Consider the following 47,769-nt stretch of genomic DNA (forward strand, 5'->3'; position numbering starts at 1 on the left):
GAAGCCGCCCTCGACCGCTACGAGGGATTCCCCAATTTCTATTACAAGCGGGACATTAAACTTCAGTACAAAGGCATCCGCACGGGGAAGCGCAGGACGGTGACGGCCTTTGCCTACATCATGCATGAGGACAGGCCGATTGGCATTCCGAGTAATTTCTACATGAGGACTTGCTTGGAAGGGTATGATACCTTCTGCTTCGACAAAAACATTCTGGTTGACGCTTACGACAAATGCAGGGAGGTATGCGGATATGAAGGATAATGTGATCCGGATAGCGGTTTGCCCACTGTGTGGCAGAACCTACCATGGCGTTCCGGCGCTTTCACGGGAGGACAACAAAACGTTCATCTGCCCAGACTGCGGCACCCGGCAGGCGCTCCAGTCCATCGGTGTGGAGCCATCTGAACAGGAACAGATCATCGAGACGATCCACCGTCATACACAGGAGTGATATACACAATTTGTTCCTCCCATCTTTGTGCAGATTATGCTCAGAATTGACTTGATAATATGTGCTTTTAGAGCGAATATGTACACACCGAAAGGGAAAACAAAGAAAACGGAGGACGCCAACATGAAAGCCTACAACGCCTTTAGAACACAGGTTGAGAACATCAAGACTGAGAAGGACCTCAAAGATGCCCACATTAGCATTTGCCGCGCATACAGCGCCTACCGCATCAGCTACGAGCAGTTCATGGAGCTCCGGAAGATGATGATTTCCAAGAGAGCCGAAAAAGGCTTTTCTTGGGGCAAGGGCATTTAAAAAACGGCGCAGGACACGGAGGGTAAAATCATGACGATCAACGAAGCGATGAAAAAGTACAGACTGCCGAACCCCACAACAACCGAGGATTTGGAGATGCGGTTCTCAGGCATGGACGGCAAAACGCTGAATTTTGGAGACAAGGTTCTTCTTGCCGGATACTACTACAACGGGAGAAACAAGCCCTGCTACTTCGGCGCAGCATACGAGTTCCTTACCGATGATCACACCTGCGAAGGGATGATCGGGCTGAGAGCAGCCAGCGGGGTTGAGTTCGAGGATGACGGCCACGCCATCGCCTGGGCGATGCAGCAGTAAAGAAAACCAACAGAGAACGAGCCGCATGGCTCTTTCTCTCGTACAGAACCATTTTGAAAGTCGCAGCAATGCGGCTTATTTTTATGCCATTCGGGAGGTGGTGTCTATGCGAAAGCTGAAGAAATACAAGCCCACAAAGTTCATGGCGAAGACCTCGCACTACGATAAAGACGCCGCCGATTATGCGGTGATGTTCATCGAGTCTCTCTGTCATACAAAGGGTACCTGGGCGGGAAAGCCCTTTGAACTGATCGACTGGCAGGAACAGATCATCCGTGACCTGTTCGGCGTGTTAAAGCCTAATGGCTACCGTCAGTTCAATACAGCGTATATCGAGATCCCCAAGAAACAGGGCAAGTCGGAACTTGCCGCCGCTGTGGCGCTCCTGCTCCTGTGTGGGGACGGCGAGGAACGGGCCGAGGTGTATGGGTGTGCCGCCGACCGTAACCAGGCAAAGATTGTGTTTGATGTGGCTGTGGATATGGTGCGGTTCTGCCCAGCGCTTTCCAAGCGGGTAAAGATCCTGGAATCCCAGAAGAAGATCACCTATCTGCCCACCAATTCCTCCTATCAGGTGCTGTCGGCAGATGTAGCCAACAAACATGGTTTCAATACACACGGTGTGATTTTTGATGAGCTGCATACCCAGCCCAACCGAAAGCTCTTTGACGTCATGCTCCAAGGCTCCGGGGACGCCAGGATGCAGCCGCTGTATTTTCTGATCACCACAGCAGGTAACGATACCAACTCTATCTGTTACGAGGTACACCAGAAAGCTATCGACATAGCGGAAGGCCGGAAGGTTGACCCCACTTTTTACTCTGTCATTTACGGAGCGGCAGAGGATGAGGATTGGACAGACCCCAAGGTGTGGAAAAAGGCCAATCCCTCCCTCGGTATCACGGTGGGCATCGACAAGGTCAAAGCGGCCTGTGAATCTGCGAAACAGAACCCCGGTGAGGAGAACGCTTTCCGGCAGCTCCGGCTGAACCAGTGGGTGAAGCAGTCCGTCCGCTGGATGCCGATGGACAAGTGGGACGCCTGCGCCTTCCCGGTTTCTGAGGACGATCTGGAGGGGCGCGTCTGCTACGGCGGTCTGGATTTGTCCTCCACTACGGACATCACGGCTTTCGTGCTGGTGTTCCCGCCGCTGGATGAGGAGGATAAATACTACATCCTGCCATACTTTTGGATACCGGAAGAAACTCTCGACCTTCGTGTCCGGCGAGACCATGTCCCCTATGATCTGTGGGAGCGCCAAGGGACGCTGATGACTACCGAGGGCAATGTGGTTCATTACGGCTATATCGAGAAATTCATCGAACAGTTGGGCGAGAGGTTCAATATCCGGGAAATCGCCTTTGACCGCTGGGGCGCTGTGCAGATGGTGCAGAACCTGGAGGGCATGGGCTTTACGGTAGTCCCATTCGGGCAAGGCTTTAAGGATATGTCCCCGCCGACCAAGGAACTGATGAAGCTGGTGCTGGAGGAGAAAATTGCCCACGGCGGACACCCAGTGCTGCGGTGGATGATGGATAACATCTTCATCCGTAGCGACCCGGCAGGCAATATCAAAGCGGACAAGGAAAAATCCACAGAGAAAATTGACGGCGCAATCGCTACCATCATGGGGCTTGACCGTGCGATCCGATGTGGAAATGATATGGGAGCTTCGGTTTATGACAGCCGGGGCCTTTTGTTTATCTGAAAGGACGGTGATTCGATATGGGTATCTTTTCCGGGCTTTTCCGTTCCAGGGATAAGCCCCAGAACCGCACTACGGGCAGCGCTTACAGCTTTTTCTTCGGAGGAAGCACTGCGGGCAAGAGGGTGAATGAACGGTCTGCTATGCAGATGACGGCGGTGTATTCCTGCGTCCGCATCCTGGCAGAAGCAGTGGCAGGTCTTCCTCTGCACCTTTACCACTATAAGGAGGACGGAGGCAAGGAGAAAGCCATTGACCATCCGTTGTATCTGCTCTTGCATGACGAACCAAACCCGGAGATGAGTTCCTTCGTGTTCCGGGAGACGCTCATGACCCATCTTTTGCTGTGGGGCAATGCTTATGCACAGATTATCCGCAACGGAAAAGGTGAAGTGATTGCTCTCTATCCGCTGATGCCGGACCGGATGACGGTGAATCGTGACAGCAATGGACAGCTTTATTACGAATACACTGTCAGCATGGATGATGCGCCTACGGTCAAAGGCAGTCTTGTCCGGCTGAATCCTTCCGATGTGCTGCATATCCCAGGGCTTGGTTTTGACGGGCTGGTGGGGTATTCCCCTATCGCTATGGCAAAGAACGCCATCGGTATGGCGATTGCCTGTGAGGAATATGGGGCGAAGTTCTTTGCAAACGGTGCAGCCCCTGGCGGTGTCCTGGAGCATCCGGGTACCATCAAAGACCCGCAGCGTGTCCGGGAAAGCTGGCAGTCCACCTTTGGAGGCAGCGGTAATGCTAATAAGATCGCTGTCTTAGAGGAAGGAATGAAATATACGCCGATTGGCATCTCGCCGGAACAGGCACAGTTTTTGGAAACCAGAAAATTTCAAATCAATGAAATTGCTCGAATTTTCCGGGTGCCGCCCCACATGGTGGGCGACCTGGAGAAGTCGAGCTTTTCTAATATTGAGCAGCAGTCTCTGGAGTTCGTGAAATACACGCTGGAACCCTGGCTGGTGCGATGGGAGCAGTCCATTCAGAGGATACTGCTTTCCCCGGAGGAAAAGAAGAGTTATTTTGCCAAGTTCAATGTGGAGGGGCTGCTCCGGGGCGATTATGCCAGCAGGATGACCGGCTACGCTACGGCAAGGCAGAACGGCTGGATGAGCGCCAACGACATCCGGGAACTGGAGAACATGGACCGCATCCCTGCCGAGGAAGGCGGAGACTTGTACCTGATCAATGGCAATATGCTCCCGCTTGGAAACGCCGGGGCTTTTGCAAATACCGAAGTTAGCGATGACGGAAAGGAGGAAAACCCCGATGAAGAAGTTCTGGAAGTGGAAGAACCAGGCGGAAACAGCTCCGGCGGAACGGACGCTGTTCCTGAACGGCACCATCGCCGAGGAAAGCTGGTTTGACGATGACGTCACGCCGCAGCTTTTTAAAGAGGAACTGATGGGCGGAAGCGGAGACATCACGGTCTGGATCAACAGCCCCGGTGGCGACTGCGTAGCGGCTGCCCAGATCTATAACATGCTGATGGACTATCCGCACAATGTCACGGTCAAGATTGACGGCATCGCAGCATCCGCTGCAAGCGTGATTGCTATGGCAGGGACCCGTGTGCTGGTATCGCCGGTGTCCATGATGATGATCCACAATCCTATGACCGTGGCCATGGGTGATACCGCAGAAATGCAGAAAGCCATCGAGATGCTTTCAAGCGTGAAGGATTCCATCATCAACGCCTATGAGATCAAGACCGGGCTGTCCCGTGCCAAGCTGTCCCACCTCATGGATGCGGAAACCTGGATGGACGCGAACAAGGCGGTGGAGCTTGGCTTTGCCGATGATGTCCTGGCACGGGCGGAGATTCCGGAGGACATGGAGCCGCCTGCGGTGTCCATGCTGTATTCCAAAGCAGCTGTGGTCAACTCCCTCGTGGATAAGATCGCAGCCAAGTGCAGGACTAACCCTAAGAAAATTGAAGATTCCAAACCCAAGGGCCGCTCCGTAGACAGTCTCTATGAGCGGCTCAATCTTTTGAAAAATTAAGGAGGATACCACAATGACGATTCTTGAACTGCGCGAGAAGCGCGCCAAAGCCTGGGAAGCTGCAAAAGCATTTCTGGATTCCCATAGAAACGATAAAGGCGTCTTGTCCGCCGAGGATGACGCCGCCTACACCCGCATGGAGCAGGAGATCACTGACCTGGGCAAGGAGATCGCCCGTTTGGAACGCCAGGAGGCACTGGATGCAGAACTGAACCGCCCGGTGAACAAGCCCTTGACGGGTAAGCCTATGAACGGCAAGGAAGATGCCAAGACTGGCCGTGCGGCGGATGAGTACCGTACAAACTTTTGGAACATGATGCGTTCCAAAGCACCGATGCCTTCTGTGGTGAATGCGCTGCAGATCGGGACGGATTCCGAGGGAGGTTATCTGGTACCGGATGAATATGAGCGTACTCTGGTAGAGGCGCTGGAAGAAGAAAACATCTTCCGCCAGCTTGCAAAGGTGATCCAGACCTCCAGCGGCGACCGGAAGATCCCGGTGGTGGCATCTAAGGGAACTGCCTCCTGGATCGATGAAGAAGGAGCCTACACGGAAAGCGATGACTCCTTTGCGCAGGTATCCATTGGAGCCTACAAGCTGGGAACGATGATCAAGGTTTCCGAGGAACTGTTAAATGACAGTGTATTTGACCTGGAGTCCTATATTGCCAGGGAGTTTGCGAGAAGGATCGGAACCAAAGAGGAGGAAGCCTTCTTTACCGGGGACGGTACTGGAAAGCCTCTGGGAATCCTGGCTGCCTCTGGCGGTGCGGAAACTGGTGTGACGGCTGCATCCGCTACTGCGGTGACAGCGGATGAATTGATGGATCTGTTCTATTCTCTGAAATCCCCGTACCGAAAAAATGCGGTGTGGATTTTGAATGACTCCACCATCAAAGCCATCCGTAAGCTGAAGGATAATAACGGCCAGTACCTGTGGCAACCGTCCCTGGTAGCCGGTACGCCGGATACGATCCTTGGCCGGCCGGTGAAAACCTCTGCTTATATGCCTGCCATTGCGGCCGGGGCGAAGACCATCGCTTTTGGTGATTTCTCTTATTACTGGATTGCAGACCGCCAGGGCCGTTCCTTTAAGCGGCTGAACGAGCTGTATGCGGCAAACGGTCAGGTAGGTTTCCTTGGCTCTCAGAGAGTGGACGGAAAGCTGATCCTTTCTGAAGCCGTGAAGGTACTGGCGCAGAAGGCTGGATCTGCAGGTTAAGGACACAGATAGATATGGAAGGGCGTGAAGGATAGAATCTATGCCCTTCCTCCCTGTTGGAGGTGAGGATGATGGTGGTAACGCTGGAAGAGATGAAACAGTATCTTCGGGTTGATTATGAAGATGAAGACCAGTTGATTACGGGTTTTATAGCATCTGCCGAGCAGCTTTGCCGGGATATTCTCCGGGCCGATGAAACAGCGGATTTGGAAAAGGATGAGACCGTAAAAGTTGCTATCATGTATGCAGCCGCATATTTCTATGAACACCGGGAGGAAGCGGACCATCATGATTTGGCTCTGACAATCCGTTCCCTCCTGTTTGGCTCAAGGAAGGAGGCTTTCTGATGAAAATTGAACTGTTGAATGTCAGGATTTTCATATCAAAAAGTACGGTGGTCACCGATGCCATCGGAAACCGTCGGAATGAATGGCAACCTTTCTATACCTGTTATGCGACCGCCAGCGGCGAGGCCGGGAAAGAACAAACCGAAGCAGGGATGGTGGTGGATGACTCCTACATTGATTTTACGATCCGCTGGTGCAAAAAGGCGGCTGAAATTGACAATACCCATTTCCGTGTAGAGTTCAATGGGGAACTTTACAATATCGCCGCTGTGGATCATATGAATTACAGGCGCAAAAGCATCAAGCTGTCCTGTGAGAAAGTGAGGCGGTAGCGATGGGTAGAGGAATTCCAATCAGCCAGCTTTCTGCAGCGGTGATGGAGGAATTGGAAGAATATGCAGATTTGGCTACAGAAGATATGAAATCCGCGGTAAAGAAAGCGGCGGCAACCGTCCGGAAGGATATTGAAGCCAGCGCACCAAGAGATACCGGGGACTATGCCAAAAGCTGGACCATGAAGACTACAAAGGAAAATTCCAATGCCCTACAGGTAACCGTGCATTCACGGAACCGGTATCAGCTTGCTCATCTGCTGGAGTATGGTCATGCGAAGCGCGGTGGCGGCCGGGTTGCAGCAAGGCCCCATATCGCTGCTGCAGAAGAGGCTGGAATTGAACAGCTGGAGCGTGAGATTGAGAGGAGCCTGACAAATGGATGATTTGGTAAAACTTCTGGAGGAGACAGGAATTCCCTTTGCGTATGACCATTTTGCGGAAGGGGAATCCCCTGATCCTCCGTTCATTTGCTACCTTCTGCCCCAGAGCGATAACTTTTCCGCAGATGGGAAGGTTTATCTGAAGGTCAGCAGTGTGAATATCGAACTGTACACAGACTGCAAAGATTTGTCTGTCGAGCAGAAGCTGGAAGCCGTGCTGGATACGCACGGTATTTTTTATGACAAAACAGAGGTCTGGATCGAGAGTGAAAAACTCTATGAAGTCCTCTACTCATTTGAAATGGAGGTATGATTTTCATGGGAAACAAGGTTAAGTATAACTTGAAAAATGTCCATGCTGCGAAACTGACCGAGATGGATTCCGATGGTACGACTGCCTTTTCGTATGCGGAGCCAAAGGCAATTCCTGGTGCAGTGAGTATCAGCTTGGATGCGGAGGGGGAAACCAGCCCGTTCTATGCGGACGGAATCGTTTACTTCCGTAGTGTGACCAACAACGGTTACAGCGGTGATTTGGAGATTGCCCTGATCCCGGAGTGGTTCCGCACGGAGATTCTGCAGGAAAAACTGGATGCAAAAGGCGTGCTGGTAGAAAACAGCGGCGTCGGTGAGAGCGTGAAATTTGCCCTGCTCTTTGAATTTGATGGCGATGTGAATGCCATCCGTCATGTGCTGTATAACTGTTCTGCCTCCCGCCCGTCCATCGAATCGGAGACGAAGGAAGATACGATTGAACCGGGAACGGAGACTTTGTCGATTACGGCTGATCCACGTTCCGATGGGCTGGTCAAGGCGCGTACTGGTGACACGACAGACTCCGGTACTTATACGAATTGGTATAAAGCAGTGTACACACCAACTGAAGAAGAACCAGAAGAAATAAGTGGAGAGGATGAAAGCGTATGATTAAGCGTGAGATAGAAATCAGCAGGAAAAAGGTGCCCTTCCGTTCCTCTGCCACGATCCCCCGCCTGTACCGGGCAAAGTTCAAAAGAGATATTTTCAAGGATCTGTCCAAGCTGGAAAAATCCTATAAGGGTAAGACGGAAAATGGTGAGGAATTGCAGATTGAGGACCTGGAGATTTTTGAGAACGTGGCCTATGTGATGGCCTATCATGCCGATAACAGCATTCCGGCAAAGATTGAGGACTGGCTGGATCAGTTTGATATGTTCTCCATTTATGAGGTACTGCCACAGATTTTGGAACTGTGGGGTGAGAACCTTGTGACGGATGTGACGTCAAAAAAAAGATTGGCAGAAGTGAGCGGGAAATGACCACGCCGCTGTTCCTTCTGCGAAGCGTGGAACTGGGAATTTCCATCCGGGATCTGGATCTGCTCACGATTGGGCTGGTTCTGGATATGTGGACGGAAAAATCCAATGACGGCGTGAAATATAAGAGACTTGCTACTCAGGAGGACTTCGACAAGTTTTAAGATACGTTGAATTACCAGCCTTTTCTTGGTATAATTATAGTCATGAAAAGGTTGGTTAATCAGCTTTTTCGTTATGAAAATATTTGTGAGGTGGTAATAGTGAAAATTCAAAGAAATACTATATATATCACATTAGTTGCAAGTGTTTTTTCCGTAGTATTATATACAGTATGTATATTTTTTTGGAATCCGCAGCAAAGCAGCCCATGTTATGATTGGCATACGTTTATTTCAAATTTAGTAATTGGAATATGGGGCGGCGCTATAGTATCTTTGGGGATAGCTTTAGTGAGCTATGGAGAAAGCCGAAGAAAAGACATGGAAGCATTTATGCGTGCGGATCTTGCTTTGTTTGAACATTGCGGCCACTTTACTGATCAAAATTCTGTGGAATGGTTTGATAAATATTGCGCTTTGTACAAGGCATTGTCGGATTGCTGGGCGAATATTAAATTCCTATTTGATCCTAGAAGACATAGGTTGTTTTTAAAAGAATATATAGATTTTTATTGGTCATTTATGATTTTGACAGAGGATCAGTATAATATGCTTAGGTATATAGCAGAACCATCAAGGTCGGAAGACATAAAAAATAAAATTAAGGATATTGTAATGGAAGAGATTATTACACAAAAAGGAATATGCAAAAATATTTTGTGTAATAATCGCTTAACCCATGACAAGGAAATAGCTAAGAAGCATATTGATGATATATACAGAAATAAAAATATATTAAAAAAATTTGAGTTTAATCAAACTTTGGTAACAAAACAAAATTTTATATTGCTAGAGCCAAAATTCGAAGTATATATAAAAGAATTTCGTGAGGAGATGGATAAGTCGAATTCAACAGAATTAGATTTTATTATGCCAATAGATGATGCTGAATATTTACAAAAGGCAGGCTATATTTCAGGTTGGACTGTAGGGATAAATGGCCAGACGGCAAAAGTATCTTGTAAATTTATTACAGATAATTATTTTTTACTAAAAGCAAAGTTAAAACCAGAAGAAAACAGTTGAAAGTAAAATATAATATGTTACATAGCATCGGTTAGAAATAATCGGTGCTTTTTTATGCTCGGAGACAATCCGGGATTTTTTCATGCCCATTTTTAAGGAGGTGAGGGTTGTGGCGAACCGGATTAAGGGCATCACAATTGAGATCGGTGGCGATACTACTGGTCTTGATAAAGCACTAAAGAACGTCAATTCTTCTATCACGAAAACGCAGTCTGCCTTAAATGATGTGAACCGTCTGCTAAAACTCGATCCTTCTAATACGGTGCTGGTAGCCCAGAAGCAGGAACTGCTGGCACAGGCAGTCAGCCAGACGGAAGAAAAGCTGTCGGCTCTGGAAACTGCACAGGAGCAGGTGGCCGCAGCTTTTGCCCGTGGGGATATTGGGGCGGATAAGTATCAGGCGTTCCAGCGGGAGATTGAGGGAACCCGTGGCAAGCTGAACAAATATAAGGCTGACCTATCCGATCTGCAGACAGAGCAGGACAGCCTTTCTCAGAACACAGCACGATTAGAAAAGCTGTTCGTTGCCACTGGGACGCAAGTCGATGATTATGCAGATGTCCTTGGCACCCGGCTGACCTCGGCTATAAAAAACGGGACTGCCAATTCTGATCAGTTGCGGACGGCCATTGAGAAGATCGGGAAGTCTGCCACAGGAGGGAAAGCCGATATCCGCCAGCTGACGGACGCTCTGGATACCGTGGATGATGGGCAGGCGATCCAAAACTTGATCCAGCAGCTGAAAGAGGCCGGAAACGCTGCGGAAAATACAGCGGATGACGTAGGTCAGATTGCGGAGAATACAAAAGGCGTTGCATTGATGCAAGCGGCGGATCAACTGTCTGCTGTGGGTGATAAGATCCAGGAGATCGGGAATAAGGCGCTGGATGCCTATACGGATACCGAGAACGCCGTGACCAAGGTGAACGCTTACTTTGGTGAGACCGGGAAAGCCGCAGAGCAATCTGCCTCAGTGATCAAGAATGTCTACTCCTCCGGGGTCGGGGAAAGCATGGATGCCGTGGCCAATGCGGTTCTGATGGTCAAAAAGAACCTTGGCGATTTAAGTGAAACGGATCTGACCAACCTTACCCAGCAGGCGATTACGCTGGAGGAACTGTACGGTATTGACATGAATGAAACCCTCCGGGGTGTCAATTCCCTCATGCAGCAGTACGGCCTGACCGCCCAGGAGGCGATGGACTACATCGTGGTGGGCACCCAGAACGGTTTGGATAAGACAAATGAGCTGGGCGATAACCTCAGTGAGTATGCAGGCAAGTTCTCCCAGGCCGGATATTCCGCATCGGAATATTTTCAGCTTCTGGATAACGGACTGAAGAATGGTGCTTACAACCTGGACAAGGTCAACGATGCCATCAATGAGGTCACCACCCGTCTGGTGGATGGCACTATTGGGGAGTCCATCGGGATGTTCTCCACAAAGACACAGGAATTGTTTACCTCTTGGCAGAATGGCGGCGCTACGCAAAAACAGGTCATTGACTCCATCGTGGCGGATATTGCCGGGTGTACGAACCAGCAGGAAGCCTTAAACCTTGCAGCTCTTGCTTTTGGAACGATGGCCGAGGATGGGAACCTGAAATTCATCACTTCCCTGACTTCGGTGGGAAGTACTTATGACAGTGTGAAAGGTTCCGCACAGGGCTTGTTCGATGCAACGACCACGCCTATGCAGGAGATGGAATCCAACACCCGGAAGCTGCAGCAGTCCCTTGTCCCTCTGGGAGAGAAGCTGGCGGAGATTGCCAATACGATCCTGCCGCCGCTGGTCAGTGTGATTCAGACGGTGAGCGGATGGTTTGCGCAGCTGCCGGGGCCGGTGCAGAACTTTATCGTCATCCTTGGGGCTCTGCTGGCAGCCTTTACGGCGCTGACCCCAGTCATTGCGGCTCTGGCGGTGTCGGTTGGGGCGCTGAACATTTCCCTCCTGCCGATCATCGCTGTGATTGCGGCGGTAGCGGCAGCCATTGCCGGGATCATCGCCATCATCCAGAACTGGGGTGCCATTACGGAGTGGTTCGGGAACCTGTGGAATACCATCTGTACCGGGATCGGCACTATGATCGAGAGCGTGAAAACGTGGTTTTCCAACCTCTGGACACACCTGCAGAATGTCTGGAACGGCATCTGCAACGTGGTGCAGACTGCCGTGATGCTGCTCGGTTCCATTATCCAAGGTGCCGTGGACATCATCACGCTGCCTTTCCGGTTTATCTGGGAGAACTGCAAAGACATCGTCACTTCCGTCTGGAACGGGATTAAAAATACCGTCAGTTCCGTGCTGTCTGCGATTTCCGGTGTGATCTCCAGCATTATGGGGGCCATTCAGAACGTGATCAGTTCGATCTGGAATGCGATCAGCAGCAAAGTATCAGCGGTGGTCAATGCCATCAAAAATACAGTGACCTCCGTCTTTAATGCCATCAAGTCTGTAGCTTCTACGGTGTGGAACGGGATCAAATCTGTGATCTCCACAGTGGTCGATGGCATCAAGAGCAAGGTTTCCAGTGTGTTTAATGCTGTGAAGAGTACCGTGACTTCCGTATTCAACGGGATCAAAAGTACCGCCACCACGGTGTGGAATGGGATTAAGACCGCCATTACGAAGCCGATTGAAGCGGCAAAGAATACGATCAAAGGGATCGTGGATAAGATCAGTGGCTTCTTCTCCGGCATGAAACTGGAACTGCCGAAGATCAAACTGCCGCATTTCAAGATTACGGGCAAGTTATCCCTTGCTCCGCCGAGCGTTCCCCACCTGTCGATTGACTGGTATAAGGAAGGCGGTATCCTAACGAAACCGACCATCTTTGGCATGAATGGCAGCAGCCTGATGGCGGGCGGTGAGGCTGGCCGGGAAGCGGTTCTTCCGTTGAAGGGATTTTACCAGCAGCTGGACCAGATGATTTCCAGCTATCTGAACACCAGTGCTTTGGAGAAATATCTGGCGATTATTGCGGAAAACAGCTGTAAGGGACTGTATCTGGATGACGGGACGCTGGTGGGGCATCTGCTCCCTGCCATTGACAGCGGTCTTGGAAAAACACAGAAACTGCAAAGGAGGCTGAGCCTATGAGGGCAGATGTGAAAATCAATGATTTGTGGATGTTTGCGATAGGCTGGCTCCGGGAGGAGATTGACTTTCCAACGCCGCAGTCACAGACCAATACGGTTGTGGTACCGGGGCGCAATGCTCCGATCCGTTTTACTGAGGCTCTTGGGCGGGTATCCTACCAGCCCCGGAGCTTTTCTATTACCTTGTCCATGTTAGGAAGCCGGGAAAAGTTTAATCAGATGAAGGATGTTCTTGCCAATCTCTATGCCGGGCAGCTGTGCCACGTGATTCTTAGTGAGGAGCCGGAGCTATATGCCGTTGGTACCTTGGAATTGGAACCAGCCTATGATCCCCTTACTGGGAAGGGGCAGATGGTGCTGTCCTGTTCAGACGGGGATGCCTACCGGTATCACACGGAAGAAACAGAAGTTTCTATTACGGGAGGCGGCACGGCGATCCTGAACAATGACTATATGCCGGTCGTACCTACGGTAGTCACGACAGCAGAAACAGCACTGAGCTGGAGTATCGGTGAAGATGTATTCCGAAAATCCGTCAGTGCCGGGACATGGATGTTCCCGGAACTGGAACTGCAGGAAGGGCAAAACTCGGTCAGTATTACGGGAGAAGGAACGACTGCCTTCCGGTATCGGGAGGGACGCTTATGAGCTTGTTCCGAGTTTTTGTAGATGATCAGTTATTTTATCATCCACACCTGTCCCAGCTTTCCATCACGGAGGCGAAGGTGCAGGAGGATGCAGAGAATATTGACAGCCTGACCCTCTCTGCTCCGTTCAACCATCCCTATCTTTCTGCGATTCAGCCGATGGCTTCGACCATTGTCTGCAAAAAGGATGCTCTCACGGTATTTGAGGGGCGCGCCTTGGATGATGGGACGGATTTTTATAATACACACACATGGACCTGCGAGTCCTGCCTTGCGTATCTGAAGGACACCATGCAGCCACCATTTTCCTATCAGGGGCCGCTCCGTGGGCTGCTGGAGCAGTTCCTCTCCGTGCATAATGCAGCCGTGGAAGAAAAAAAGCGGTTCACCCTTGGCAGTGTCACAGTGACGGATAACAACGACTATATCAGCTACAGCAATTCTGATTACTCCGTAACGATGGATGCCATACAGAACAAGCTGATCAAAACGCATGGCGGCTACCTGCAGGTGCGTTATACCGAGAATGGGAAGGTGCTGGATTATCTGGAGGACTTTCCAGACCGATCGCTGCAGACCGTGGAGTTTGGCAAGAATCTCACGGATGTGAAGATTACCCGTGACCACACGGAGCGGGTGACGGCCTTGATTCCACTGGGGGCGAAACTTACGGAGACCGATGAGGATGGCAACGAAACCGAGACGGACACCCGGCTGGATATTACGGCGGTGAACGATGGCAAGAACTATGTGTACGATGAGGAAGCGGTGGAAGAAATCGGATGGATCTGGACAACCGAGATCTGGGAGGATGTGACGCTGGCAGGGAACCTGCTGCGGAAAGCAAATGCCAGACTCTCGGAACTTGTGAAAGGTGTCACCAGCATGGAACTGACCATCGTGGATGAGTCCGATACGGGTGCAGATATCGGGGATATCCGGGCAAGGATGTATGTGCGCTGCATTTCCAAACCGCACGGGATTGACGGGACATATCTGTGTCTTAGCCGTACAAGGGATTATCTGAATCCCTCCGGCAACACCATCACGATAGGGGCTGCAGGTGTACGGCTAACCTCTGAGTCTGCGAAGCAAGACCAGAATATCACTTCTATTGAAGATGATCTGTTAGGGCAGACCTCCAAGATCGAGGTGATTACGGGAAAAGTCGATCAGATCAATGCACAAAAGATGTACCGGACGGAACTGGTGGTGGATGGGGTGAACATCTTCCGGGATAAGGGGCAGCGCAGCATCCTTCGCTGCCGGGTGTATTCGTGGGATAAGGAGATCACGGATACCCTTCCGGCCAGCAGCTTTGTCTGGCACCGGAATTCCGGCCGGGAAGACCTTGATGCGGATTGGGACAGTTCCCATAGCGGGATGAAATCTATCACCATCACTACGGAAGATGTGACGGACAACGCATCGTTTTATTGTGAAATTACGATTTAAGAAGGAGGAAACCACTATGCCTACTGTATTAACTTCCAGCCAGCAGACCTTTATAGATATTACGGACCAGAGGAAACTGTCGGCCTATATCACATCCAATCTGCCAAAGTCTCAGATTGAAGATCCCAACGTGCTGCCCCATACCTATGCGCCGGACTGGGCCAGTACACCCCTGACCCTGACTCCGGTGGTGTTCCTCGACCAGACCAATCTGGCACTGGACGTATCGGGGCTTACAATCTCGTGGAAACGGAAGGAGGGAAACGGTGCGGAAGCGGCGCTGACCTCCGGGGAGAGCGTATCCAAAGGCGTCCTGACGGTCAATGTCAACAAGCTGGCAGCGGCTGCATCCGGGATGCTGACCTACCTCTGCTATATCAGCTATTACGATTCAGAGACGAAGAATACGGTCAATATCTCCGCTGACATCACTTATACCCTGATCCGCAATGCGCAGAATGCAAGGCTGGCTTATCTTTCCGCAGACACTTATGTATTTAAGTATGACTCCAATTCTTCTCTGGTCGGGGCGGCGCAGGCTACCCTGACGGCGCAGGTGCAGGGAGTCACGATTACGGCATGGCAGTATAAGGACAGCACCGGGGCATGGAAGGATTATCCTACCACGCCGGATAACACCAGCATTTCCGGCGGTACCTTGGTGGTCAAACCGGAGCATGCGGTTTTCTTTAACGGGGTGGCCCAGATCAAGCTGGCGACCGATGACCCGGATGTGTATGATACGACTTCCCTCACGAAGATCTATGATGGTTCGCAGGGCGAACCGGGTGCAGCCGGAACCGGCGGGCTTTCCGTCATCCTTGGGAATGAGGCCCAGAACATTGCCTGTACCTCCGGCGGGCTGGTAGCAGCGGCTACGGATATCACCATTCCTTTTATGGGCTATTTGGGTATCAATCAGACCGCCTGTACCTGCACAGTGGGGACGCTGCCCTCTGGGGTGACGGTCAAAAGCAATACGGCAGCGACCGCATCAAAAGCCGGATCGGTAGTACTGGCCTTTGCCGCCAATGCGACTCTTGGCGGGGCTGCGGTCTTAAATGGTACGATTGACCTGACCTTTACGATTTCAGGAGCCTCCGTGGTAAAGAAGTTTGCATGGACAAAATCCAACAAGGGCAGCAACGGGGCCAGCGGTGCCAATGCAATCGTATTCTCTGTGTATGCGCCGGAAGGCACGGTGGTGATCAATCAGAGCGGCAGCCTTGCGTTGGCGGCAGTTGGCTATGACGGCGCTTCAGAGATTACCACGGGAGCTACCTACCAGTGGGCGAAATACACAGGTGGTGAGTGGGAGAATATCACAGGAGAAACGTCCTCCACCCTGTCGGTATCAGGGGCGGATATCGTGAACATCCAGTCCTATCGCTGTACCATGACCTACAAGGGCAATACCTATGAGGATGTGATCACGGTGGAAGATAAATCCGACCCTTATGTATCGGAGATGCTTTCCATCGGTGGCTTTACGGTCAAGAACAATCTCGGCGGTGTGGTGCCTTATGTGATCGTCCGTACCAACCAGAAGGAAGTCGATCCGCTGCTCGGCAGTATCTCGGAGACCGCCCCGTCCAATCCAAAGGAAGGGGATTTCTGGTATCAGGTGGATCATTCTGCGCAGACGGTTACTCTGATGAAGTATTCCGGCTCGGCTTGGGCGGCTGCGACAGAGAAACAGTCGTTGACCTACACATGGTATGCGCAGGACAAGGATGGTCATGCGGCAGAATTCGATCAGACCGGGAAGGTGATCTACCTTTCCGCAGCGGATATCGACAGCATCCTGACGCTGCAGTGTGATGTATCCAACTGACCGGAGGTGATCGCATGGCGCTTATCACCAGCTGTCAGGCAACCTTCCAGAACTTTTCCGGTTATGAGGATGACCTTGCTTCCTTAGAAGAAAACATCCGGGAATGCTACTCCGAGATCACGAAAACCTCAGAGCAGATCAACGCATCTGTGCGGGAAGAATTCGTTTCCCGCTCGGAACTGGAGACGATCCAGAAGGATTTCGAGACCAGCATTACCCAGAACAGCACAGAAATCCGGATGGATTTCACGGCGATCACGGATGAGATCAGGGAAAATGTCTCTACGAATCAGCTGCTTTTGGAAGAGTATATCCGGTTTAAGGGAGCGCTCATTGAACTGGGAAAGGTCGGGAACGCCTTCACGGCAGAACTGTCTAACGAGGAGCTGGCCTTTAAAGAGAATGGGCAGAAGATTGCCTATATCTCTAACCAGAGCCTTGTGATTACCAATGCGGAGATCCGCAACAAGCTATCCCTCGGCAATGAAAGCCGGGGGTGGTTTGATTTTATACCGAGAACCAATGGGAACCTTTCGATTAAATGGAGAGGTCCCGTCTAAGATGCTGAGAAACGGAAGGGGTGAGAACGATGGCATCCAGCGGCAGTTTTTCCGGTTCCATCCGGGACGGCCATTATAAGCTGCGGGTGGACTGGTCGCAGAGCAAGAATGTCTCTGCCAATACATCTACGGTTACCTGTAAGCTGTATCTGGTGAATGACTGGAGTCTGAATATCAGTGGGCGAAGCGACAATACCTGCACCATTGACGGATCGGCTCAGACTTTTTCCTCCCCAGCGATTAGTACCACGGGGACACATTTGCTGGGAACGGTATCAAGGACGGTCAATCATGCCAGCGATGGCAGTAAGTCCTTAGCGATTTCAGCAGTGTTCCAGATCCGGGCAACCTTAAGTGGGACGTACTATGGAACAATCACAGCCAGCGCCAATATCACACTGGATAGCATACCCCGTGCCTCCAGCGTATCTGCTGCGAATATGACGATGGGGTCTGCCGGTACGATTTCGATCAGCCGTGCTTCTTCCGCTTTTACGCATACGCTGACGTATTCCTTTGGAAATATCAGCGGGACAATTGCAACCAAGACAACGGCAACTTCTGTATCATGGACGCCAGCTCTTTCGCTGGCCAGCCAGATCCCGAATGCGACCAGCGGAACCTGCACGATCACCTGTACCACTTATAACGGGAATACGAACATCGGCTCTAAAACCTGTACGCTGACGCTAAGTGTTCCTGCCAGTGTGAAACCGACTATTTCCAGTCTGACTGCTTCCCGGATTGATGGAGAAGTGCCAAGTACATGGGGAATTTATGTGCAGACAAAGTCCAAGGTAAAGCTGACGATCAATGGGGCGGCTGGAAGTTATGGCTCCACCATCAAGTCCTATTCCATTACCGGTGGAGGGTACAGTGGTTCCGCTTCCACGCTGACGACAGGTTTCCTCAATAATTCCGGGACGATTACCTTTAAGGCTACCGTAACGGATTCCAGAGGCCGGGTATCGGCAGAGGCTTCCGTTTCGATCACGGTGACCGCCTATTCCCCACCATACTTCAATTCTTCATTGTCCCAGCGTTGCTTAAGCAATGGGACTCTGGATGATGACGGGACATATATCCACGCACTGGTGTCCTTTGGCTATTCCACCTGCGGTGGGAAAAACACCCTCAAAACTTCCGTCCAGTACAAGCAGGTTTCAGCAGAGCAGTGGACGGACGCAGGAGTGACCTTTGCCTCTAATACAGCTTTTACCTATGGCCGGGGGCAGATTTCCACGGAGACCTCCTATGATGTGCGGTACACGCTGGAGGATGCGTTTTCCACCATTTTCGTACAGGAGATCGTCTCCACGGCTGCCGTGGTCATGGACTTTAAGAGCGGCGGCAAAGGCGTGGCGATTGGAAAAGTTTCAGAAACCGATAACACCTTTGAGGTGGCCGAGAACTGGGATGTGAAGGTCTACGGAATGTTGCTGAAAGAATACATCCAGCAGTTTGCCAAAACGATGTATCCGGTAGGCAGTATCTATATGAGCGTCAGTGCTACAAACCCTTCCACATATTTTGGTGGGACTTGGGTGGCTTGGGGCAGCGGCAGGGTGCCGGTAGGAATTAACACATCGGATAGCAACTTTAATACGGTGGAGAAAACAGGCGGAGCATCGGCGGTTACTCTAACTGCCAGCCAGATGCCAAGCCATACACATACGTTTACCGGAAGTTCTACCACGACCAACAGTGCAGGCGGCCATACGCACAATATTGGTCGTGATACAGATGGAGGTGCAGGCAGCAGCCGCTACACAGTGCATAGTGCAGGAACTTCTGGGGCGCAGGCTACCTCTCCAACCAGCAGTGCCGGGGCGCATACTCACTCACTGACTCCAAAAGGGAAGAATGCAAATACGGGAGGTGGTGGCTCCCACACCAACCTGCAGCCCTATATCGTCTGCTATATGTGGAAGCGGACAGCATAACTTTATATTTTCTGGAAATCAGCGACTACTCTTCGGGGTAGCCGCTTTTTTCATATCCAAATTTCAAAGGAGGAACGCACCATGAAAGAATTCTGGAACACCATCCAACTCATCTTTTCCGCTATAGGCGGCTGGCTGGGGTATTTCCTTGGCGGCTGTGATGGCTTGCTTTATGCCCTGATCGCCTTCGTGGTGATTGACTACATCACGGGTGTGATGTGCGCCATCATCAACCGGGAGTTATCCAGCGCAGTCGGCTTCAAAGGAATCTTCCGCAAAGTGCTGATCTTCCTGCTTGTCGGGATTGCAAATATCATCGATGTGCAGGTGATCGGAACCGGGGCGGTCTTACGGACAGCGGTGATCTTTTTCTACATCTCCAATGAAGGCGTGAGTCTGCTGGAGAATGCAGGACACCTGGGACTTCCGATCCCGGAAAAGATCAAAACGGTATTAGAGCAGCTCCATGACAGAGCAGAAAACGGAAAGGAAGGTAATGAATAATGGCTTACACAAACAGTTCCCTTGTATCTTACACAAAACTCAGCCCCAACCACTCCGGGCAGAGGACGCATTCCATTGACCGGATCACGCCTCACTGTGTGGTCGGTCAGCTGACGGCAGAGAGCATCTGCGGATGCTTTACCAGTCCGTCCAGAGAGGCCAGCTGTAATTATGGTATCGGAAAGGATGGGAAGATCGCCCTTTGCGTGGAGGAAAAGAACCGCTCTTGGTGTTCTTCCAGCAGCGCCAACGACCAGAGGGCTGTCACCATCGAGTGCGCCAGCGATTTGAATCATCCCTACGCAATGACCACTGCTGTTTACAATTCCCTCGTGAAACTGTGTACGGACATCTGCAAACGGAATGGGAAGAAGAAACTTCTCTGGCTGGGAGATAAGAATAAGACGCTGAATTACTCGCCGAAGTCTGATGAGATGGTACTCACCGTCCATCGCTGGTTTGCCAACAAATCCTGTCCGGGGGACTGGCTGTATTCCAGGCTTGGGGATCTGGCCTCCAAGGTAACGGCAGCACTGGGAGGCTCGTCTTCCGGATCGGCAGGCTCGGTCTTATACCGTGTCCGCAAAAGCTGGTCGGATGCCAAGAGCCAGAAGGGGGCTTTCAACAATCTGGATAACGCAAAGAAATGCGCCGACTCCAATGCTGGCTATTCTGTATTTGATGAAAGCGGCAAGGTGGTTTATACCGGAAAGCAGTCGGGCGCTGGAAGTTCAACCGGTTCCTTCCTGGTACAGGTAACAGCAACCGACTTGAATATCCGCAAAGGCCCTGGTACGAATTACGCCAAGACCGGGAAGTACACCGGGAAAGGGGTATTCACCATTACCGAGGTAAAATCCGGCACTGGCTCTGTGGCTGGCTGGGGTAAACTCAAGAGCGGTGTTGGTTGGATTTCGCTGGATTATTGTAAACGTCTTTAAGTAAAACGAGGAAGAACAGGATTGCCCGTGGGCTGTGCGATAGATGCATGGCCTGCGGGCTTTATTTTTTTGCCTGCGATACCCCCTCAAAACGCTGTAGAAATCTCCGTATTCTGAAGGAGGTTATCCTTCGGATTGGAGGAATACCATGCAGGTGACAAAAGTGACGGCTGGTTTTCAAAATCAGACGGTTGGACGGAAACCTTTCACAGACGAGGAACTGCAAAAGGAATTTGACTATTACATGGCGCAAAAACTGCTGGAAAAGCTGCGGGAGGCAGACCTGATTTCTGAGGGTGAATTAGACAAAATTACGGCGAAAAACCGCCAATCATTCTCTCCCTATCTGGCTCGGATTATGCCCTAAATGACTTGCTATTTGCAGGTGTCAGAGCGAATATGTCCGTACCGAAAGAGAGGTGAGAGGATGAAACGGATCACAAAAATTGAAGAGAATATGCTCCTCGAAAAGAGAAAACTTAGAGTGGCGGCCTACTGCCGGGTATCTACAGCCAGAGATGAACAGCTTGTTAGTCTGGCAGCGCAGAAGGCCCACTATGAGAATTATATCAAATCCAATGATGAGTGGGAGTTTGCCGGACTTTACTATGACGAAGGTATTTCCGGTACGAAAAAAGAAAAGCGGGACGGGCTGCTGGCGATGGTTGCCGCCTGCGAGAGAGGAACGATTGACTTCGTCATTACCAAATCCATCAGCCGTTTTGCCAGAAATACCACGGACTGTCTGGAACTGGTGCGGAAGCTGCTGGACTTAAAGATCTACATCTATTTTGAAAAAGAAAATCTAAATACGGGCTCCATGGAGAGTGAATTAATGCTTTCCATTTTAAGCAGTCTGGCAGAAAGCGAGTCGGTGTCCATTTCTGAAAATGAGAAGTGGGGTATCAAGCGGCGTTTTCAGAATGGAACCTTCATCATTTCCTATCCCCCATATGGTTATGACAATGTGGATGGGGAGATGGTGATCGTGCCGGAACAGGCGGAAATCGTGAAACAGATCTTTGCGGACACGCTTGCGGGGAAAAGTACCCACGAGATTGCGGATGAACTGAATGAGCGTGGCGTTGCTACCAAGAAGGGCGGACATTGGACGCCGGGTACCGTCAACGCCATCATCGGGAATGAAAAGTATACAGGTGACGTCCTGTTCCAGAAGACCTATACGGACAACAGCTTTAACCGCCATCAGAACCGGGGAGAGCTTGACCAGTACCTGATGCAGGACCACCATGAAGCGATCATCAGCAGGGAAAAGTTTGAACTGGCCAATGCGGTTTTGAAACAGCGGGGGCGCGAAAAAGGAAATGGCCATGACACCGGGAGATACCAGAACAGGTACGGCTTTTCCGGCCGGATCTGCTGTGGAGAATGCGATGGCAAATATAAGAGACGGATGCATTATAAACCCAGTGGCCAATATGTGGCATGGGCCTGTGCCAATCATCTGAAAGATAAGGAAAGCTGTTCGCAGAAATACATCACGGATGATGCTTTGAAACTGGCGTTTGTTACCATGATGAATAAGCTGGTCTTTGGACATCAGATGGTGCTGCATCCTCTTTTGCAAAGCCTGCGGGGATTAAATGATCAATCCCGGCTGCTAAAGATAGAGGAACTGGAAACGGCCATCGAGAAAAACAGGGAGCAGAAACAGGTGCTGACGAACCTGATGGCAAACGGCTATCTGGAGCCTGCTCTTTTTAATAAGGAAAGCAATGAGCTTGCAGCAGAAGCGGACACTTTGCGGCAGGAAAAGGATGGGCTGATGCGCTCCGTCAATGGAGATATGGTCAAGATAGAAGAATTGCAGCGACTGCTCCGGTTTACATCCAAAGGAACCATGATGACGGAATTTGATGATGAGACGTTTCTTTCCTTTGTGGAACGGATTACCGTGCTGTCCAGAAAAGAAGTGGTTTTTGAATTGAAATGCGGACTGTCCCTGAGAGAAAGGCTGGTGGAACCATGAGACACATTCCGTATGGATACCGGATTGAAAACGGCCGGGCGATCATTGATGAAAAACAGGCCGCCACGGTACGGGAGTTTTTTCAGAACTATATTTCCGGCATGGCGCTTATGCCCGCCGCTGAGAAGGTCGGATTAAATCTGTACCACGGGAGCGCCGGCAGGATGCTTCGGAATAAGAAGTATCTTGGAGATGATTACTATCCGGTTATTATTGATAAAGAAACCTTTGATAAGGCAGAAGAAATACGCATGAGCCGAGCAAAAGCGCTGGGGCGGGTGTGGGAACTGGAAGAAAAGAAGGACATCCTCTTCCCTACCAATTTTACCATGCCTGCAGTGAGAAAGGTTTCTGACGATCCCTTTGAACAGGCGGCGTATGCATACAGTTTGATTGAGAGCGAGGTGGATGGGGATGGAACTAAGTAGGAATATTACCGTAATCCCCGCCAGAAAGCGGGTAGGAAATACCGCCGCAGTGGGGCAGCGGCCAAAGCTGAAAGTCGCTGCTTACTGCCGGGTTTCCACGGACAGTGAAGAGCAGGCATCCAGCTATGAGGTGCAGGTGGCACATTATACGCAGTTTATCCAGAAGAATCCGGAATGGGAGCTGGCAGGGATTTATGCCGATGACGGGATCACCGGAACGAATACGAAAAAGCGGGAGGAATTTAACCGCATGATCCAGGACTGCATGGCCGGGAACATTGATATGATCATTACCAAGTCCATCAGCCGGTTTGCCAGAAACACCTTGGATTGCCTGAAATATATCCGGGAACTGAAGGAAAAGAACATCCCGGTTTTCTTTGAAAAAGAGAATATCAACACCATGGATTCCAAGGGTGAGGTGCTGCTTACCATCATGGCGAGCCTGGCACAGCAGGAAAGCCAGTCTTTGAGCCAGAACATCAAACTTGGACTGCAGTACCGTTTCCAGAACGGGGAGGTTCGGGTCAATCACAGCCGTTTTTTGGGTTACACAAAGGATGAGGAAGGAAATCTGATCATAGAGCCTGCAGAGGCGGAAGTGGTAAAGCGGATTTACCGGGAGTACCTGGAAGGGGCAAGCCTGCTCCAGATCGGGCGTGGCCTGGAAGCAGACGGGATTCTTACTGGGGCTGGGAAAACGAAGTGGCGTCCGGAAACACTGAAGAAGATCCTGCAGAATGAAAAGTACATCGGAGACGCCCTTTTGCAGAAGACCTATACCGTTGACTTTCTCAATAAAAAGAGGGTGCAGAACAAGGGGATTGTCCCACAGTATTATGTGGAAAACAGCCATGAGCCAATCATTCCCCGTGACCTTTATATGCAGGTGCAGGAGGAGATGATCCGGCGGGCGAATCTCCACAGCGGAGCCAACCGGAAAAAGAGGGTTTACAGCAGCAAGTATGCTTTATCCAGCATTGTTTACTGCTCCAAGTGCGGCGAGATTTACCGGCGGATCGCATGGAATAACCGTGGAAAACATTCCACCGTGTGGCGGTGCTGTACCCGTGTGGAGCATGGTCCAACTGCCTGTGACGCACCGACCATTCAGGAGCCGGATCTGCAGGCGGCGGTGGTGCAGGCGATTAACCTTACGCTGGGCAACAGGGAAAACATGATGGTCACTCTCCAGGAGAACGTGGAAGCGGTGATCCGGCGGAAGGATGAAACCTCATCGGAAGGAATTGAGGCCAAGTTGCTGGAACTGCAAAAGGAACTTCTGAAACTGGCGAATTCGAAAAAGGATTATAACAGTGTTGCGGATGAGATAGACAGGCTGCGGGAATTGAAACAGAATGCCCTGGTGGAGAGCGCCGAGCGGGAAGGACTGAAACAGCGGATCAGGGAGATGCGGGAGTTTCTGGAACAGCAGTCCACAGAGGTAACGGAGTATGATGAACTGCTGGTACGGCGGCTGATTGAGAAGGTCACGGTTTATGATGAGCGGTTTGAGGTGGAATTCAAATCTGGGGCGAAGGTGGATGTGGAGAGGTAGCGAAAAGAGAGGTCAGCTTTACTTACTTTTAAACTCAGATTGTGTTGAGAAATATTGAAACATGCTATAGCATTTGCTATAATCTGAAACGTGGAGGTGTGCTTGTAATGGGATTTGGTATGATAATTAAAAAGATACGAAGTCAGCTAAAAATGACACAAGAACAATTTGCCCGTGAGTTAGATATAAGTTTTTCTACTATTAATAGGTGGGAAAATGGTCATACAGTTCCTAGTAAATTAGCAAAGGTGCGGTTACTTGAATTCTGCAAAAACCAAAATGTAGACATAAATTTAATTTCTGAACTAGAGAAGCTCTAGTAGTGCAATCATATAAAAAACAAATGTAAACTTGAAAGGAGTAATATCATGGCTAGAGCCGATTTGTTAAAGAAATTATTTAGTAGCTTTAAGCAAGAGGATAGAGACTCTTTTTATAAAGTTGCTTCGGAAATTATTGAGGATGAGAGAAAAAAGAATCATGGTATCTTAGCTGATGATTTAAAAATGATTCTTAACGGAAATTATCAACCTAAGCGTTCAATGTCTTCTTTTTCATCTAATACACCGAAGGACAATGATAAAGAAATACCGCTGGTTGAAGTTATTTATCCGGAAAAGTATTTTTCTGATTTGATAATAACTGATGAAAAAACAATGCAGTTAGATCAAATTATAAAAGAATTTAATAATTGGGATGTTCTAATGAGTAATGGAGTATTTCCAACAAGAAGAGTTCTTTTTTATGGTCCTCCAGGATGTGGAAAAACTTTAGCAGCCCATGCTATAGCTGGAGAAATTGGAATCCCTATGCTGTATGTGAGATTTGATGCGCTTATTTCTTCATATCTTGGTGAAACAGCCGGGAATATTAGAAAAGTATTTGATTACGCCAAAAATGATAGCTGGGTTATCTTTTTTGATGAATTTGATGCTATAGGTCATAGTCGTAATGATGCAGCAGAACATGGCGAAATAAAACGGGTAGTTAATGCTTTTTTACAACAAATAGATAATTATAAAGGACGTTCATTAATTATTGCTGCAACTAATTTTGAACAATCATTAGATTATGCGATATGGAGAAGGTTTGATGAAACAATTCAGTTTGATATGCCATCAAATGAAGAAAAAATTAAATTGTTTTCTTTAAATCTTAAGCGTTTCAAAGGACCAGAACATGTCTTTGAACAATATGTAAACAATTTGGGCGCTTTTTCTCATTCAGATGTCGAAAAAGTTTGTCAAATCATAATGAAAATGTGTATTCTTGATGGAAGAAAAATATACACCAAAAAAGATATTGAATATGCGGTAAAAAAACAAGAGCAAATCGTTTCGTTGAGAAAGACACAGTATTAATTATAAGGGGGAGAAAAGGGCATGGCGAAATTAAATCATATTGAAATAAGCCGTGAAGATGCCATACGTCAGTATAGATTTCAAGCTAATATGAATGCACCGAAACCACCTTCACGAGACAGAAAAATTCATGGCGTTCAGTTGAAAAATGAATTATCAGAAGCGATAAATTCTATTAAGAAAAGCCGCATGAATGCGGGCGTTAAATCTGAAAATTTATTGGTTCTTGAGGTTATTAGTGATGCGATGTCACCAACAATTCTCGAAACCATGTTGCGAAAATTTAACCTTTACTTAGTAGAAGAAATTGATATCATAAATACTAATAACACCAAGCTGGTTATTCAGTTTGAAAATAAAGATGTATTAAATGCTTTTAATTACGAAAGAAAATTGTGGGAAAACGATGATGAAAATCCCGCAACTTTGACTTATGCACAAAGGAGAGATTTATTTAATTGTATAGAAACAATTAGAAGCGTTTCTCGTCAAGACCGTATCGGAGCTCGCTTAAGAAAATATATGGATAATCCATCGTTGTTTCCAGAAGGATTGTTTGTTGTTAACATTGATGTTTGGTTCAACGGGGATCGCTCAACGATTATGGAAACAGAAGCACAATTGCGACAAGCTTTAGGGACACAAGGGAGCAAACTATTGGGGGATTTATTTGAAATTCCCAGTTTGCTGCTGGGGAGAGCATCTGTTAATGAATTTACATTAAATGCATTATTAGACTTAGATATTATTGCATCTGTAGAGTTACCATATAGTAACGTTGTAACTGAGCCATATGAACTATATAAATGGGATTATGAACCAATAATTCAAAACGAGCTGGATTCTAGCGCACCTTTAGCAACAATATTAGATTCTGGGATATTTACGGGAAATCCTTTGCTGAGTGATATTGTAGTAGCTGAAGAGGATTTTGACCATACTGAAAATACCACAGCAGATTTAAATGGACATGGGACTGGTGTTGCAGGGATAGTGGCATATGGAGATTTCACTGTAGGAATGAAGTCTAAAGTATTTAAACCATTAGTACGTTTGTGCAATGGGAAAATCATGCATAATGACAATGGGAATCCTGTCTTTTCGATAGATAAGAGACCGGAACAAACCATTAAAGAGGCTATTGAATATTTTTATAAAGAATATGGATGTAGAGTTTTTAATCTATCTGCGGGAGATAGTGATCATTTATATTGTGGCGGCCGACAATTTGCGTGGGCTGAAATGTTGGATCAATTATCACGCGATTTAGATATAGTAATAATTGTAAGTGCAGGAAATGTTGCGGACCCCAATATTGTGGAATTTTCTTCACGCGATGAATTGCTAGAAAAGTGCAGAGATCAATTATTCTATCCGGAGCATCGTTTAATAGATCCGGCAACATCGGCTCTTAGTATTACAGTGGGAGCAATAACTCGTTTCGATGAACCTGAGGCAATTCCTAATAGAAGTGGACGTATTTCTGTTGGAAAAAAAGATTACATGTCTGTATTTACTCGAATTGGTAAAGGTGTTAATAAGGCTATAAAACCTGAACTGGTAGATTATGGTGGGAATTTTGCAGTTACTCAATTTATGAGAGGCCAAACAAGATGGTTAAAAACAGATCAAAAATTGCTAGAACCTACATTGCATAACGGTAATGATAAGATATTTAAGGGGTGGTGCGGGACCAGTTTCTCGGCACCACACGTTACTCATATTGCTGCTAGAATCGAAAGAGCTCTACAGGAACAAATAAAAGAAAAACCATCTGCCAATTTGATTCGAGCAATCCTTGTTAATTCTGCAAGATGTACTGATGAAATGTTATCATGGGCTGAGGCGTCAAAGGATGTATTTCATAAAGGCAAAAATAATCCTAAACAGGAACGGCGATTAAGATTAATTGGATTTGGAAAAGCAAATGATAGTCTTCTTTATTCAGATGATAACCATGTGACATTGTTTGCAGAGGATTCATTGGAGTTAAGATCTTTTCATTTATATAAAATTCCTGTTCCAAAAGAATTTTTGAAAGTTAAAGCAGAAAAAAGCATTGCAATCAGTTTGGCTTATAATCCAATTACTCGTCTAAGTAGAAAAGATTATCTTACTAATAACTTGTGGTTTGAAGTGTTCAGAAAAATTGATGAAAGAGATTTGATTTTATACAAAGCAAAAAAGAAATCTGGGGAAGACTCGGAGGAAGATTTAGAAAATCTTCCGGATGAAAATAAAGCAGCTTTTTTACCTGGATATCGAGATTTATCTAAAAGTACATTGCAACAGCGTATATGGAGGAAAGGCCCTCTTGGAGGAAGTGACTTATTTTGGGATGAAAATGAACCCTATATATATGTTTTAGTTACAGGAAAAGAGCGATTTAAATATGCAGAACAAGAAGCACCACAAGATTATGCTTTAGCAATCACTTTTTCGTATGGAAGCAGAGATGATATAGAATTATACAATAGGCTACGACAAAATGTGCGAATTAAAGAGCGACATAAGGTTCGTGAGAGGACTCAAGTTAAACGATAAATTTTTCATTTGGAAATATGAGGATATGTGCTATTTTCCAGAAAACATTAACAGTAAGCTTAAAGAGATTACTAAATATAATAGGATATCGGTGAAATAGTTGTATATAAAAGAAAATGACATGAGGAGTGTGTAAAGTAAAATTCAAATTTGGCACAAAGATAGACATAAAAAGATGGTGAACAAGTAGAACTCTGTAAATGATAGTATAATGGAATATTCTTCAAAAAATATGTTTTCTATGAGGTTAAGTGGCTTGCTTTTACTAGCTATGGGGAGTATAATTTAACCAAGAGTTCGCTATATCGAATATGGAAAGAACAAGTTTATAATCATATTTGAATAAATGGGGGGCATGATTATGATTAATACAAATTTAGAGAATGTAGTGTATAATAACGAAACACATAGGCTGAATTTATCAAATATTGGAATTGATGAATTGTTATCAAATTTGGATAGACCATTGTCTGTTATTTTGCAAATAACACGTAATTGTCATTTTAATTGCGAATTTTGCAGTGAAAAAGATCAAATGCCCGATCCAAGTTTAGACGAATTGAGCTTATATGAGAGCCATCTGAAGGATGTTCCGAGAATCTTTTTATCTGGAGGAGAACCGTTAACGCGAAACGATTTTAAAGAGATTGTGGATATTTTTTCAAAAAAACATATATTAGGTCTCCCTACAAATGCAGTAGCTTCTGAGAAAAACATTAAAGTTATTAAGGATAATCATATTTCTGTAAATGTAGGATTAGATGGTCCGAGAGCTATTACATCAAGAGTACGTGGGGATTATGATTTTATCATGAAGGGGGTTCGAGAATTTATAAAAAATGATATCCCATTTTCTTTGACTGCTGTGGTGTTAAGAAGCACATTGGATTCAATTTTATATACATGCCAAATGGCAGATGCCCTTGGTGCAAAAAAAATGAAATTTGTATTGCCTATTCCTAAGGGTAATGCGTTGAATTTAGATAAATGTGAATACATTACAGAGGAAGAGGCTCTTAGTGTATGTGATAGGATTGCTGAGGCAAAAGAAAAGTTTGATTGGAAAACAGTATTTACCTTTTCAATATGGAACGAGAATACCAATGGTTATTCTATTTTAGTGTACCCAAATGGTAAGACCTATGCTTGGCCAGCACTTGATTATCAGGATAAAGTTTTGCTATTAGGCGATCTTCATACTGATACTATAGAAGAAATATGGGAAAGATATCCATATAAATTTAACCATATAAATAAGTATTTGGGAAACGGAGTAAAAATAATTTGAGGTATGAATAATGCGGATTAAGGGAAATTTAAGCAATATTCCTGACAACTCTATTATTGGTTTTGACGCAGAATGGACTAAGAATTATAAAATAAAAAATGGAAATATTCCGTTTTGTTTTTCAGTGGTAGTTCTAGATGCTCAAACATTGAATATGAATTTATTAGAAGATGGTGACATTTATTTTGAGTACATTCAATACTATTGTGAAACTCCCACAGAATTTAAAGATTTGGTTTTAATTGCAGAAGAATGGATCTCTAAGATACTGGGAGTTCTAAATACTTGTGTTTTGTGTGGACACCAAATTTCTAGTGATTTTAGTGTTTTATATAATATTGGGAAAGCATACAATATAAGCTCATTAGTTTGCTTAGAAAAAATCCGTAGTGAATGGAAAACTAGGAAAAAGGCGGAGATGATTCATATTATGGATACCCGATATGATATTACTAAGGAATTTTTAGGGAAAAGTCGAAGACTTGTAGATATGTGTAATGACTTCTTGTTAGACGTAACTCAGCCAGAATTAAAGAGTTCATCAATGACTAAATTGCAAAATATCTTTTATGATAAGCACGATGATAATATATATGAAAGAATAGCGGTGATGAATTTGCGGCATAGTTTATGTGCGATTGTTTTATGTTGGCTTAATGAAAAAGTTGTGAATATGGATCAAAGAAGAACTATTAATATAAATAAAAGCGTGTATAATTGTTTAAATCAAGATTTTGACTGGATAAATTCAAAAGATTTTTCTGTTCTTTTAGATAGGTAGATGATTTTATGATAAAAGAAAAGTTTTTAATAGCATTTGATGGCACACATGCCAGTGGCAAAACAACGCTGAAATATCAAGTCGCTGCTCGCTTAAAGGAAAGAGGGGTGAATTGTGTAGTTTTACCTGAACCAGCGAGGAGAAGCCCGTTAATAGATGATGTTGTGTTGCGCGAAGTTGATAGTTTTGATATCCCGTTAGAAATTGATTTGATAATGAATCATATATCTCAATGCATACGAGGAACACGTGATGGGGAGATAATATTATCTGATAGAACACCCGTTAATGTACTTGCGTATACAGAGTTATTAATTCCTAAAAAAAATAAATTAGAAATTGATTTACTGAAAAAATGTAGGGCATTAATAGAAACATGGATTATGTTTTATGATTTGATATTTTATTGTCAGGATTATTATATAGCTGATATAACGAAGGATAATCGGAGAAGCAAAGTTGTTGGAATTCAAAAGGAAGTCGATATTGAGACGAAGAAACAATACAATCAATTTGGATGTGAAATTCGATTTATTCCCGAAGGATTATCTTTAGATAAAAAAGCGGATTTTGTGATGAATTTGATAGAAAATAAATTGGACTTAAAAATGTAAATATAGAACATAAATGTTATATCCTCCCATTGATGTTTAAACATTAATGGGAGATGTTTTTTGATATATTCCCATATACAACCGAGAGAGCAAAAACGGCCGTGGATCAAGTCGGACGAACCGTCCGGCAAATGACGTACTTTCTGTCCTCTCGTGCCATGTGGAGTGCGTAGTATTGATGTCAAAAGTCAAAGAATAGAATAGCGAAAAAGTGTAGAAAACAAGGGATTTCCGGGAGTCGGGGCTTGTCAGAGGACAGGTTTTGGCTTCCGGATTTTTTCATTTTACGGGTAAGTGGGAACTGGTCTACTGAGGAAAATGGCGGAGAGTTGAGTGGTTGATTTTGATATTGGGGGTGTTGAGTTGACAGGTTGGATAAATGGTATGTGGAGTTGACAACATGGATAAAGGCAAAAAGAGAAGCACATCTTTCCCGGTGTGGGAGTGATGTGCTTTAAATGGCATCCATCAGATCAAGGAGAATCTGTTTTTGGCGGTCGGTCAAGGTACTCCACTTTGAGAATAATATCTGTTGATCCTCGGTCAGCTGCGCTTCTTCTCCCTCGGCAAAGAACTGAGCCAGTGTAATACCAAACGCTCTGCATACCGCCTCCAGTGTTGGCAGCGTAGGGGCGTTATTTCTGTTAAACATATTTGTAACTGTTGAGTGGGAAAGATTTGATTCTTTTGCCAGACGGTAGTCTGTCCATTTCCGCTCTTCCATTAATTCTTTTATGCGTCTTTGCGCATCCATATCATCACCTACCTATCTGTATCTATTCTAAGTCCCAGAAAGGTGTTATAATAGTCACAATCGGTAGCTATAATATTTCCTGAAAGGGACTTATGCAGTAATAGCTTCGTAGCTATCAGGGGATGATATTCTGATGTCAGGAGGCTAAATAATGGCAGAGCATATATTTGAGCGATTGGCTCGTGAACGTGGCATTACAATAGAGGAAATGCGGGCGATCATTTCTTCCCGGATTGAGAAGGGATGGAATGATCCTAATCCGGAAAAACGGGCACAATGGAGAAGAATTCCTTGCAAGGGGGAATTACCAACACCAGATGAGTGGCTGCAGTATGCGGTAATGAGGATTAAAGAGAATGGTCGAGATGAACTTTTAAGAAAATATTTGAATTGGTAAAATTATTGCTAATTATTCAAAATTACTTCACAAATAATTGCTTGCTTTCTTCGAGAAAGCGAAATATAATTGTAGTGGAGGCGAAGCCAATGGATTATATGACATTGAAAGAAGCCGGGAAAAAGTGGAATATTTCTCCCCGACAAATCAATTACTACTGCTCGGATGGACGTATTCCCGGAGCAGAGAAAATAGGACGGGTTTGGCTTATTCCCAAAGATGCAGAAAAGCCGAAAGACAAACGGAGGCGGGAAATAAAAGAATCTGCCCGCTGAGAGGAGTTGAAAATTTTATGTATAACCCCCAATTAGAAACCTTCCTCTGCGTAGCCGAGTGCGGCAGTTTCAATAAGGCTGCCGAGAAACTATATATTTCCCCACCGGCAGTCATCAAACAAATCAATCTCCTGGAAGAAAGCCTGGACTTACAGTTATTTATCCGTACACACCGTGGATTACAAATCACAGAAGCGGGGAAATCTCTGGCACAGGACGCAAAATATATCATTCAATATTGCAAAGACTCAGTGACGCGGGCAAAAAATGCCATGAAACAGAGCGAGGACATCATCCGCATTGGTACATCACCGATGACACCGGCTCAGGTATTGGTAGATCTTTGGCCAAAACTGCAAGAGGATTGTCCTGGTATCAAGTTCCAACTGGTGCCCTTCGACAACACGCCTGAGAACGCCAGGGAAATTCTGGCCAACCTTGGGCAGAATATTGATGTGGTGGCGGGCATTTTCGATGAAACCATGCTGAGCCTACGCCGCTGTGCCGGACTGGAAATTTCCCGTGAGCCCATCTGTGTAGCTGTGTCCATACATCACCGCCTGGCGGCCAAAGACCGGCTGACGGTGCAGGATCTCTACGGAGAGAAATTCATGTTGATGCGTCGGGAATGGAGCCATTATGTGGATCTATTGCGGGACGATCTGTGGAAAAACCACTCGCAAATCCAAATTGTGGACTTTGACTTCTACGATGTAAGCGCATTCAACCAGTGCGAAAACAATAACTGTATGCTGATGGCAGTACCTAAATGGCAGTATGTCCACCCGCTTTTGAAAATTCTTCCGGCGGATTGGAGCTATACCATTCCCTATGGCCTGCTCCATTCCCCATCACCATCCCCTGTGGTGAAACAGTTCCTGCGGGCGGTGCAAAAGGCAACAGAGCAAAACCAGTAATAACCTAAAGGTAAATAGTGCATAACGAATCGAGACTTCTGCGGAGGTCTCGTTTTTTTTATAATGAAATCAGAAAGGAAAGAGAGGAAGGTGACACGATGAAGGCGCATGGAGTTCTGGCCATTGCGATTTGCCTGCTGCTTTGCCTGACGGGATGTGCAGACCGTGAACAGATCAAGACAACTTCTTCCGGGGAATCGCCTCCTTCCGGGAATACCGGCCTTTTGGACCGCGCCGATTCCCAGGAGGAACCGGACAGCTTTGCGCCCGCAGATCAAATGGCAGAGCCATTTACAACATCCACTTCCATTCAGGATGTGATCGACAATTCGGTTTTCGCAGGATATGGGCGATTGCTCTTTCCGGTGGAGGACTGGTATATGAGCGGCAGCACCCTTAGAGATTTGCAGCTGACATGGTACAACAACATCGACCCGGAGGAAACCGTGGAGATCGTCAATACCCTGTGGCAAAGAGCCAATGCCGGTGAGAACGTTTTCTATGACATCTATACGGAGGAAGAGAAAGCGGAAGATCCTGCAAAAGAGGATACCGGATTGTTCTTTTTCCGCGGTGATCCCGGAGCCAAATTTGCCGTGTGCAATGCAGGTGGCGGCTTTGCCTATGTAGGAGCCATGCAGGACAGCTTTCCTCATGCGTTGGAATTATCCAAGAGAGGTTATAATGCCTTCGCCCTCATCTATCGTCCCGGAGCCCAAACAGCCTGTGAGGATCTGGCGCGGGCCATCAGTTTTATTTTTGAGCACGCTGAGGAACTGAATGTGGATACCGACTGTTATTCCCTCTGGGGCGGTTCAGCTGGAGGACGCATGGCGGCCTGGCTGGGTTCTTACGGTCCGGCGGCATTTGGCGGGGACGAGCTTCCACAGCCGGGGGCGGTCGTGATGCAGTATACCGGCCACAGTGATTATACAGAAAACGACCCGCCCACTTTCGCCTGTGTAGGAGAAAGCGATGGCATCGCAAACTGGCGCACCATGCAGCGCCGCCTGGACGCCATGAGCGCCCTGGGTATCCCCACCGAATTTCATCACTATCCAGGTTTGCCCCATGGCTTCGGGCTGGGAGCCGGCACGGTGGCAGAAGGATGGTTGGAGGAAGCGGTTGACTTTTGGAAGGCGCAAATGTGAGCATCCCGTTGATATAGTATAAAACATTTTACAGAAAGGAAGCATTGTTATGAACAACTTTATTTTTCAAAACGCCACGAAGGTTTATTTTGGCAAAGGCTGTGTAAAAGAGTATCTGGCTTGCCTGACAAAAAACGCCAATACCATTTTGCTTGCCTATGGCGGTGGCAGCATCAAGAGAAATGGTGTCTATGATGAGATCACCGGCATTCTGAAGGAAGCGGGCAAGACCATTGTAGAGTTCTCCGGAATCATGTCCAACCCCACCTACGCCAAAGTGCAGGAGGGGGCAAAGCTGGCCCGCGAGAACCACGCAGATATGATCCTGGCTGTGGGCGGCGGCAGCGCCATGGACTGCTGCAAGGCCGTGTCTTTGGCAACCCGGTATGACGGAGACATCTGGGATGATTTTTGGGCACAGCCCGGTGTCATCGACTTTGAGCCGCTGCCCCTGGGTGTTGTGGTCACAGTGGCGGGCACCGGCAGCGAGTGCAACGGCGGGGCCGTGATTACCAACGAGGAAAAGAAGGTCAAGACCGGACGGGATTATCCAGCCCTTAATCCCCGCTTTGCCCTAATGGACCCCGCCTATACGTTCTCTGTACCGAAAAAGCAGATGGCCTCCGGCAGCTTTGACATCCTGAGCCACATTATGGAGACCTATTTCAGTGAGCCCAATGAGGACAATGTTTCCGACGACATCATGGAGGCGCTGATGGAGAGCGTTATCCGTAACCTGCGCATTGCGATGGAAAATCCGGAGGATTACACAGCTCGGTCTAATCTGATGTGGGATTCTACCATGGCGGAAAACCGGCTTATCAAGATGGGAAAAAAGTGCGACTTTGAGTGCCACAACATGGAACATCAGCTTGGAGCCTATACCAACTGCAACCATGGCTGCGGCCTGGCGGTAATCCATCCGGTTTATTACCGCCATGTGTATAAAGAGGGCCTGCCTAAATTTGTTCGGTTTGCCGAAAATGTATGGGGCATCGCCCGTGACGGGAAAACGGATGAGGAGCTGGCTCTGACCGGTATTGACGCGCTGGCTGATTTTATCAAGGCGCTTGGCTTACCTACCACGCTCAAAGAACTGGGTGTGGACAAGGCACAGCTTAAAGAAATCGCAGATTCCTGCGGGATCTCCCAGGGCAGTTACAAACCCATGACCCACGAGGAAATTCTGGAAATCTTCCAGGAATGCTATGAATAAAAACGAAACCATCAAGAAAGGAACGATCAACATGAAAAAATTAACAGCTCTGTTTTTAAGCCTTGCAATGGTCCTGAGCCTGGCCGCCTGCGGCACCAATGCATCCAATGAGACCAGCGCAGCACCGGAATCCACAGGGAACACGGAAGAACCTTCTTCCCAGCCGGAAACGGAAGGCGAGGCAGGAGGGACTTTGGTCGTCTATTATTCGGCTACCGGAAACACGGAGCAGGTGGCAAACTATATTGCCAATATTACCGGTGGCGATTTATTTGAGCTGGAACCGGTAGAGCCTTACACCAGCGATGATCTGGATTGGACCAACGACAATAGCCGTGTTTCCCAGGAATACTATGATGAAAGCCTGCGAGATGTGGAACTGGTGGCAGATACCGTAGAAAATTGGGACAGCTATGACACCATATTCATCGGTTATCCGATCTGGTGGGGCATTGCTGCCTGGCCGACGGATGGCTTTGTAGAGGCCAATGATTTCACAGGTAAGACCGTGATCCCCTTCTGCACCTCTTCCAGCTCTGGTCTGGGTGAAAGCGGGCAGCTGTTGGCGGAACTGGCTGGTACAGGAGACTGGCAGGAAGGGATGCGTTTCCGTTCCAGCGCCAGCGAAGCGGATGTACAGGAATGGCTGGATAGCCTGAATCTGTCCTGATGATCGGAAGGAGGTGCGCCGGATGAAAAGAGTTTTAGCTTTGATATTGGCGGTCATGCTGAGTCTCTGTCTGGCCGCCTGCCAGCATGAAGATAGCGGGCATTTTGCCTTAACTGTGGAGGATAACACATCCCAAGAAGAACAAAACGGCAGCGCAAAGGAGCAAAATGAAACAGTGGAGAATCCGAACATTTTGGTGGCCTATGATCCGGTGCAGCAGCCGGTTGCAAAGGCTGCCGCGTGGATCGCCCAGGAACTTTCCGCTGACCTTGTAGAAATAGGGAATGACAATGATCTGCAAGCGGATCAGTATGAATTTGTCTTGTTAGGTTTTTCCTCTCAGGATGGTCGTTTATCCACTGCGGTCGAGGATTTTCTGGAACGGTTTGATTTTGGAGCCCGTACTATTTATCCTTTTGTTCTGGATGAATCAGCGGATTCTGCCTCTGTTACCAATGCTGTATCCCTCTACTCTGCTATCTCCCAGTTGGAGCCTGGCGCACTGATGGGAAACGATGCCCTGATTTTCACAGCGGATACACCTCAGGAGGACATCACCGCCTGGGCAGGAGGATTGCCCCTGACCAGCAGAGAACCTGTCCCACAGACCGGTGATGGAAATACTGTGGCTACTGCTACTGTCACGCCGGATCTACAACAAGTGCTCTATCTGTGGGGCGAGGGCAATGATCCTGCACAGACGGAATACACCGTCAATAACGGCGGCTATTCCGATGATCCAGACTTCCGGCCTTATCTTACCAGTTACCCAGTGCCAGAGGGAACGCAGGTCAAGGGCGCTGTGCTCATCTGCCCTGGCGGCGCATTCCAGTTCCGAAGTGACCAGCCAGAAGGAGTCGATGTGGCCGAAGCCCTCAGTGAGAGGGGCTATCAGAGTTTTGTAGTGGATTACCGGCTGCGGCCCTACACCCAGCAGGAGGGGGCGTTGGATCTGGCAAGGGCTGTACGCTTTGTTCGTTCTCATGCGGAGGAATATGGCATTGACCCACAGGACATCGCCGTAATGGGTTTTTCAGCGGGCGGAATTTTAAGCGGTGAAATGCTGCTTCACTTTGATGGGGATGTAAGTCCATCTGTTCTGGACCCACAGTATCAGCCGGATGAACTGGACAGCGTTTCTGCTGATGCGGCGGCCTGCGGTATGATCTATTCGTTCTATGGCCGTCTGAGTGTGGGTACCACCGATGTGGAGCTGCTGCGCTCCGGGGATCTGCCGCCTACTTTCTACTGCTATGGCACCCGCGACCCGTTCTATGAACAGTTTTTAGCCAACGCCGATGCAGTGGAGGAAGCGGGCGTAGAAGTGGAGCGTCTGCAGCTTGATGGGATGCCCCACGGATTTGGAGCCAGCGGCGATTGGGTTCCGGGTTACGACCAGTGGCTTGGCGCTGTGTTCGCAGAAAACTGACAAACCAGAGCGGCTTATCCCGCCTGTTTATCATACCGGCAGGCTCCGACCTTTTGGGCGGGGTCTGCCTTTCTCTTTTGAAAGGAAGCGATGGACGCAATGGAAGAAGATGCGGAAAAATATTTATTTGAAAAAATGCCGGTGCCCAAAGCGGTAGCGACCCTGGCGGTTCCGACCATCATCAGCCAGATCGTTACCATGATCTACAACCTGGCGGACACCTTTTTTGTGGGACAGATCGGCGACCCGCTGATGGTGGCCGCCGTTTCGCTGGTATCACCCTGGTTCAATCTGCTGACCGCCTTGGGGAACCTGTTCGGCTTGGGCGGCAGCAGCCTGATCTCCCGGATGATGGGGGCACAAAACCACAAGGACATCAAATATGTGTCGGCATTCAGCATTTGGGGCGGTGCGGCGGTAACGCTTCTCTTTTCCCTGGGCACCTGGTTCGCCCGCGTCCCCCTGCTGGATTTTCTGGGAGCCAGCCCGGATACCTATGGTTATGCGCAGGATTATCTGTTGTGGGTAGTCGTACTGGGCGGTGTGCCCACCATGGTGAGCCTGGCGCTGGGCCATTTGCTTCGGAGTGAGGGTCATGCGAAACAGGCCAGTGCCGGCATGATGTTCGGCGGTATCCTCAATGTGGTGCTCGACCCGGTTTTCATCTTTGCATTTCATTTGGATGTGGCCGGAGCTGCTATCGCCACAGCGCTGTCCAATACCGCTTCCGTGGTATTCTTTGTCATCCAGTACATACGGCTGAAGGACAAAACGGCGGTTTCCCTGAATCCCCGGCACTTTACCTTCCGCTTCGTGCGTCCCATCTTTTCTGTAGGCCTGGCGTCTGCTTTGGCTACCGCATTGGGAAACGCCTCCAACATGGTGATGGTCCATCTGGCCTCCGGCTACGGCGACATCCCCGTAGCGGCCTACGGCGTGGTGAAACGTATCGACCAGTTCCCGCTGAATGTTTCCATGGGGCTGTGCCAGGGCTTTATGCCGCTGGTGGGATATAACTTTGCTTCCGGAGATTACGGGCGGATGCGTAAAGTGTCCACTTTTTCCTGGAAGGTTGCCCTGGTGATGTCTGCCTGCTTTATTGCCTGCTTTGCCGCCTTTGCGCCGCAGATTCTGCATCTGTTTATCCCGGAAGCACAGACCAGCACCCTGGGCGCTTCCTTCCTGCGCATCGCCTGCCTTGCGGTGCCGCTGACCAGCGTCAATTTCCTTATTAGTTATACACTGCAAGCCATGGGAAAAGGCGTACAGTCCGCAATCCTTACTTCCTGCCGTCAAGGGGCGCTCAATATCCCGCTACTGATCGTGATGAACCTGATTTTCGGCTTGTACGGCATGATTTGGACTCAGCTTGTGGTGGAGGTCATTATGCTGCCGGTTTCACTTGGGATCTACTTCCACACTTTCCGAGGGTTGAAGGCTGGAGAAAAAGGAGCATAAACCTTTGAGTTTCAACTGCATAACAAACGGAGACTTCTTGTTTCCACTGTACCACATTACAATATAGATAAAGGAAAGAAAGAGGTGCACAAGATGGAAACACGCATTTTAGGAAAAGATTTAACGGTTTCCGCCGTCGGCCTTGGCTGCATGGGCTTTTCCCATGCCTACGGCGCGCCGACAGACGAAAAAGAAACCATCCGCCTGCTGCGCCGGGCGTTCGATCTGGGATATACGTTTTTTGATACGGCAGAGGTTTACGGTACGCCGGATGATCCGCATATCAACGAAGCCCTGGTGGGAAAAGCCCTTGCCCCGGTGCGGGATCAGGCTGTCATCGCCACAAAGTTTGGCCTACGGTTTGACTTTGAAAGCGGCAAGGTACCTGTTCCCCTGATTCCGGACTCCCGTCCGGAGACGATCCGCAGATCGGTGGAGGGTTCTCTGAAGCGGCTTGGTACCGACCATATTGACCTGTATTTCCAGCACCGCATCGACCCTGATGTGGAGCCGGAGACGGTTGCGGGCGTGATGTCGGATTTAATCAAAGAAGGCAAGATCACCCATTGGGGCATTTCGGAAGCAAACGAAGATTACCTGTGCCGCGCAAATACGGTTTGTCCTGTGACCGCGGTGCAGAACCGTTATTCCATGATGGCACGCCATTATGAGAACCTGTTCCCCGTGCTGGAGGAGCTTGGAGTCGGACTGGTAGCTTTTTCTCCCATGGCGAACGGCTTCCTCACCGGAAAATATGGAAAGGGACAGATGTTTGACCCGAAAACCGATTACCGCGCGGCTATGCCGCAATTTACCGATGAGGCTGTGGAGCAGAATGCCGCATTGTTGAAGTTGCTTCATGATATGGCAGCGGAGAAAAATGCAACGCCTGCGCAGATTTCCATGGCGTGGATGCTCTGTAAGAAGCCCTGGATTGTCCCGATACCCGGAACGCGGAAGGAAGAACGGATGGCGGAAAACGCCGGTGCCACCATGATCAAACTGTCGTCCGCCGAGGTCGATGCGCTTGACAAGGCTTTGGATGCTATGGAAATGTCCGCCGTGTTTGGGGGAACTCCTGTTTCTCATCATGTGGCAGGAAGATATTCAGTAAATGAAGGAGTGAAGAATAATGGCTCACATGAAAGATGAACTGCTTACATTATACAGAAATTTTGGGACGCCATGGAACACGCCGATGAGGCCGGGATGCGTGACTGCGCGGACTCTGAATGCAATTTCATTCACATAGGCGTCACCTGCAAACTGGACAAGGAGATTGGGTTTTACACCAGCGGGGCCTTCCAGCCCACGGACATCACCTTCCACGGCAAAACAGCGGAGGTGTTCGGCAGTACCGGCGTAGTGCTCACCGACTGTGACTACAGCCTGCTGCTGGACGGGAAGGAAACCACCCACCACTTTATGGTGACGGAGGTCTATGCCCAGGGAGAAACGGCCTGGAAATTGGTCACTTTCTCTTTTACAGCGCTGGTGTATTAAAATACCGGCTGACTATTTTGGCAACGCGCCGCCTATGGCGGCAGAAACAAAAACATTTTTAAGGAGGATTTTCAAATGGAATACGCAACACTCAACAACGGTATCAAAATGCCCATGGCCGGGATCGGCACCTTTTTGCTCACCCCTGACGAGGCTGAGGCTTCTGTGCTCTCCGCCCTCCAGTGCGGTTACCGATTGATTGATACGGCAAACGCCTATGTGAACGAGAAGGCCGTGGGCCGGGCCATGAAACGCTCCGGCCTAAAGCGGGAAGAAATCTTTCTGGAAACAAAGCTGTGGCCCAGCTTCTATGAGCAGGGGGACGCGGTAGAAAAAACGCTGCAGCGTCTGGATACGGATTACATCGACCTGCTTCTCATTCACCAGCCTGCGGGCAATTATGTGGCAGGTTACCGCCTTATGGAAAAGGCATATAAAGAGGGCAAGGTAAAGGCCATCGGGCTCTCCAACTTCAACGAGAAGCAGATTCAGGAGATCTTGGATATTTGTGAAGTGAAGCCCGCAGTTCTTCAGACAGAAGTGCATCCCTATTCTCAGGAAAAGAAGCTGAAGGAGTTCCTGGATAAAGAAGGCATCGTCATCCAGGCATGGTATCCTCTGGGCCATGGGGACAAAGCATTGCAGCAGGAGCCGTTGTTCACGGAACTGGGCAAAAAGTATGGCAAGAGCAATGCCCAGGTTATCCTGCGCTGGCACATTCAGGATGGCAATATCGTGATCCCCGGCTCTAAAAATCCGGCTCATATCAAGGACAATTTCGACCTGTTTGATTTTGCGCTGACGGATGATGAAATGGCAAAAATCACCGCCTTGGACAAGCAGAAGCGTTATTACACCAGCACACCGGAAATGCTGAAAAAGTATGTGGAAATGGTGCCGCCTGTAGACGAGCAGAAATAAGGAGGGATTTGCAATGCGTAAGAATTTTGGAACAAAATCATGGTTTTATCCGCTCCCGGTGCTTATTATCGGCACCTACGATGAAAACGGTGCGCCAAACGCTATGAACGCCGCCTGGGGCGGCCTCTATGATGCCGATAAGGTGGTGCTGTGCCTGAGCGCCGGCCACAAGACCACAAAGAACATCCAGGCAAAAGGTGCCTTTACGGTCAGCTTTGCTGACGCTGCCCATATCATCCCCGCAGATTATGTGGGAATGGCATCCGCCAATAACGAACCGAAAAAGATGGAGAAATCCGGTTTCCATACTACAAAGAGCGAGTTTGTGGACGCTCCTCTTATTGATGAGCTGCCGGTGGTGCTGGAGTGTAAATTCCTGAAAGTGAACGAGGATGGCAATATCATCGGCAAAATCGTGAACGTGAGCATTGACGAAAGCGCACTGAGCAGCGAGGGAAAACTGGATATGGGCAAATTTCATCCAATTTCTTTTGAACCCGCAAACAATGGTTATCATGTGCTGGGTGAGCGTGTGGGCAATGCGTTCAGCGATGGCGGCAAGTTGAAATAAGGGGGCGAATGATATGAGCAAGGAATTTCAAAATCTGTTCCCACAGGGCGATCCCAACACAGTAGCCGGACAGTATTTCAGCGGAGCCAGCTATCTCTGCCCTTTAAGCGACATGGGCGTTTCTGTCGCCAATGTCACCTTTGAGCCGGCCTGCCGGAACAACTGGCATATCCACCATGGCGGCGGACAGATCCTGCTTTGTACAGCAGGACGCGGATACTATTAGGAATGGGGCAAGCCCGCCGAAGAACTGCACCCCGGCGATGTAGTCAACATCCCGCCGGAAGTAAAGCACTGGCACGGAGCCGCTCCGGACAGTTGGTTTGCCCATGTGGCGATTTCCGTTCCAGGGTCTAAAGCGGAGTGGCTGGAACCTGTGGATGAAGCGGAATATACGAAACTGAAATAAATTTGTGCGAAAGGAATGGATCAGTATGGATAAAGTAACAGCAGGCAGAGATGCCATGAGTAAATTTGCTCCCAAATTTGCGGAACTCAACGATGATGTCCTTTTTGGAGAGGTCTGGTCGCGGGAAGATAAGCTCTCGCCCCGTGACCGCAGCTTGATCACGGTATCCGCTCTGGTGGCCAGCGGGATTCTGGATACTTCGCTTCTCCATCATATCGAACGGGCGAAGGCAAACGGCGTGACCGCCACGGAAATGAGCGAGGCCCTGACCCAGCTTGCATTTTACGCCGGATGGCCCAAGGCATGGGCCGCCCTGCGGATGGCGAAGGACGTCTATGGAGAAGAATAATATGGAGCGGCCTTTTGTTGTGTGCCATATGCTCGCTTCCCTGGACGGGAAAATTGACGGGGCTTTCTTCGGTGCGCCGGAGGCAGCTCCGGCACTCAAAGCCTATGGCGAGCTGCGGAATTTTTATGGCTGTCAGGCCACCCTGTACGGCACAACTACCATGCTGGGCGGTTATGCCGACGGACGGGTCGGCGCGCTTTCTGCCGGTAATGTTTTACCACCCAAAAAGGACTGGGTGAATCCCACGGTAAAAGCTCTGGGTAATTTCATTGTATCCGTGGACCCTGTGGGAGAACTGGCGTTTTCCTCCTCCGCCATTGGGAAGAAGGGACGCCCTGCCGCCCATGTGATCGAGGCACTGACTGAGCAGGCGTCGCCGGCATATCTCGCTTATCTACAAAAGCAAGGGGTCTCCTATGTGTTCGCAGGGAAAGACCGGCTGGACTGCCCCCTTCTTTTACAGAAACTGCGTAATTTATTTGACATAGAGAAGCTGATGGTGGCGGGCGGCGGCACCGTCAACTGGTCGTTTCTCGCTGCGGGGCTGATCGACGAACTGAGCCTGGTCATTGCCCCAGTGGCAGACGGTGGAACCGAATCGGTTTCTATCTTTGAACAGTCGGAGTTTTTACCACATAGTGGCCCTGTGGCGTTTCATCTCACAGAGGCAAAGGCTATGAATGAAGATGTGCTGTGGCTCAGGTATAACCGATGATAGATTATAGAAAAGGTGTCGGAAACTTCCGGCACCTTTTTGCATATAAAGCATAAACCTTTCGGTTAAAACTGCGTAACCAATCGAGACTTCTGTAACCTCGTCAGAGCCTTTACAATAGAATCAGAAATAAGAAAGTTTCTCTTGGCAGAGTCCAGAGAAGTGCTACGAATCTACGGAAAGGAAGTCATAGATTATGGAATATGTAACATTAAATAACGGAGTCAAAATGCCGAAGCTGGGGTACGGAGTTTTCCAAGTTGCTAATGAAGAATGTGAGCGCTGTGTACAGGATGCCATTTCGGTAGGTTACCGCTCCATTGATACAGCCCAGTCCTATGGAAACGAGGAGGCAGTAGGCAACGCCATCCAGAAATGTGATGTCCCCAGAGAGGAATTGTTCCTCACTACAAAGATCTGGATGTCCAACGCCAGCTACGAAAAAGCGAAGGCATCCATTGACAAATCCCTGCAGAAGCTGAAAACCGATTACATTGACCTGATGCTGATCCATCAGCCCTTTGGCGATTACTACGGCGCATATCGCGCTATGGAGGAAGCATATAAGGCGGGAAAGCTCAAGGCCATTGGTGTGTCAAATTTTTATCCTGATCGGCTCATCGACCTGTGCCAGTTCGCTGAGATCAAGCCCATGGTAAACCAGGTGGAGACCCATGTGTTCCAGCAGCAGCAAACCGCTCATGCGTATATGAAAAAATACTGCGTGCAGCACGAAGCCTGGGGGCCCTTTGCGGAAGGCAAAAAAAGCTGCTTTACCAATCCGGTGCTTATAGGGATTGGAGAAAAATATGGCAAAACTGCCGCGCAGACAGCCCTGCGGTTCCTGATTCAGTCCGATGTAGTGGTGATCCCTAAATCCACCCATAAAGAACGGATGGAACAGAACCTGGATGTATTCGATTTTGTCCTCAGCGATGCTGAAATGAACGCTATCCGTGAACTGGACGAAGGAAAGAGCCTGTTTTTTGACCACTACAACCCTGCCACAGTGGAAATGCTGACCAATATGGGCAAAACACGGATCGTTTAAAAGGGGAGCGTGAGCAAATGCAACTGAGAAAAGGATATATGCTCTTTTTCTTGATATTGTGTGTAGTTCTGGTCCTTGCGGCTTTTACCGGCTGTGCAGTCTCCTTTGATACTGTGCAGCCGGAAGCGACGGTGCCGTCCGCACTGGTGGAAAGCGATACTTCTTCCGAAGAAGATGTACAATCTGCGGAAACAGGAATCATCCCAGAACAGGTTCTGGAAGGAGAAACCGGAACCATCCATTACAGCTACTATCTCCCGGAAAGTTATGACCCACAAAAGAAATATCCGTTGATGATGGTTATGCCGGGATATGACATGATGTGGTTCGGAGAAGAATCCTCCGGCTCCAATTTGAACTGGGCTGGCTTCTTGTGCTGGACAGAGCTCCCGGAGGAGATGATTGTTGTTTCAGCCCAGCTTACCGATTGGCACGAAACATCAGCCCGGCAGGCCATTGAGCTAACAGAATACTTTATGGACCACTTTTCTGTAGATCAGAGCCGTATTTATGCGGCCGGTTACTCCGCAGGCGGAGAAACCATGTCACAGGCAGTAGCCATGCGTCCGGACCTTTACGCGGCCTATCTGCATGGAGCGTCCCAGTGGGACGGGGACTATGCTCCTGTTGTCCAAAACGGCGTGGCAGTGTATATCTTTATGGCTGAGCATGATGAGTATTACGGATCGGAAAGGGCAAGAAGCGACTATAACAGTCTCCATGATGCTTACATTGCGGCCGGATGGAGCGAGGGACAGATCGGCGAAATTTTGCAAATCCAGATGCCGGATGACGAATGGTTTGCAGACCGCGGCATTACCGGTAACTACCATGGCGGCGGAAACGTAGTGTTTGAGGAAAAGGATATTTTAAACTGGATCTTGTCGCATAGCAAGGAGGAAATCGAATCATGAAGGTATTACTGGTAAACGGCAGCCCTCATCGGGAGGGCTGCACCTATACGGCGCTGTGTACGGTGTCAGAGGCGCTTAATCAGAACGGGATTGATACCGATATTTTCTGGATTGGGAATAAGCCTCTTTCCGGATGTGTCGCCTGCCACAAGTGCAATGATCTGTGCCATTGCGTGTTTCAAGACACGGTGAACGAATTTTTATCACTGGCAGAGGATTATGATGGCTTTGTATTCGGCACACCGGTTCACTGGGCGGGAGCATCCGGCGCACTCACTTCCTTTTTGGATCGCGCTTTTTATGCAGATTTGAATGGAGGCGGCGGACGCTTCTACCTGAAGCCTGCGGCGGTGGTCATGTCGGCCAGACGGGCCGGAACCACGGCTGCCTGGGATCAGGTCAATAAATATTTTGGCCTGATGCAGATGCCGATTATCACCTCACGCTATTGGAACATGGTACACGGAACCACCCCGGATGAGGTGCTGCAGGATCGGGAGGGCATTTACACCTTGCGAACCCTTGGCCATAATATGGCTTATTTTCTTAAGTGTAAGGAAGTCGGCAGCAAACTGGTGCCGCTGCCCCCACAGGAAACGCCGGAACGAACAAATTTCATCAAATAAAATAAAATTGGAGAACAGGAGGTCAGACCAATGAGGCCAAAAATGATTGGAAAAATCACAGTGGATCTTGGCATGACCATCCTTCTGATGCTGCTTATGGCCTTTGAACTGATCGGCAGAACGGCTCATGAGTGGATCGGGGCCGGGATGTTCGTGCTGTTTATCGTCCATCATATCTTAAATCGAAAGTGGACGGAAAATCTATTTCATGGTCGATACACACCATATCGTATCTTGCAGACTGTGAGCGCAGGTCTGGTTTTCCTTGCAATGATAGGGCTTATGGTCAGCGCAGTATTAATCTCTCGCGAGGTGTTCAAATTTCTGCCGATCAGCGGCGGTCGCAGCTTGGGGAGGACGCTGCATATGCTTTGCGCCTATTGGGGATTCTTCCTGTTCTCTTTTCACCTGGGTCTTCATTGGAATATGATTTTGGGAATGGCACGAAAGCTTCGAGGAAAGCCGTCAAAACTGAGAGTATGTAGTATCCGTGCAGCAGGGCTTCTGATTGCAGCCTATGGTGTGTATGCCCTGATCCACCGAAAGATTCTAACCTACCTGTTTTTACAGACACCATTTGTTTTTTTTGATTTTGATGAGCCGATCATTTTCTTCTTTGGCGATTATATTGCTATCATGGAATTGATGATTTGGACAGGACATTATCTTTCTAAATCATTAACGCATCGTATAAAAAGTAGGTGTGATAGGAGCAATCACATATAGAAGCACAAGGAACATCCTTGTCATTCAGGTCAATCTGCCTTGTGCGGATTGACCTTTTCTGTGTTTTGCGGAGAAAATCATTGGCTCTTTCTTTATAATAGACTAGTTCACCGAAAAAAACGGTGTTTCGGTGGGCGGTTGTCCCATGTCTGATTACATCTATTTCCTCTAAACCCGTTTAAAGTTTGGAGAGATTTGTTGTGGTCAAGCATGTTTGTAACATTTGTGGCTAAAAATATATTGGATTGCTGCTTGGATCATGCAGGAGTCTCCAGGGTATGTAAAAGCTGCTTTGCACTGCCTTTGGCAGCTACCTCCTTGACATACGTGAAAGGTTCCTGCCAAAGAGTAGCCAAGCAATCCAATCCGGTTATCGCATTATGCAATTCTAGCCTGGTAGGGCGTTAAATAACCATTGAAACTATGAGGACGTACATGATTGTATTCCACATATGCAAATTCCTCTACCGCTTGATACAGGGATTCCTCGGTATCATATTCGTATAGGTAAATGCGTTCGTTTTTCAAAGTGTTGAAATATCGTTCCATAGGGGCATTATCATACGGATACTCCGCTTTGCTCATACTTTGTG

At 48.4% G+C, this 47,769-nt stretch carries 55 protein-coding genes (1 of these 55 cut by a window edge); 53 read left to right on the top strand and 2 right to left on the bottom strand.

Annotated features, from left to right (window positions below; genetic code table 11):
- The 34 genes from B5E53_RS10700 to B5E53_RS10860 all read left to right on the top strand — a co-directional run.
- Positions 1-264, top strand: partial view of a gamma-glutamylcyclotransferase family protein gene (locus B5E53_RS10700; protein ID WP_087314863.1) — the 3' portion only. It extends 207 nt beyond the left edge of the window; only the last 264 of its 471 coding nucleotides appear in the window; the start codon falls outside the window, past its left edge; the stop codon is at positions 262-264.
- Positions 254-454 carry a hypothetical protein gene (locus B5E53_RS10705; RefSeq protein ID WP_087314865.1) on the top strand — a complete coding sequence of 67 codons (201 nt, stop codon included), beginning with the start codon at positions 254-256 and terminating at the stop codon, positions 452-454. The genes B5E53_RS10700 and B5E53_RS10705 overlap by 11 nt, the downstream gene beginning before the upstream one ends.
- A gap of 123 nt (positions 455-577) precedes the next feature.
- Positions 578-769 (top strand): hypothetical protein, encoded by a 192-nt coding sequence (locus B5E53_RS10710; RefSeq protein ID WP_087314867.1) that lies wholly within the window; start codon positions 578-580, stop codon positions 767-769.
- 30 nt (positions 770-799) lie between these two features.
- Positions 800-1,087: a hypothetical protein gene (locus B5E53_RS10715; RefSeq protein WP_087314869.1), complete on the top strand. Its 288-nt coding sequence runs from the start codon at positions 800-802 to the stop codon at positions 1,085-1,087.
- 106 nt (positions 1,088-1,193) lie between these two features.
- Positions 1,194-2,795, top strand: coding sequence for a terminase TerL endonuclease subunit (locus B5E53_RS10720; protein ID WP_204245517.1), 1,602 nt, complete (start codon positions 1,194-1,196; stop codon positions 2,793-2,795).
- Between the two features lie 17 nt (positions 2,796-2,812).
- A complete protein-coding gene (locus tag B5E53_RS10725; RefSeq protein ID WP_087314871.1) occupies positions 2,813-4,174 on the top strand; it encodes a phage portal protein in 1,362 nt (453 codons plus the stop codon).
- On the top strand, positions 4,077-4,811 hold the full coding sequence (locus tag B5E53_RS10730; protein WP_087314872.1) for a head maturation protease, ClpP-related: 735 nt from the start codon (positions 4,077-4,079) through the stop codon (positions 4,809-4,811). Before B5E53_RS10725 ends, B5E53_RS10730 begins: the two co-directional genes overlap by 98 nt.
- Before the next feature lie 13 nt (positions 4,812-4,824).
- Complete coding sequence (locus B5E53_RS10735; RefSeq protein ID WP_087314874.1) at positions 4,825-6,033, top strand: phage major capsid protein; 1,209 nt, start codon at positions 4,825-4,827, stop codon at positions 6,031-6,033.
- Positions 6,034-6,101: 68 nt separating this feature from the next.
- Entirely contained in the window at positions 6,102-6,380 is a 279-nt protein-coding gene (locus B5E53_RS10740) for a head-tail connector protein (RefSeq protein ID WP_343215636.1), read from the top strand.
- Positions 6,380-6,712 (top strand): phage head closure protein, encoded by a 333-nt coding sequence (locus tag B5E53_RS10745; RefSeq protein ID WP_087314876.1) that lies wholly within the window; start codon positions 6,380-6,382, stop codon positions 6,710-6,712. The genes B5E53_RS10740 and B5E53_RS10745 overlap by 1 nt, the downstream gene beginning before the upstream one ends.
- 2 nt (positions 6,713-6,714) lie before the next feature.
- Positions 6,715-7,098: an HK97 gp10 family phage protein gene (locus B5E53_RS10750; protein WP_087314878.1), complete on the top strand. Its 384-nt coding sequence runs from the start codon at positions 6,715-6,717 to the stop codon at positions 7,096-7,098.
- Positions 7,091-7,408, top strand: coding sequence for a hypothetical protein (locus B5E53_RS10755; protein WP_087314880.1), 318 nt, complete (start codon positions 7,091-7,093; stop codon positions 7,406-7,408). Before B5E53_RS10750 ends, B5E53_RS10755 begins: the two co-directional genes overlap by 8 nt.
- A gap of 5 nt (positions 7,409-7,413) precedes the next feature.
- On the top strand, positions 7,414-8,022 hold the full coding sequence (locus tag B5E53_RS10760; RefSeq protein ID WP_087314956.1) for a major tail protein: 609 nt from the start codon (positions 7,414-7,416) through the stop codon (positions 8,020-8,022).
- The gene (locus tag B5E53_RS10765; RefSeq protein WP_087314882.1) at positions 8,019-8,393 is read left to right on the top strand and encodes a hypothetical protein; all 375 of its coding nucleotides are present in this window, start codon (positions 8,019-8,021) and stop codon (positions 8,391-8,393) included. The genes B5E53_RS10760 and B5E53_RS10765 overlap by 4 nt, the downstream gene beginning before the upstream one ends.
- Positions 8,390-8,554 carry a hypothetical protein gene (locus B5E53_RS19520; protein WP_171027895.1) on the top strand — a complete coding sequence of 55 codons (165 nt, stop codon included), beginning with the start codon at positions 8,390-8,392 and terminating at the stop codon, positions 8,552-8,554. The genes B5E53_RS10765 and B5E53_RS19520 overlap by 4 nt, the downstream gene beginning before the upstream one ends.
- A 99-nt stretch (positions 8,555-8,653) precedes the next feature.
- Positions 8,654-9,577: a hypothetical protein gene (locus B5E53_RS10770; protein ID WP_140401482.1), complete on the top strand. Its 924-nt coding sequence runs from the start codon at positions 8,654-8,656 to the stop codon at positions 9,575-9,577.
- A 109-nt stretch (positions 9,578-9,686) separates the two neighbouring features.
- The gene (locus tag B5E53_RS10775) at positions 9,687-12,677 is read left to right on the top strand and encodes a phage tail tape measure protein (RefSeq protein ID WP_087314886.1); all 2,991 of its coding nucleotides are present in this window, start codon (positions 9,687-9,689) and stop codon (positions 12,675-12,677) included.
- Positions 12,674-13,324 (top strand): hypothetical protein, encoded by a 651-nt coding sequence (locus tag B5E53_RS10780; RefSeq protein WP_087314888.1) that lies wholly within the window; start codon positions 12,674-12,676, stop codon positions 13,322-13,324. The genes B5E53_RS10775 and B5E53_RS10780 overlap by 4 nt, the downstream gene beginning before the upstream one ends.
- Positions 13,321-14,778 carry a phage tail protein gene (locus B5E53_RS10785; protein ID WP_087314890.1) on the top strand — a complete coding sequence of 486 codons (1,458 nt, stop codon included), beginning with the start codon at positions 13,321-13,323 and terminating at the stop codon, positions 14,776-14,778. Before B5E53_RS10780 ends, B5E53_RS10785 begins: the two co-directional genes overlap by 4 nt.
- 16 nt (positions 14,779-14,794) lie before the next feature.
- Entirely contained in the window at positions 14,795-16,612 is a 1,818-nt protein-coding gene (locus tag B5E53_RS10790) for a hypothetical protein (protein ID WP_087314892.1), read from the top strand.
- A gap of 14 nt (positions 16,613-16,626) precedes the next feature.
- Positions 16,627-17,172 carry a hypothetical protein gene (locus B5E53_RS10795; protein ID WP_087314894.1) on the top strand — a complete coding sequence of 182 codons (546 nt, stop codon included), beginning with the start codon at positions 16,627-16,629 and terminating at the stop codon, positions 17,170-17,172.
- Positions 17,173-17,201: 29 nt separating this feature from the next.
- Complete coding sequence (locus B5E53_RS10800) at positions 17,202-19,115, top strand: DUF859 family phage minor structural protein (protein WP_087314896.1); 1,914 nt, start codon at positions 17,202-17,204, stop codon at positions 19,113-19,115.
- 81 nt (positions 19,116-19,196) lie between these two features.
- Positions 19,197-19,619, top strand: a complete 423-nt coding sequence (locus tag B5E53_RS10805) for a phage holin family protein (protein ID WP_087314898.1) — start codon at positions 19,197-19,199, stop codon at positions 19,617-19,619.
- Positions 19,619-20,560 (top strand): N-acetylmuramoyl-L-alanine amidase, encoded by a 942-nt coding sequence (locus B5E53_RS10810; RefSeq protein ID WP_087314900.1) that lies wholly within the window; start codon positions 19,619-19,621, stop codon positions 20,558-20,560. Before B5E53_RS10805 ends, B5E53_RS10810 begins: the two co-directional genes overlap by 1 nt.
- 148 nt (positions 20,561-20,708) lie before the next feature.
- Positions 20,709-20,927, top strand: coding sequence for an SHOCT domain-containing protein (locus tag B5E53_RS10815; RefSeq protein WP_087314902.1), 219 nt, complete (start codon positions 20,709-20,711; stop codon positions 20,925-20,927).
- Positions 20,928-20,987: 60 nt separating this feature from the next.
- Positions 20,988-22,550, top strand: coding sequence for a recombinase family protein (locus tag B5E53_RS10820; RefSeq protein WP_087314904.1), 1,563 nt, complete (start codon positions 20,988-20,990; stop codon positions 22,548-22,550).
- Entirely contained in the window at positions 22,547-22,978 is a 432-nt protein-coding gene (locus B5E53_RS10825) for a recombinase (RefSeq protein WP_087314906.1), read from the top strand. The genes B5E53_RS10820 and B5E53_RS10825 overlap by 4 nt, the downstream gene beginning before the upstream one ends.
- A complete protein-coding gene (locus B5E53_RS10830; protein ID WP_087314908.1) occupies positions 22,965-24,536 on the top strand; it encodes a recombinase family protein in 1,572 nt (523 codons plus the stop codon). Before B5E53_RS10825 ends, B5E53_RS10830 begins: the two co-directional genes overlap by 14 nt.
- Positions 24,537-24,643: 107 nt before the next feature.
- Complete coding sequence (locus B5E53_RS10835) at positions 24,644-24,856, top strand: helix-turn-helix transcriptional regulator (protein ID WP_087156753.1); 213 nt, start codon at positions 24,644-24,646, stop codon at positions 24,854-24,856.
- Positions 24,857-24,904: 48 nt separating this feature from the next.
- Entirely contained in the window at positions 24,905-25,897 is a 993-nt protein-coding gene (locus tag B5E53_RS10840; protein ID WP_087314910.1) for an AAA family ATPase, read from the top strand.
- Between the two features lie 21 nt (positions 25,898-25,918).
- Positions 25,919-28,441, top strand: coding sequence for a S8 family peptidase (locus B5E53_RS10845; RefSeq protein WP_087314912.1), 2,523 nt, complete (start codon positions 25,919-25,921; stop codon positions 28,439-28,441).
- A 361-nt stretch (positions 28,442-28,802) separates the two neighbouring features.
- Positions 28,803-29,729 carry a radical SAM protein gene (locus tag B5E53_RS10850; RefSeq protein WP_162611898.1) on the top strand — a complete coding sequence of 309 codons (927 nt, stop codon included), beginning with the start codon at positions 28,803-28,805 and terminating at the stop codon, positions 29,727-29,729.
- Positions 29,730-29,739: 10 nt separating this feature from the next.
- Positions 29,740-30,510, top strand: a complete 771-nt coding sequence (locus B5E53_RS10855) for a hypothetical protein (protein ID WP_087314916.1) — start codon at positions 29,740-29,742, stop codon at positions 30,508-30,510.
- A gap of 8 nt (positions 30,511-30,518) precedes the next feature.
- The gene (locus B5E53_RS10860) at positions 30,519-31,124 is read left to right on the top strand and encodes an AAA family ATPase (RefSeq protein ID WP_087314918.1); all 606 of its coding nucleotides are present in this window, start codon (positions 30,519-30,521) and stop codon (positions 31,122-31,124) included.
- Between the two features lie 454 nt (positions 31,125-31,578).
- On the opposite strand, the gene B5E53_RS10865 is transcribed toward B5E53_RS10860, so the two are convergent.
- A complete protein-coding gene (locus tag B5E53_RS10865; protein WP_204245519.1) occupies positions 31,579-31,878 on the bottom strand; it encodes a helix-turn-helix transcriptional regulator in 300 nt (99 codons plus the stop codon).
- 151 nt (positions 31,879-32,029) lie between these two features.
- On the opposite strand from B5E53_RS10865, the gene B5E53_RS10870 reads away from it, so the two are divergent.
- From B5E53_RS10870 to B5E53_RS10960, 19 genes are all read left to right on the top strand, one after another.
- Positions 32,030-32,275 carry a hypothetical protein gene (locus B5E53_RS10870; RefSeq protein WP_087314920.1) on the top strand — a complete coding sequence of 82 codons (246 nt, stop codon included), beginning with the start codon at positions 32,030-32,032 and terminating at the stop codon, positions 32,273-32,275.
- 89 nt (positions 32,276-32,364) lie between these two features.
- Entirely contained in the window at positions 32,365-32,550 is a 186-nt protein-coding gene (locus tag B5E53_RS10875) for a helix-turn-helix domain-containing protein (protein WP_087314922.1), read from the top strand.
- Positions 32,551-32,567: 17 nt separating this feature from the next.
- Positions 32,568-33,467 carry a LysR family transcriptional regulator gene (locus tag B5E53_RS10880; protein ID WP_087314924.1) on the top strand — a complete coding sequence of 300 codons (900 nt, stop codon included), beginning with the start codon at positions 32,568-32,570 and terminating at the stop codon, positions 33,465-33,467.
- Positions 33,468-33,565: 98 nt separating this feature from the next.
- The gene (locus B5E53_RS10885) at positions 33,566-34,618 is read left to right on the top strand and encodes an alpha/beta hydrolase (protein WP_087314926.1); all 1,053 of its coding nucleotides are present in this window, start codon (positions 33,566-33,568) and stop codon (positions 34,616-34,618) included.
- Positions 34,619-34,667: 49 nt separating this feature from the next.
- Positions 34,668-35,834 (top strand): iron-containing alcohol dehydrogenase, encoded by a 1,167-nt coding sequence (locus B5E53_RS10890; RefSeq protein ID WP_087314928.1) that lies wholly within the window; start codon positions 34,668-34,670, stop codon positions 35,832-35,834.
- Positions 35,827-36,504 (top strand): flavodoxin, encoded by a 678-nt coding sequence (locus tag B5E53_RS10895; protein WP_242963635.1) that lies wholly within the window; start codon positions 35,827-35,829, stop codon positions 36,502-36,504. The genes B5E53_RS10890 and B5E53_RS10895 overlap by 8 nt, the downstream gene beginning before the upstream one ends.
- 22 nt (positions 36,505-36,526) lie before the next feature.
- Positions 36,527-37,933: an alpha/beta hydrolase gene (locus B5E53_RS10900; protein WP_087314930.1), complete on the top strand. Its 1,407-nt coding sequence runs from the start codon at positions 36,527-36,529 to the stop codon at positions 37,931-37,933.
- A 90-nt stretch (positions 37,934-38,023) separates the two neighbouring features.
- Positions 38,024-39,391: an MATE family efflux transporter gene (locus B5E53_RS10905; RefSeq protein WP_087314932.1), complete on the top strand. Its 1,368-nt coding sequence runs from the start codon at positions 38,024-38,026 to the stop codon at positions 39,389-39,391.
- A 93-nt stretch (positions 39,392-39,484) separates the two neighbouring features.
- Positions 39,485-40,543, top strand: coding sequence for an aldo/keto reductase (locus B5E53_RS10910; RefSeq protein ID WP_242963636.1), 1,059 nt, complete (start codon positions 39,485-39,487; stop codon positions 40,541-40,543).
- A gap of 12 nt (positions 40,544-40,555) precedes the next feature.
- A complete protein-coding gene (locus tag B5E53_RS10915; protein ID WP_275532678.1) occupies positions 40,556-40,894 on the top strand; it encodes a nuclear transport factor 2 family protein in 339 nt (112 codons plus the stop codon).
- 75 nt (positions 40,895-40,969) lie between these two features.
- Complete coding sequence (locus tag B5E53_RS10920) at positions 40,970-41,815, top strand: aldo/keto reductase (RefSeq protein WP_087314936.1); 846 nt, start codon at positions 40,970-40,972, stop codon at positions 41,813-41,815.
- A gap of 13 nt (positions 41,816-41,828) precedes the next feature.
- Positions 41,829-42,386, top strand: coding sequence for a flavin reductase (locus tag B5E53_RS10925; protein WP_087314938.1), 558 nt, complete (start codon positions 41,829-41,831; stop codon positions 42,384-42,386).
- 13 nt (positions 42,387-42,399) lie between these two features.
- The gene (locus B5E53_RS20140) at positions 42,400-42,612 is read left to right on the top strand and encodes a hypothetical protein (RefSeq protein ID WP_343215638.1); all 213 of its coding nucleotides are present in this window, start codon (positions 42,400-42,402) and stop codon (positions 42,610-42,612) included.
- A 208-nt stretch (positions 42,613-42,820) separates the two neighbouring features.
- The gene (locus B5E53_RS10935) at positions 42,821-43,144 is read left to right on the top strand and encodes a carboxymuconolactone decarboxylase family protein (protein WP_087314941.1); all 324 of its coding nucleotides are present in this window, start codon (positions 42,821-42,823) and stop codon (positions 43,142-43,144) included.
- Positions 43,131-43,859, top strand: coding sequence for a RibD family protein (locus tag B5E53_RS10940; protein ID WP_087314943.1), 729 nt, complete (start codon positions 43,131-43,133; stop codon positions 43,857-43,859). Before B5E53_RS10935 ends, B5E53_RS10940 begins: the two co-directional genes overlap by 14 nt.
- 196 nt (positions 43,860-44,055) lie before the next feature.
- The gene (locus B5E53_RS10945; RefSeq protein WP_087314945.1) at positions 44,056-44,910 is read left to right on the top strand and encodes an aldo/keto reductase; all 855 of its coding nucleotides are present in this window, start codon (positions 44,056-44,058) and stop codon (positions 44,908-44,910) included.
- Between the two features lie 17 nt (positions 44,911-44,927).
- The gene (locus B5E53_RS10950; protein WP_242963637.1) at positions 44,928-45,824 is read left to right on the top strand and encodes a prolyl oligopeptidase family serine peptidase; all 897 of its coding nucleotides are present in this window, start codon (positions 44,928-44,930) and stop codon (positions 45,822-45,824) included.
- On the top strand, positions 45,821-46,450 hold the full coding sequence (locus tag B5E53_RS10955; protein ID WP_087314947.1) for a flavodoxin family protein: 630 nt from the start codon (positions 45,821-45,823) through the stop codon (positions 46,448-46,450). Before B5E53_RS10950 ends, B5E53_RS10955 begins: the two co-directional genes overlap by 4 nt.
- A 30-nt stretch (positions 46,451-46,480) precedes the next feature.
- Positions 46,481-47,176: a DUF4405 domain-containing protein gene (locus B5E53_RS10960; RefSeq protein WP_087314949.1), complete on the top strand. Its 696-nt coding sequence runs from the start codon at positions 46,481-46,483 to the stop codon at positions 47,174-47,176.
- Between the two features lie 378 nt (positions 47,177-47,554).
- Here the strand turns inward: B5E53_RS10960 and B5E53_RS10965 are convergent.
- The coding region (locus tag B5E53_RS10965; RefSeq protein ID WP_140401484.1) for an integrase core domain-containing protein at positions 47,555-47,769 on the bottom strand (215 nt) is incomplete at its 5' end.

It is taken from the genome of Eubacterium sp. An11, assembly GCF_002161065.1.
GTDB lineage: Bacteria > Bacillota > Clostridia > Lachnospirales > Lachnospiraceae > Anaerobutyricum > Anaerobutyricum faecale.

Excerpts from the sequence above, each read along its gene's own strand:
- B5E53_RS10705 (WP_087314865.1), top strand. The coding sequence starts at position 254 with ATGAAGGATAATGTGATCCGGATAGCGGTTTGCCCACTGTGTGGCAGA.
- B5E53_RS10710 (WP_087314867.1), top strand. The coding sequence starts at position 578 with ATGAAAGCCTACAACGCCTTTAGAACACAGGTTGAGAACATCAAGACT.
- B5E53_RS10715 (WP_087314869.1), top strand. The coding sequence starts at position 800 with ATGACGATCAACGAAGCGATGAAAAAGTACAGACTGCCGAACCCCACA.
- B5E53_RS10720 (WP_204245517.1), top strand. The coding sequence starts at position 1,194 with ATGCGAAAGCTGAAGAAATACAAGCCCACAAAGTTCATGGCGAAGACC.
- B5E53_RS10725 (WP_087314871.1), top strand. The coding sequence starts at position 2,813 with ATGGGTATCTTTTCCGGGCTTTTCCGTTCCAGGGATAAGCCCCAGAAC.
- B5E53_RS10730 (WP_087314872.1), top strand. The coding sequence starts at position 4,077 with ATGAAGAAGTTCTGGAAGTGGAAGAACCAGGCGGAAACAGCTCCGGCG.
- B5E53_RS10735 (WP_087314874.1), top strand. The coding sequence starts at position 4,825 with ATGACGATTCTTGAACTGCGCGAGAAGCGCGCCAAAGCCTGGGAAGCT.
- B5E53_RS10740 (WP_343215636.1), top strand. The coding sequence starts at position 6,102 with ATGATGGTGGTAACGCTGGAAGAGATGAAACAGTATCTTCGGGTTGAT.
- B5E53_RS10745 (WP_087314876.1), top strand. The coding sequence starts at position 6,380 with ATGAAAATTGAACTGTTGAATGTCAGGATTTTCATATCAAAAAGTACG.
- B5E53_RS10750 (WP_087314878.1), top strand. The coding sequence starts at position 6,715 with ATGGGTAGAGGAATTCCAATCAGCCAGCTTTCTGCAGCGGTGATGGAG.
- B5E53_RS10755 (WP_087314880.1), top strand. The coding sequence starts at position 7,091 with ATGGATGATTTGGTAAAACTTCTGGAGGAGACAGGAATTCCCTTTGCG.
- B5E53_RS10760 (WP_087314956.1), top strand. The coding sequence starts at position 7,414 with ATGGGAAACAAGGTTAAGTATAACTTGAAAAATGTCCATGCTGCGAAA.
- B5E53_RS10765 (WP_087314882.1), top strand. The coding sequence starts at position 8,019 with ATGATTAAGCGTGAGATAGAAATCAGCAGGAAAAAGGTGCCCTTCCGT.
- B5E53_RS19520 (WP_171027895.1), top strand. The coding sequence starts at position 8,390 with ATGACCACGCCGCTGTTCCTTCTGCGAAGCGTGGAACTGGGAATTTCC.
- B5E53_RS10780 (WP_087314888.1), top strand. The coding sequence starts at position 12,674 with ATGAGGGCAGATGTGAAAATCAATGATTTGTGGATGTTTGCGATAGGC.
- B5E53_RS10785 (WP_087314890.1), top strand. The coding sequence starts at position 13,321 with ATGAGCTTGTTCCGAGTTTTTGTAGATGATCAGTTATTTTATCATCCA.
- B5E53_RS10790 (WP_087314892.1), top strand. The coding sequence starts at position 14,795 with ATGCCTACTGTATTAACTTCCAGCCAGCAGACCTTTATAGATATTACG.
- B5E53_RS10795 (WP_087314894.1), top strand. The coding sequence starts at position 16,627 with ATGGCGCTTATCACCAGCTGTCAGGCAACCTTCCAGAACTTTTCCGGT.
- B5E53_RS10800 (WP_087314896.1), top strand. The coding sequence starts at position 17,202 with ATGGCATCCAGCGGCAGTTTTTCCGGTTCCATCCGGGACGGCCATTAT.
- B5E53_RS10805 (WP_087314898.1), top strand. The coding sequence starts at position 19,197 with ATGAAAGAATTCTGGAACACCATCCAACTCATCTTTTCCGCTATAGGC.
- B5E53_RS10810 (WP_087314900.1), top strand. The coding sequence starts at position 19,619 with ATGGCTTACACAAACAGTTCCCTTGTATCTTACACAAAACTCAGCCCC.
- B5E53_RS10815 (WP_087314902.1), top strand. The coding sequence starts at position 20,709 with ATGCAGGTGACAAAAGTGACGGCTGGTTTTCAAAATCAGACGGTTGGA.
- B5E53_RS10820 (WP_087314904.1), top strand. The coding sequence starts at position 20,988 with ATGAAACGGATCACAAAAATTGAAGAGAATATGCTCCTCGAAAAGAGA.
- B5E53_RS10825 (WP_087314906.1), top strand. The coding sequence starts at position 22,547 with ATGAGACACATTCCGTATGGATACCGGATTGAAAACGGCCGGGCGATC.
- B5E53_RS10830 (WP_087314908.1), top strand. The coding sequence starts at position 22,965 with ATGGAACTAAGTAGGAATATTACCGTAATCCCCGCCAGAAAGCGGGTA.
- B5E53_RS10835 (WP_087156753.1), top strand. The coding sequence starts at position 24,644 with ATGGGATTTGGTATGATAATTAAAAAGATACGAAGTCAGCTAAAAATG.
- B5E53_RS10840 (WP_087314910.1), top strand. The coding sequence starts at position 24,905 with ATGGCTAGAGCCGATTTGTTAAAGAAATTATTTAGTAGCTTTAAGCAA.
- B5E53_RS10845 (WP_087314912.1), top strand. The coding sequence starts at position 25,919 with ATGGCGAAATTAAATCATATTGAAATAAGCCGTGAAGATGCCATACGT.
- B5E53_RS10850 (WP_162611898.1), top strand. The coding sequence starts at position 28,803 with ATGATTAATACAAATTTAGAGAATGTAGTGTATAATAACGAAACACAT.
- B5E53_RS10855 (WP_087314916.1), top strand. The coding sequence starts at position 29,740 with ATGCGGATTAAGGGAAATTTAAGCAATATTCCTGACAACTCTATTATT.
- B5E53_RS10860 (WP_087314918.1), top strand. The coding sequence starts at position 30,519 with ATGATAAAAGAAAAGTTTTTAATAGCATTTGATGGCACACATGCCAGT.
- B5E53_RS10865 (WP_204245519.1), bottom strand. The coding sequence starts at position 31,878 with ATGGATGCGCAAAGACGCATAAAAGAATTAATGGAAGAGCGGAAATGG.
- B5E53_RS10870 (WP_087314920.1), top strand. The coding sequence starts at position 32,030 with ATGGCAGAGCATATATTTGAGCGATTGGCTCGTGAACGTGGCATTACA.
- B5E53_RS10875 (WP_087314922.1), top strand. The coding sequence starts at position 32,365 with ATGGATTATATGACATTGAAAGAAGCCGGGAAAAAGTGGAATATTTCT.
- B5E53_RS10880 (WP_087314924.1), top strand. The coding sequence starts at position 32,568 with ATGTATAACCCCCAATTAGAAACCTTCCTCTGCGTAGCCGAGTGCGGC.
- B5E53_RS10885 (WP_087314926.1), top strand. The coding sequence starts at position 33,566 with ATGAAGGCGCATGGAGTTCTGGCCATTGCGATTTGCCTGCTGCTTTGC.
- B5E53_RS10890 (WP_087314928.1), top strand. The coding sequence starts at position 34,668 with ATGAACAACTTTATTTTTCAAAACGCCACGAAGGTTTATTTTGGCAAA.
- B5E53_RS10895 (WP_242963635.1), top strand. The coding sequence starts at position 35,827 with ATGAATAAAAACGAAACCATCAAGAAAGGAACGATCAACATGAAAAAA.
- B5E53_RS10900 (WP_087314930.1), top strand. The coding sequence starts at position 36,527 with ATGAAAAGAGTTTTAGCTTTGATATTGGCGGTCATGCTGAGTCTCTGT.
- B5E53_RS10905 (WP_087314932.1), top strand. The coding sequence starts at position 38,024 with ATGGACGCAATGGAAGAAGATGCGGAAAAATATTTATTTGAAAAAATG.
- B5E53_RS10910 (WP_242963636.1), top strand. The coding sequence starts at position 39,485 with ATGGAAACACGCATTTTAGGAAAAGATTTAACGGTTTCCGCCGTCGGC.
- B5E53_RS10920 (WP_087314936.1), top strand. The coding sequence starts at position 40,970 with ATGGAATACGCAACACTCAACAACGGTATCAAAATGCCCATGGCCGGG.
- B5E53_RS10925 (WP_087314938.1), top strand. The coding sequence starts at position 41,829 with ATGCGTAAGAATTTTGGAACAAAATCATGGTTTTATCCGCTCCCGGTG.
- B5E53_RS20140 (WP_343215638.1), top strand. The coding sequence starts at position 42,400 with ATGAGCAAGGAATTTCAAAATCTGTTCCCACAGGGCGATCCCAACACA.
- B5E53_RS10935 (WP_087314941.1), top strand. The coding sequence starts at position 42,821 with ATGGATAAAGTAACAGCAGGCAGAGATGCCATGAGTAAATTTGCTCCC.
- B5E53_RS10940 (WP_087314943.1), top strand. The coding sequence starts at position 43,131 with ATGGAGAAGAATAATATGGAGCGGCCTTTTGTTGTGTGCCATATGCTC.
- B5E53_RS10945 (WP_087314945.1), top strand. The coding sequence starts at position 44,056 with ATGGAATATGTAACATTAAATAACGGAGTCAAAATGCCGAAGCTGGGG.
- B5E53_RS10950 (WP_242963637.1), top strand. The coding sequence starts at position 44,928 with ATGCAACTGAGAAAAGGATATATGCTCTTTTTCTTGATATTGTGTGTA.
- B5E53_RS10955 (WP_087314947.1), top strand. The coding sequence starts at position 45,821 with ATGAAGGTATTACTGGTAAACGGCAGCCCTCATCGGGAGGGCTGCACC.
- B5E53_RS10960 (WP_087314949.1), top strand. The coding sequence starts at position 46,481 with ATGAGGCCAAAAATGATTGGAAAAATCACAGTGGATCTTGGCATGACC.